General features: G+C 64.0%; 52 protein-coding genes and 2 pseudogenes (1 of these 54 only partly in view). 25 read left to right on the top strand and 29 right to left on the bottom strand.

Going from position 1 to position 57,671, the window contains the following annotated elements:
• Positions 1–812 precede the first annotated feature (812 nt).
• The gene (locus VF34_RS21665; RefSeq protein ID WP_371832572.1) at positions 813–2,111 is read left to right on the top strand and encodes an MgtC/SapB family protein; all 1,299 of its coding nucleotides are present in this window, start codon (positions 813–815) and stop codon (positions 2,109–2,111) included.
• A gap of 63 nt (positions 2,112–2,174) precedes the next feature.
• Here the strand turns inward: VF34_RS21665 and VF34_RS21660 are convergent, their stop codons facing one another.
• Together VF34_RS21660 and VF34_RS25125 are read right to left on the bottom strand one after the other, a co-directional pair.
• On the bottom strand, positions 2,175–2,636 hold the full coding sequence (locus VF34_RS21660) for a hypothetical protein (RefSeq protein ID WP_231578260.1): 462 nt from the start codon (positions 2,634–2,636) through the stop codon (positions 2,175–2,177).
• Between the two features lie 238 nt (positions 2,637–2,874).
• Positions 2,875–3,798, bottom strand: a complete 924-nt coding sequence (locus VF34_RS25125; RefSeq protein ID WP_045842030.1) for a universal stress protein — start codon at positions 3,796–3,798, stop codon at positions 2,875–2,877.
• 252 nt (positions 3,799–4,050) lie between these two features.
• Between VF34_RS25125 and VF34_RS21650 the strand changes: the two genes are divergently transcribed.
• The 8 genes from VF34_RS21650 (at position 4,051) to VF34_RS21615 (ending at position 10,240) form a co-directional block, all read left to right on the top strand.
• Positions 4,051–4,935 (top strand): universal stress protein, encoded by an 885-nt coding sequence (locus VF34_RS21650; RefSeq protein WP_032401235.1) that lies wholly within the window; start codon positions 4,051–4,053, stop codon positions 4,933–4,935.
• Between the two features lie 56 nt (positions 4,936–4,991).
• Positions 4,992–5,258 (top strand): DUF1876 domain-containing protein, encoded by a 267-nt coding sequence (locus tag VF34_RS21645; RefSeq protein ID WP_032401200.1) that lies wholly within the window; start codon positions 4,992–4,994, stop codon positions 5,256–5,258.
• Positions 5,201–5,551 (top strand): PLD nuclease N-terminal domain-containing protein, encoded by a 351-nt coding sequence (locus tag VF34_RS25790; protein ID WP_080736581.1) that lies wholly within the window; start codon positions 5,201–5,203, stop codon positions 5,549–5,551. The genes VF34_RS21645 and VF34_RS25790 overlap by 58 nt, the downstream gene beginning before the upstream one ends.
• A gap of 296 nt (positions 5,552–5,847) precedes the next feature.
• A complete protein-coding gene (locus VF34_RS21635; RefSeq protein ID WP_027496129.1) occupies positions 5,848–6,288 on the top strand; it encodes an RrF2 family transcriptional regulator in 441 nt (146 codons plus the stop codon).
• A 41-nt stretch (positions 6,289–6,329) separates the two neighbouring features.
• Positions 6,330–7,559 carry a globin domain-containing protein gene (locus VF34_RS21630; RefSeq protein WP_045842029.1) on the top strand — a complete coding sequence of 410 codons (1,230 nt, stop codon included), beginning with the start codon at positions 6,330–6,332 and terminating at the stop codon, positions 7,557–7,559.
• 135 nt (positions 7,560–7,694) lie between these two features.
• Entirely contained in the window at positions 7,695–8,480 is a 786-nt protein-coding gene (locus VF34_RS21625; protein WP_155288764.1) for a hypothetical protein, read from the top strand.
• Positions 8,481–8,870: 390 nt separating this feature from the next.
• Entirely contained in the window at positions 8,871–9,188 is a 318-nt protein-coding gene (locus VF34_RS24420; protein WP_155288765.1) for a hypothetical protein, read from the top strand.
• Positions 9,185–10,240 carry a hypothetical protein gene (locus VF34_RS21615; RefSeq protein ID WP_045842028.1) on the top strand — a complete coding sequence of 352 codons (1,056 nt, stop codon included), beginning with the start codon at positions 9,185–9,187 and terminating at the stop codon, positions 10,238–10,240. The genes VF34_RS24420 and VF34_RS21615 overlap by 4 nt, the downstream gene beginning before the upstream one ends.
• 193 nt (positions 10,241–10,433) lie before the next feature.
• Here the strand turns inward: VF34_RS21615 and VF34_RS21610 are convergent, their stop codons facing one another.
• A complete protein-coding gene (locus tag VF34_RS21610) occupies positions 10,434–11,105 on the bottom strand; it encodes a hypothetical protein (RefSeq protein WP_052053753.1) in 672 nt (223 codons plus the stop codon).
• Between VF34_RS21610 and VF34_RS21605 the strand changes: the two genes are divergently transcribed.
• From VF34_RS21605 to VF34_RS21585, 5 genes and pseudogenes are all read left to right on the top strand, one after another.
• Positions 11,104–11,283: a hypothetical protein gene (locus VF34_RS21605; protein ID WP_032383901.1), complete on the top strand. Its 180-nt coding sequence runs from the start codon at positions 11,104–11,106 to the stop codon at positions 11,281–11,283. The genes VF34_RS21610 and VF34_RS21605 overlap by 2 nt on opposite strands.
• Positions 11,284–11,412: 129 nt before the next feature.
• The gene (locus tag VF34_RS21600; RefSeq protein WP_045842027.1) at positions 11,413–12,165 is read left to right on the top strand and encodes a hypothetical protein; all 753 of its coding nucleotides are present in this window, start codon (positions 11,413–11,415) and stop codon (positions 12,163–12,165) included.
• A 78-nt stretch (positions 12,166–12,243) separates the two neighbouring features.
• A complete protein-coding gene (locus tag VF34_RS21595) occupies positions 12,244–12,759 on the top strand; it encodes a hypothetical protein (RefSeq protein WP_032401205.1) in 516 nt (171 codons plus the stop codon).
• A 229-nt stretch (positions 12,760–12,988) separates the two neighbouring features.
• A complete protein-coding gene (locus VF34_RS21590; protein ID WP_032401206.1) occupies positions 12,989–13,852 on the top strand; it encodes a MerR family transcriptional regulator in 864 nt (287 codons plus the stop codon).
• Between the two features lie 348 nt (positions 13,853–14,200).
• A pseudogene (locus VF34_RS21585) lies at positions 14,201–16,632 on the top strand (ABC transporter).
• A gap of 27 nt (positions 16,633–16,659) precedes the next feature.
• Here the strand turns inward: VF34_RS21585 and VF34_RS21580 are convergent.
• From VF34_RS21580 to VF34_RS21550, 7 genes are all read right to left on the bottom strand, one after another.
• On the bottom strand, positions 16,660–17,823 hold the full coding sequence (locus VF34_RS21580) for an epoxide hydrolase family protein (RefSeq protein WP_032383906.1): 1,164 nt from the start codon (positions 17,821–17,823) through the stop codon (positions 16,660–16,662).
• A 376-nt stretch (positions 17,824–18,199) separates the two neighbouring features.
• Entirely contained in the window at positions 18,200–19,753 is a 1,554-nt protein-coding gene (locus VF34_RS21575) for an APC family permease (RefSeq protein WP_045842122.1), read from the bottom strand.
• 23 nt (positions 19,754–19,776) lie between these two features.
• Positions 19,777–20,661 (bottom strand): universal stress protein, encoded by an 885-nt coding sequence (locus VF34_RS21570; protein WP_032383907.1) that lies wholly within the window; start codon positions 20,659–20,661, stop codon positions 19,777–19,779.
• Positions 20,662–20,739: 78 nt separating this feature from the next.
• Positions 20,740–23,853: an NAD-glutamate dehydrogenase domain-containing protein gene (locus VF34_RS21565; RefSeq protein WP_045842026.1), complete on the bottom strand. Its 3,114-nt coding sequence runs from the start codon at positions 23,851–23,853 to the stop codon at positions 20,740–20,742.
• 142 nt (positions 23,854–23,995) lie between these two features.
• Entirely contained in the window at positions 23,996–24,832 is an 837-nt protein-coding gene (locus VF34_RS21560) for an alpha/beta fold hydrolase (RefSeq protein WP_032368836.1), read from the bottom strand.
• 117 nt (positions 24,833–24,949) lie between these two features.
• On the bottom strand, positions 24,950–25,696 hold the full coding sequence (locus tag VF34_RS21555) for a ferredoxin reductase (RefSeq protein ID WP_371827987.1): 747 nt from the start codon (positions 25,694–25,696) through the stop codon (positions 24,950–24,952).
• Between the two features lie 7 nt (positions 25,697–25,703).
• Complete coding sequence (locus tag VF34_RS21550) at positions 25,704–26,303, bottom strand: sulfite oxidase-like oxidoreductase (protein WP_032368838.1); 600 nt, start codon at positions 26,301–26,303, stop codon at positions 25,704–25,706.
• Positions 26,304–26,470: 167 nt separating this feature from the next.
• Here VF34_RS21550 and VF34_RS21545 point away from each other — a divergent pair, with 167 nt between their 5' ends.
• Together VF34_RS21545 and VF34_RS24415 are read left to right on the top strand one after the other, a co-directional pair.
• On the top strand, positions 26,471–26,959 hold the full coding sequence (locus tag VF34_RS21545; RefSeq protein WP_032373001.1) for a nucleoside deaminase: 489 nt from the start codon (positions 26,471–26,473) through the stop codon (positions 26,957–26,959).
• 5 nt (positions 26,960–26,964) lie between these two features.
• Complete coding sequence (locus VF34_RS24415; protein ID WP_155289471.1) at positions 26,965–28,344, top strand: alpha/beta hydrolase; 1,380 nt, start codon at positions 26,965–26,967, stop codon at positions 28,342–28,344.
• 31 nt (positions 28,345–28,375) lie between these two features.
• Here VF34_RS24415 and VF34_RS21535 read toward each other — a convergent pair whose 3' ends face one another.
• On the bottom strand, positions 28,376–29,251 hold the full coding sequence (locus tag VF34_RS21535) for a helix-turn-helix transcriptional regulator (RefSeq protein ID WP_032373000.1): 876 nt from the start codon (positions 29,249–29,251) through the stop codon (positions 28,376–28,378).
• Positions 29,252–29,352: 101 nt separating this feature from the next.
• Between VF34_RS21535 and VF34_RS21530 the strand changes: the two genes are divergently transcribed.
• Both VF34_RS21530 and VF34_RS21525 read left to right on the top strand, forming a co-directional pair.
• Positions 29,353–30,048 carry an SDR family NAD(P)-dependent oxidoreductase gene (locus VF34_RS21530; RefSeq protein WP_045842025.1) on the top strand — a complete coding sequence of 232 codons (696 nt, stop codon included), beginning with the start codon at positions 29,353–29,355 and terminating at the stop codon, positions 30,046–30,048.
• Between the two features lie 166 nt (positions 30,049–30,214).
• Positions 30,215–30,970: an alpha/beta fold hydrolase gene (locus VF34_RS21525; protein ID WP_045842024.1), complete on the top strand. Its 756-nt coding sequence runs from the start codon at positions 30,215–30,217 to the stop codon at positions 30,968–30,970.
• Between the two features lie 9 nt (positions 30,971–30,979).
• On the opposite strand, the gene VF34_RS21520 is transcribed toward VF34_RS21525, so the two are convergent.
• Positions 30,980–32,266 (bottom strand): competence/damage-inducible protein A, encoded by a 1,287-nt coding sequence (locus VF34_RS21520; RefSeq protein ID WP_032372997.1) that lies wholly within the window; start codon positions 32,264–32,266, stop codon positions 30,980–30,982.
• Positions 32,267–32,406: 140 nt separating this feature from the next.
• Here VF34_RS21520 and VF34_RS21515 point away from each other — a divergent pair, with 140 nt between their 5' ends.
• Positions 32,407–32,814, top strand: coding sequence for a DoxX family protein (locus VF34_RS21515; RefSeq protein WP_032364793.1), 408 nt, complete (start codon positions 32,407–32,409; stop codon positions 32,812–32,814).
• Positions 32,815–32,844: 30 nt separating this feature from the next.
• Here the strand turns inward: VF34_RS21515 and VF34_RS21510 are convergent, their stop codons facing one another.
• The 5 genes from VF34_RS21510 to VF34_RS21490 all read right to left on the bottom strand — a co-directional run bounded on the left by VF34_RS21510 (position 32,845) and on the right by VF34_RS21490 (position 37,870).
• Positions 32,845–34,332 (bottom strand): FAD-dependent oxidoreductase, encoded by a 1,488-nt coding sequence (locus VF34_RS21510; protein WP_032372996.1) that lies wholly within the window; start codon positions 34,330–34,332, stop codon positions 32,845–32,847.
• 63 nt (positions 34,333–34,395) lie between these two features.
• Positions 34,396–35,454 (bottom strand): GGDEF domain-containing protein, encoded by a 1,059-nt coding sequence (locus VF34_RS21505; RefSeq protein WP_032372995.1) that lies wholly within the window; start codon positions 35,452–35,454, stop codon positions 34,396–34,398.
• 49 nt (positions 35,455–35,503) lie between these two features.
• Complete coding sequence (locus tag VF34_RS21500; RefSeq protein WP_032372994.1) at positions 35,504–36,037, bottom strand: DUF6924 domain-containing protein; 534 nt, start codon at positions 36,035–36,037, stop codon at positions 35,504–35,506.
• A gap of 42 nt (positions 36,038–36,079) precedes the next feature.
• Complete coding sequence (locus VF34_RS21495; RefSeq protein ID WP_045842023.1) at positions 36,080–37,030, bottom strand: alpha/beta hydrolase; 951 nt, start codon at positions 37,028–37,030, stop codon at positions 36,080–36,082.
• A 45-nt stretch (positions 37,031–37,075) separates the two neighbouring features.
• Positions 37,076–37,870: an SDR family NAD(P)-dependent oxidoreductase gene (locus VF34_RS21490; protein WP_032364794.1), complete on the bottom strand. Its 795-nt coding sequence runs from the start codon at positions 37,868–37,870 to the stop codon at positions 37,076–37,078.
• Between the two features lie 79 nt (positions 37,871–37,949).
• Between VF34_RS21490 and VF34_RS21485 the strand changes: the two genes are divergently transcribed.
• Complete coding sequence (locus tag VF34_RS21485; protein WP_032372992.1) at positions 37,950–38,516, top strand: TetR/AcrR family transcriptional regulator; 567 nt, start codon at positions 37,950–37,952, stop codon at positions 38,514–38,516.
• A 25-nt stretch (positions 38,517–38,541) separates the two neighbouring features.
• On the opposite strand, the gene VF34_RS21480 is transcribed toward VF34_RS21485, so the two are convergent.
• The 3 genes and pseudogenes from VF34_RS21480 to VF34_RS21470 all read right to left on the bottom strand — a co-directional run bounded on the left by VF34_RS21480 (position 38,542) and on the right by VF34_RS21470 (position 41,248).
• Positions 38,542–39,015 carry a hypothetical protein gene (locus VF34_RS21480; RefSeq protein WP_032372991.1) on the bottom strand — a complete coding sequence of 158 codons (474 nt, stop codon included), beginning with the start codon at positions 39,013–39,015 and terminating at the stop codon, positions 38,542–38,544.
• A gap of 478 nt (positions 39,016–39,493) precedes the next feature.
• Positions 39,494–40,891, bottom strand: a pseudogene (locus VF34_RS21475) (LLM class flavin-dependent oxidoreductase); the annotation flags it as partial.
• Between the two features lie 69 nt (positions 40,892–40,960).
• A complete protein-coding gene (locus VF34_RS21470) occupies positions 40,961–41,248 on the bottom strand; it encodes a hypothetical protein (RefSeq protein ID WP_045842021.1) in 288 nt (95 codons plus the stop codon).
• A 172-nt stretch (positions 41,249–41,420) separates the two neighbouring features.
• On the opposite strand from VF34_RS21470, the gene VF34_RS21465 reads away from it, so the two are divergent.
• From VF34_RS21465 to VF34_RS21450, 4 genes are all read left to right on the top strand, one after another.
• Positions 41,421–42,080 (top strand): response regulator transcription factor, encoded by a 660-nt coding sequence (locus tag VF34_RS21465; RefSeq protein ID WP_032383926.1) that lies wholly within the window; start codon positions 41,421–41,423, stop codon positions 42,078–42,080.
• Between the two features lies 1 nt (position 42,081).
• Positions 42,082–43,497 (top strand): sensor histidine kinase, encoded by a 1,416-nt coding sequence (locus VF34_RS21460; protein WP_231578259.1) that lies wholly within the window; start codon positions 42,082–42,084, stop codon positions 43,495–43,497.
• Between the two features lie 123 nt (positions 43,498–43,620).
• Entirely contained in the window at positions 43,621–44,985 is a 1,365-nt protein-coding gene (locus tag VF34_RS21455; protein WP_032372988.1) for an MFS transporter, read from the top strand.
• Positions 44,986–45,010: 25 nt separating this feature from the next.
• Positions 45,011–45,949, top strand: a complete 939-nt coding sequence (locus VF34_RS21450; protein WP_052718704.1) for a TAXI family TRAP transporter solute-binding subunit — start codon at positions 45,011–45,013, stop codon at positions 45,947–45,949.
• 18 nt (positions 45,950–45,967) lie between these two features.
• On the opposite strand, the gene araA is transcribed toward VF34_RS21450, so the two are convergent.
• The 9 genes from araA to VF34_RS21405 form a co-directional block, all read right to left on the bottom strand.
• Positions 45,968–47,452, bottom strand: coding sequence for an L-arabinose isomerase (gene araA, locus VF34_RS21445; protein ID WP_032368850.1), 1,485 nt, complete (start codon positions 47,450–47,452; stop codon positions 45,968–45,970).
• Between the two features lie 36 nt (positions 47,453–47,488).
• A complete protein-coding gene (locus VF34_RS21440) occupies positions 47,489–48,166 on the bottom strand; it encodes an L-ribulose-5-phosphate 4-epimerase (protein WP_032401214.1) in 678 nt (225 codons plus the stop codon).
• Positions 48,163–49,836, bottom strand: a complete 1,674-nt coding sequence (gene araB, locus VF34_RS21435) for a ribulokinase (RefSeq protein WP_045842020.1) — start codon at positions 49,834–49,836, stop codon at positions 48,163–48,165. The genes VF34_RS21440 and araB overlap by 4 nt, the downstream gene beginning before the upstream one ends.
• Positions 49,826–50,887, bottom strand: coding sequence for a LacI family DNA-binding transcriptional regulator (locus tag VF34_RS21430; protein WP_230591075.1), 1,062 nt, complete (start codon positions 50,885–50,887; stop codon positions 49,826–49,828). Before VF34_RS21430 ends, araB begins: the two co-directional genes overlap by 11 nt.
• Positions 50,884–51,909 carry a galactofuranose ABC transporter, permease protein YjfF gene (gene yjfF, locus VF34_RS21425; protein ID WP_080729065.1) on the bottom strand — a complete coding sequence of 342 codons (1,026 nt, stop codon included), beginning with the start codon at positions 51,907–51,909 and terminating at the stop codon, positions 50,884–50,886. The genes VF34_RS21430 and yjfF overlap by 4 nt, the downstream gene beginning before the upstream one ends.
• Before the next feature lie 8 nt (positions 51,910–51,917).
• Entirely contained in the window at positions 51,918–52,982 is a 1,065-nt protein-coding gene (locus tag VF34_RS21420; RefSeq protein ID WP_080729054.1) for an ABC transporter permease, read from the bottom strand.
• Entirely contained in the window at positions 52,979–54,610 is a 1,632-nt protein-coding gene (locus tag VF34_RS21415) for a sugar ABC transporter ATP-binding protein (protein ID WP_045842019.1), read from the bottom strand. The genes VF34_RS21420 and VF34_RS21415 overlap by 4 nt, the downstream gene beginning before the upstream one ends.
• A 10-nt stretch (positions 54,611–54,620) precedes the next feature.
• Positions 54,621–55,622 carry an ABC transporter substrate-binding protein gene (locus VF34_RS21410; protein ID WP_045842118.1) on the bottom strand — a complete coding sequence of 334 codons (1,002 nt, stop codon included), beginning with the start codon at positions 55,620–55,622 and terminating at the stop codon, positions 54,621–54,623.
• A gap of 116 nt (positions 55,623–55,738) precedes the next feature.
• Positions 55,739–56,749, bottom strand: a complete 1,011-nt coding sequence (locus VF34_RS21405; protein ID WP_052718703.1) for an aldose epimerase family protein — start codon at positions 56,747–56,749, stop codon at positions 55,739–55,741.
• Positions 56,750–56,956: 207 nt separating this feature from the next.
• On the opposite strand from VF34_RS21405, the gene fdhA reads away from it, so the two are divergent.
• Positions 56,957–57,671, top strand: the 5' portion of a protein-coding gene (gene fdhA / locus VF34_RS21400) for a formaldehyde dehydrogenase, glutathione-independent (RefSeq protein WP_027496167.1). 503 nt of this gene lie beyond the right edge of the window; only the first 715 of its 1,218 coding nucleotides appear in the window; it begins with the start codon at positions 56,957–56,959; its stop codon lies beyond the right edge, outside the window.

The raw sequence follows: 57,671 nt of genomic DNA, 5'->3' as shown, positions 1-57,671 counted from the left end.
GCCCAAGCGCTCGAGAGCATTGCCCTGGCGAAGCATTCTCGGAAGTCGCCAACGTAGATTGCATGTTGCGCATCGTCTCGTCCGAAACGCCAGCCCAGCACAGCCTCATGTTGCAGCCACGTCGGCGACCTGCTCCGAGTTGCCCGTTACAGACTTCCGGCCAGCCCGAGCATTTGCTGCAACGGTTGCCGCGAGCATCCCCGCGGACGGCCGGTCGGTGGCTGTTGCCCCGGAGCTTCCGCCGGCCGTCGCGAAGCGGATCGCGAGCACCGTGCAATTGCCCGAGACATCACGCTTCCAATCGAGTGGGCGCGATGGCATCGCTTTGGACTCAGCTCCGCGTGATCGAGTGCCCCCACCGGCGACTACGAGATGTAGCCCAGTAGCAGTGAGATGACGCCGACGGCGAACGGGGAGCTCGGAATGGCTATTCCGGTCGGCAGGTTCTCACCGCTGAGCACGGCCGGATCGGTGCGGGCTATCTCGGATTCGGATCCCGTTCGAAGTCCGAGTGGAGCGGACAGAAAACGGTACAGATGGTGCTCTCTACCAATCGTTCGGTGATGTCGGAACATTGCCGGACCGCACCTAGGGCGATGACGTGAGTCATACGCGTGAGGGACCTTCCGCCCTGTCTTCCACCGTGTAGTTGCGGACAATGGGATCGTGGCCTACTGCGGCGCTGAGAGCTGACTTCGTGACCGGCCGTGGATGCGAATTCGATCCGACCGCGGGATCCGTCGACGACTCGAGGGTAGAAGGTGGGCGGTGCGGCAAATCCGTTCCAGTAGTGCACGATCGGTGAAACTGTCGTGAGCTGGATGGACGTTGAGCCCTTCCTGGTGGCGCTCGCCATCGGACTGCTGCTCGGGTTCGAGCGTGAACGCAGCCATATCCGCACGCTCCCGGCGGGGTCGCGTTCGTTCGCGCTGTTGTCTCTTACCGGAGCCGTCGCCGCCGGCTTCGACATCTGGGCAGTCTCAGCCGGCATCGTCGTCGTTGGGCTGCTCATGGCGCTTGCCTATCTCCGCACCAGCGAGCAGGACGCGGGGACCACTACCGAGATAGCCGCGTTGGTGGCCTATCTGCTCGGCGCACTCGCCTATACCGACCCGTCGGTAGCCGTCGCCCTTGCCGTGATCGTGGCCGGACTGCTGATGTCGAAGTCTCGCATTCATCGCTTCGCCCGTCAGATGGTCAGCGAGATCGAACTCGAAGACGCCATCAAATCCCTCGTGGCGGCATTTGTCATCCTGCCGTTGTTACCTGATCGCGAAATCGGACCCTACGGCGTGCTCAACCCGGCCAAGGTATGGCTCCTCGTCGTTCTGCTCACCGGTATCGGGTGGATCGGATACATCGGCGTCCGGACGCTTGGGCCACAGCGCGGTCTGCTCGTCACGGGTCTGGCCGGCGGATTCGTATCCGCAAGTGCGACAACTCCGTCGATGGGCCGGCTGAGCCGGACGGCCGATGAGATGCGGGCACCGCTCGCCGGGGCGCTCGTTGCCAGCCTTGCCACCTTCATACAGTTGCTCGTCGTCATCGGTTTCGTCGAGCCAGACGTTCTTCGACGACTGTGGCCCCCGGTGGTTGCGGGTGCCATGGTGCTCGTTGTAGTCGCTGCCATCGTCTACCGCGGTGCCTCAGTGGCTCCACGAGACGCTGAGGTGATAAGCGTAGGCGTCGAGCCGAATACCGCGGCGCGGCCGTTTTCGTTGCGGCCGGCACTCGTGTTGGCTGCTGTTCTCGTCTTCGCCCTCTTCGTCGGCCGATGGGGTGCTGACGTTCTCGTCTTCGCCCTCTTCGTCGGCCGATGGGGTGCTGACGTTCTGGGTTCGCGGGGAGCGGTGCTCGCCGCAGCTGTGGCGGGTCTCGCCGATGCTCACGCCGGTGCTCTCGGGGCGGCGAGCCTGGCTGCGAAAGGCACCATCACGGTCGACAGCGCGCTGCAGGCAATCGCCGCTGCGCTCGGATCGAATCTGCTGGTCAAGAGCGTGCTGGCCTTCACTTCAGGTGGGCATCGCTTCGGTCTCGGGTTTCTTGCGGCCATGGTTCTGCCGACCGTTGTCTTCGCCGTCGTCATGACGATCGTGGTGACGATGGGGTGAACTGCAGCGGACCTTTCCGCTCGTCGGTTTCGAGCGCAGAGGCGTCGATGCACGTCTTGTAGCTCAGCAAGTAGCTCGACTGAGCCCGCGCGCGGGCGGAGGTGAGGTGCGCTCGTACGAAAGCGACCAGGGATCGATCGTGTTCTCGTGCAGTCGCCAGCCCGCGTCCTCGATCTCTCGGCAGAGTTTGTGAAGGCACCGAGTCATGCCCGGTGCCCACTGCTCCTGTGGCGGAATGGATCCCCAGATTCGGGGCACTGGGAACGTGTCGCTGAAATACACGGGTTTCTCGTCGACGACACCGACAAAACGCATGTAGGCGTTTCCCGATTGACTTGCCAGCGTTGCCAGCAAGGCCATCCACCAGTGTCGTGCTCCCACCTCCTCCACACGAACCACCAAGTTCGACGACCCCTCGTCGAACTGTTCGATCGCGGCGTACGCCGTGCTGTCGGTGGTCTGAGGATGCGGAGAGCAGTCGGGCAGGGTGCGGTCGACGGTTGCCTGGACCTTCGATGTGTTCATGCCTTCTCCGGTTCGGTAAGCGACCCTATCGATCACGCGGTAGCCGGTGCTGTCGTCGAACGTCCCTACTCGGAGGGGCCGAGGCCCTCGATCGCCGTGTTCGGCACCGATCCATGAATTTCCTCGGTCGTAGATGGCGAAAGCCTTTGTGTCGTAGTCGCGTTCTCGGTGAAGGTCAACACGTCCGCGCGTTGCTCCTCGGGCAGAGCCGGTATTTCGGCGTGCTGCCACAGGGCCGTTACTGCAGTTTGCCATTGCAGGCAGGGACGATGACGACCGGTATATCGGCTCGATGGAGTACCGCACGGCTGGTCGATCCGCCGAACAGCGGTGAGATCGCACCACGGCTCCTGGCCCCGAGAACGATGAGTTGCGCGTGGGATGCGTACTCGAGGAGCGCATGTGACGGTCGGTCGTGTACAGCGTGAGCCGTGACTTCGACGTCGGGATACTTCTCGGACCACGAGGCAACGAGGTGATCGATCCACCGCTGTGGAGCAGAATCGCCACGCAGGCGTGGCCCCAGGTCGATGGATCGGGCGAACCCGGTTCGCGGTTGCAAGGACTCGTACGCGTGCACGGCAAGCAAGGGGGTGCCGAGTCGTGATGCCTGATCGAAGGCAACGTCGAGTACTGCATCGTCGTTGGACGAACAGTCGACGCCCACCACCGTGGGGGCGGTGGCGGATTCTGCCGCCGTTCCTGTGAAACGCCGCGGGACAACAGCAATCGGGCATCGTGCGTGAGTGGCGACATCGGTACTGACCGAGCCCAGTACTGCACGCGCTACGGATCCCTTTCGACGAGAACCCAGCACGAGCATCCGAGCTGTGTCCGCGTACCCGTTCAATACCTCGTTGGGTGGGTCGGGATCCAGCACGGTCTCCACATCGGCGTCGTCGCCCAGGATCGACAGCGCGATGACGCGGGCGGCGGCCAGCGCGGACCGCGCGCGAGCACGCGCACCCGACGCGGTGCCACTGTTCGCGTCCGGTGCTCCGGTGCGGGTGATGTCCAGATCGACACCGGCATAGACGAGCAACAGTGTGGTGTCTCGACCGACGACGTCGGTGGCAGCCCAACGGACAGCGTTCCGAGCCGACACGGAGCCGTCGACGCCGACAACCGTGAGATTCTTTCGATGGTCGATCGCAGTGGTCATGCATCGATCCTCTGGGGTCGGGTCGAACCGGACCAGAGGCTTCGGACCTGTCGCACGGTGCCGAAGTCCTCGAATTCGGCACGACGGTCCGCACCGCTCGCCGGGTCGATCGAAGGTCCTGACAATCGGGGACGTAATACCCTGGGTTGCCCGATCCACCTGGGATGCAATGGGACTGCGTACCGATGAGTCCGCACGGAGTGGCCGAAAATCCTGTCGGACATTCGCCCATCGCAGATCGGAGTGGACACCATGGTTCTGGCCAATCGTCAGCGAGTCGTCGTCGGAGTGGACGGTTCGGAGAGCAGTGACGCTGCAGCACGGTGGGCGGCGGAGATGGCGGCCCGATTGCATTCCCCGCTGCACATCGTGAGCGCGGTCCGAGAGCCCACGTTCTACATGGCCGAGGAGGCCATTGCCGTGCCCGTCGAGGTGTGGAATCAGCAGAAGGAGAACGCCCGGAAGATCGTCGACGACCTGTCCGAGTCTTTGGTCGGTATCCATCCCGACCTTGCTGTGAGTACCGAAGTCGTCGTCATGTCTGCCGCCGCGTTGCTGAAAGAGTGCTCACATACGGCGCGACTGGTGGTGGTGGGAAATTCGGGCTCCGGTGCCGTCAGTTCGTTCTTGCTGGGAAGTACGGCGAAAGCAGTCGCTCACAATGCGGACTGCCCGGTCGTCGTATGGCGGGAGGGCCGCTCGACGTTCGACGCGCCTGTCGTCGTCGGAGTCGACGGTAGCGCTGCGAGTGAGTCCGCCGTCGGACACGCATTCGAGGTGGCGTCGGCGTTGGGTGTTGCGCTCGTTGCCGTTCACTCCTGGAGCCCTGCTTCCAAAGCCGGCGGAGTCGCACTTCCGTATTTCGTCGACTGGCCGGCCTATGAACGGGAGGAGGCAGCACTCCTGTCCGAGAGCTTGGCCGGATGGGCCGAGAAATACCCGGATGTGCAGATCAATCGCGAACTGCGCCAGGGGAATGCTTCGCACACACTCGTGGATCTCTCCGCGCAGTCGCAGCTCGTCATCGTGGGCAGCCACGGACGCGGATCGATCGCCTCGCTGGTGCTGGGGTCGACCGGTGCCAATCTTGTTCACCACGCGCACTGTCCCGTCATGATCTGCCGCGACGGACGATGACCGGGCCCGTGACGAAACAGAGCAGCTATGAAGCCCCGTCGAGAAAGGCCCATGTCATGGAAGAACACACTTGGTCGGTCGAAATCACCATCGACGAACACGACGACAAGACACGTGCCCTGGCGCGGTTGCACACTCGCGACGACACGAAGCTGACCGGGGTAGGACTGGCGCGAAAGAGCCCCGAGGACCCGATGGTCCCCGAGATAGGCGACGAGCTTGCCGTCGCACGAGCACTGTCGGATCTCGCTCATCAGCTGCTCGAATGCAGTGCGCAAGACCTGGAACAGGTTGTCCACGAACCTGTCCGAGTGCGGCTGTGAACGCACCACGCGATCCATCGTGGCTGTCTGCAGGTGCGCAGGAGAACGATGCACGATGTGCCGAAGTCGAAGCCGAAGCCGAGGAAGGCATAAGCGAACGACGCCGCCGCGGCATCGTCGTTCTCGGCACTGTTCAGGTGGCAATGGCTTTGGCCGCGTGGCTCGATCTTGCGCTACGTAGTAGCAGGCAGGTTAGTGGCAGCAAGCGACTGTGGGCCGCGGTCATATGCGTCAACGTCTTCGGTCCGATCGCATACTTCTTCTTTGGCCGGCGATCGGATCCGCTCCAATAGGCGCCGCCGCTGTAGCTGAGCCACGTCCGACCGATCGACTTGCTGGTGCCAGTACGGTCACGCCTGCCCCGAAGACGGCGGGCAGTGCGAAGGCCGAGTGCCGAGCCTCACGGCATCAACATGTGGGCCGGTGCCGGGCACCGCAGCGCTTCCGCTGACCCGGCAGCGCGAATTATCGAAGAATTGGCCTCGGAGTTGTGAGGAATGTCCAGGTGTAAAAACCGCACGGATCGTGGTGTTTGAACCCACGCTCCAAAACCCGCATCGGGTGTGCGGGATTGAGTACCGTCGTAGACATGCAACTGACTCGCTTCAGCGATCTGGCCCTACGGGCGATGATGTTGCTGGCAGCCGCCGGCCCGGACGGTCCTCGGATGACCACTGGAGCCATTGCAGTTCGAGTGAACGCGTCCGAACATCATGTTGCGAAAGCGATTACACGCTTGGTCGGATTGGGCTGCGTTCGTGCGCAGCGCGGCCGCACCGGCGGGCTCTTCCTCACCGACACGGGCCGATCGATATCGGTGGGCCACCTGATCCGTCAACTCGAAGGCGATCGCGAAGTTGTCGAGTGCGTAGGGGACCGGCCCTGCCCACTTCTTGCCGCCTGCCGATTGCGGCATGCCCTGGCCGTCGCCAAAGAAGCGTTCTATGGCGAACTCGACCGCTACACGATCGACGATCTAGCCGCGTCCCCGACCATTCCACTCGCAATGGTCGCTTTTCCCTCACCCTGACCTGTCATTTCGATGTCGGCGGTCCATTGGAAGGAATATCTATGTCCACGTTCGGTCCCCTCACTGTCGAGCACGAGCTCCAACCCGATCACGTCGACGTCGTCAGAGCGACGTTGCCGTTGGTGGGTGCCAATATCGACGCCATCACAACAAACTTCTATGCGCGCATGTTCGCCGCACGACCGGAGCTGCTGCGGAATCTGTTCAACCGCGGGAATCAGGCACAGGGAGCGCAGCAACGAGCTCTGGCCGCGTCTATCGCGACGTACGCCACTCATCTGGTGGACCCGACGCTGTCGCACCCGGACGAAATGCTGTCCCGGATCGGACACAAGCACGCATCTCTCGGAATTACCGCCGACCAGTACTCGATCGTGTACGAGCACCTCTTCGCTGCGATCGTCGACGTACTCGGTGCCGAGACAGTGACGACCGAAGTCGCCGAAGCCTGGGACCGGGTGTATTGGATGATGGCCGACACTCTCGTCGATCTCGAGAACCGCCTTTACGAGAGCGCGGGAGTGGTTGCGGGACAGGTCTTTCACCGCGGAACCGTCACTACGCGCACCGAAGATCCGTCCGGGGCAGTGGTGATCGGTGTGACCGGCGACTGGCCCGAGCTTCGCAAGGAGCACCCGGGTGGGTACGTCTCGGTCGGAGTGACTCTGCCCGACGGCGCGCGACAGATCCGCCAGTACAGCGTCATCTCCGGCAGTGACACAGGCGAATTGACGTTCGCCGTCAAGCCTGTCGTCGCCAGCGGTGGCTGCCCGGCAGGTGAAGTGTCGAACTGGATCTCGAGCACGCTACGCCCGGGAGACCTCATCGATATCAGCATCCCGTTCGGTGATCTGCCGACAGAGGACATCTCTGCGGGGCCCGCCGTATTGATCTCGGCCGGCATCGGCATCACGCCGATGAACGGGATTCTCGAACATCTCGCTCTGTCGGGTACACAATCCGAGGTGTTGGTTGTCCACGCAGACCGTAGCCCCGCCGACCATCCGCTTCGGGCCCGTCAGCGACAACTGGTCGACGCCTTGCCGAACGCCGTCCTCGAACTCTGGTACGAGGAGCCCGGCGATGTGGCCGATGCACACCATGGGCGGTTGGATCTCACTCTTGTCGACCTTCCTCAGGGTGCGTCGTTCTTCGTCTGCGGCGGTAACGGTTTCGTGCAGGCCGTCACCTCACAACTCGTCGACTGTGGGGTCGACAAGTCGCGTGTCCATTGCGAACTGTTCGCCCCGGACGAGTGGTTGCTCGGCTGACAGCCACAGCCCCACCATTCGCTGCCGTCGCCTCTTATTGTGTCCGGGAGTCTCGGCGTGTTTACTGGTGCCCGGTGATCTCGTGCCCGTCGGCTTCGTTCGGCGGCCCCCTAGTGCGCGGGCTTTCATATGTGGTTGCAGGAAGTCGAGGGTCGAACCCTCGAACAGTTCGTGTACGACGGTGTGTCGCTGGCCGCTGCAGATTCGATGCGGCGTTTGCCGCCGTTCCACCGAGATCTGTTCGACGACTTCGTCTTCACCGCGTCGGCGGTGGCGGTGGGGGAGAGCGACTGGGCCAGATTCCCGATTGCGTGCATGGGATACCTGTCGGCTGTCCACGGTGATCTGACAGTGGTTCCGCCGCTGATCCAACCCGACACCGCGGCTGTGGTGGCGGGGGTGCTTTCCCGATTCACACGATTCAGATCCGGTGACACACGCGTCGCGGATGGATCACGCATCAACGAGGAGCAGTATCGACTTGCCGAGGACTTGTTCTTCGGTCTCGGTACTGATCGTGGAGACGGCGTATATGCGGCGGGCGCGCGGGCGCACAGCAGGATGATGTCGGCGCGCATCGCCGACGGGTTCGTCCATCCCGCCGTCGGCGCGCACCTGTGGAGTGATGTCCCCGCCGCACCGTCCGCGCACCCGAACAGCGGCTCCGAGATCACCGTGCTCGAATCCGTACAGACACTCGTGGCGACGTGGCGCGACTTTCCGGCCGAACGTCCGGGTACAGAACGCGACATACTCACCGCCGCAAGGTGTGTGGGTTGGGCGGGAGTTGTGGCACCGATGGCTGCCGGGGAGTCCGGTGGGTGGTATGTACGCTCCCCCGAGGGGGCGGGCACCGTCGGGGCCGAGGGTACTCGTTCCGGTGATCATTGCTCGCTCGATGCGGACGATGGTTCGGTATGAGGCCGGCGTCGTACTGGGAGGTCGTGCTGTGACGCCGAACCGTCTGGGCTACGGCACCGGACGGGGAGGCTTCATCGCCCTTGTCGGTCAACTCGTCGATGCGATCGACCGACGAGACCGGTGGGCAATAGCGCGACGCGCGACAGGTCCTTTACTCGACGAGTTGTTGTCCGGTGAATACAACGAACACTTCGGGTTGCCCACCACTTTGGCGGAGCCCCTTGGTCTCGATGGTGCGCCGGTCGTGCTCGTCGACGACGGTCTGGCGATCGTCACCGCGCCGGTGATGCGGCGACACGTCGGCGTAGTGGGCGCTGTGTCGGCGCTGCTGGTGCAGGCCGAGGGCGACAATGGTCCGTGGTTCGCGGCGTCATTGACGCAGGACACGCTGTGGACAGTGCGTTTCGAAGGCGGGTTCAGCACGAGGCGTTCGAGATCGACGCCGACTTCGAGATCATCGCTGCGCACAATCCTCTCGATGCTCATGCATCATCCATCGATTGGGACGACGACTCGGTGATCCTGCGGCACAGCGACACCGGCGTGACGACCGTTGCGGATGTACGCGCCGAGGCCGCGACGTGGCCGCGGGAGAGTTGGCACTGGCTCGCCGACGACGGGCTCACGTTCACCGGCTTGTTACTGCGTGGGTGCCACCCGGAATTGGTGCGCGATTTCCAGCACTGTCACAACGGAGGTCGACCATGACTGATCTCACCGCCTCGCAGGCCGAGGAAGTTCACACGGTGGCGCAATTGGTTCGTTGCAACCATCCCGATGTGATCACGAGACTGCGCAATCACATTGACCTGCTGGTGACTTCGCGGGGCCGTTCCGGTGACCGCCTGGGCCCCGACGAGCGTCTTCAGGGACCGGCATCGCGGGACGAGACGACCCGCGTTGTCGTTGCATGCAGCTTTCACCCGTACTCCGACGATCTCGGCACATTCGTACCTGAGACCGGACCGGTCTTCGTACGGGTGCGTGTTGTCGGTCGACGCCTGTCGCCGACGGAACCTCCGCTGCGGACGATCGGTTCTCCGAATGCAGCGATTCCGGTGACCGAAGCGGAGGGCTGGGTCCGTGCCGCGCTCGGCGATCGGTGGGCCGACTACGCCTACGAATACAGAGACGCTCGCGAACCGACGGCCTCGAGGGCGGCGTCGTTCCGGTTCGGGTTAATCCTCGACCGCACCGCCGCGCCCATGCTCGCGCCCGACAACTTCGACTGGTCTCGGATCGACGGCCCGAACGAGAACACTGTTCGCAAACTCGCACCCAGCGCGGTCAATGTACCTCTGCAACAACATCTCTCGAAATTCGGTCCGTACGCGGCGACCGCCGATTATCTCGACCCCAGGACGACTCCCGACGGTAGATGGCGAGTCCGTGTCGACAGCCGCAACGCCGACCCCGGCACCCTCGACACGTTCACTGTGCTTGCCGACAGACTCTGTATCCGCGGCGTGGTGGACACCCGCTTCGTGCCGCTCTCACTCGACCTCGAAGGCCGGATTGCAACGCTGGTCTACCAACTCACCGGTAGCCCCGCACTCTACGACGCAGACGTACCCATCCCGACCGAGCCTGAACTGCGTGTACCGCCGACTGACCGCACGTGGGTCGAGCAGTACGGACACCACCCGCCAATTTTTCCGCTCACGGCCGAGCAATGGGCGTCCGGCCTGTGCGCATTCTGGACCGAGATGGTTGCCTACGGACGTATCGGCGACGTACGGGCGCCTTGGGCAGGGAGGTGACGAATCAACGAACTACGCAGCGGCGAGCCGGATGTCGACACGACCCCGGCCAGGCCACGGCGGCAATTCGTCAAGCGGCCACCACACACGAACAGCCTTCGTACTCGGGTGGTTGTGCGGTGAGCGGCTATTTCGATGGGGTCGAGCATCGCGATACGTTGGTAGTTCTCGTTGGTCCTGAAGGCTTTGCCGCTCAGTCGTCACTCTTGATCGCGTAGTTGATACGACGCGGCGCATTGGGGTCGCGCGGAGGTGGCTTCTGGCGTTCGAAGGCCGCCTGGAACCACCCGCCTGGTGGAATCTCGATCTCGGGAGTCGTCCTGTCATCGAGGTCGAACTGGGTGCCCGTGTCCGGATCGACCTCGTCCCACAATTTTCTCACTTCGGATGTCGTCGAATGGAATTCGCTCGCATCCACGATATGACGTGTCTCGTCGATCCCGAAGTGGGGCCACGCAAAATACACATGCAAAGGACCGGCTGGCGGAACGGGCGTCAAAATGAGGCCGCTTCGACTGTGCAGGCGGTTCCCACCACCGCCGTTGGGACTCAATCCCGTTCGTCTGCCGGGCAGGTTTGTGGAGACGGTTCCGTCGACGTCCTCGAAACCGAGGAGCATCGGCGGCGTGTGATTCGACTCCGGTCTACCGAACCCGTACATACCCAGCAAACGATCGGATTCTCGGACACTGGCTTCGACCGAGAAGGTCATGCAAGTGCTGTAGATCCGTGCACCGCTCAGCCACGCACCGATCCTGTCCGTTTCGGCCAGAATCAATCTCAGAGGTACTACGGCCGGGATTTCGTTGATGGGCACGCCGCGAAAACGCGGTGGGGGTGGGCCGGATGCGGGTGTGTCGTTCATGATCGTCACTCTCCCGCGGACCGATGCGGTGCGCAAGGTCGGATGGCGTTCCGGCATGCCGTCCGGTCTGTTCGCATGCGTGCTCACGCTTCGCTGCCAGACCGCGCGGTACGAGAGCACCGGTGGGCGATCGTTGTTGCCCGGTCGCTCGGGCGCGCAGACCTCTCGAGATCGGTAGGTATGAAGTCGACGGATCTTTCGTTTCGGGGCACATGAATCTGCCGTCGTCTCACCACGGCGATGCGGGAATCGACTTGGGCCACTCCGTTCTGACCGGACAGGCGGCTTCGTGTGATCTAGTGGGCCCATGGCGTGGAATCCGAAGTCGACCGATTCCCAGGACTGGGACGAACGAGGGCTACGCGAGGCCGCCGACGTCGACGCTGGGGCGTGGCTCCTCGAAGGAATCGGAAAGTTCGGCAGCGGTGTGGCCGCGCTGATTCTGCGTATCTTCCCGTCGTACGCGCGAATCTTCCATCCGGCGAGGAGCATCGACGACGAACCGGTCACCTGGTCGGCGGTTGCCCGAGCCAACGGCCGGATTGCGCACCCGGCGATGGAGTGGGGTTCCATCGTGGGCAGCTGGCAAGCCAGCGAGCAGGAGGGCGTTTGGCACGATTCCCCGATGCAAGGTTCGTTGCCGGTAGGCACCACCCGGGCGTTGGCAGACACACTTCGACGCTTCACACAGGCGCCGGCGCAGTGCTGGTTCGGGCACTGGGAAGGATCTGGGTATATCGACGTGCCGTCGAATGAACTTCGACTGCCGATGCCGTCTCGAAATATGGTGCTCTTCGCGGGCGGTATCGATCTCGCCGACACCCAGTTCGGTGCCAGTGCTCGGTTTCCCTCTGTAATGAGCGCCCACCTGTGGTGGCCGGATGATCAGGCATGGTGCGTGGCAACGGACATCGACTTGATGACGACCTACGTCGGGGCGTCGACCTCGTGCATCGACGCACTGCTCACGAACGCCGAGCTCGAGGCGCTGCCCGTGCCTGTCACGCAAAGACTCACCTGGGATACCGACACCGTCAACCCGCTACCCGCTTGCCCGTAGGTGAGGGGTTGCCGGTCGAGGAAACAGCACGAGACCGATACCCGGCCCCACGAACGGCTTTACCGTAATGTCCTTTTCGTGACTCGAACTTGGACCGTGCGAACCACCGTTGTCGGTGCTGCCCTCGCGGCTGCGCTTCTGGGCATTCCCGGGGTGGCGTCAGCTCACCATCAGGAGTTCACGCCATTTCCGTACAACATTTCGCTCGGACGAGAGATGTCTTTACCGTGCGCAGGCGAGGTGGGCGGCGACGTGTACACGCCGCACGATCGGCCGGGCATCGCGGTGGTCACGTTGACCTGGCGGACATTCTTCACCAACGATTGTCCACTCACCGTGTTCGTGAACATGAACAACTTCGATGCACCCTGGGCCGACCCGTACAGCGGTGCCAAGCCAACCGGGGGCTCGTGGATGGTGCACCTGAACTCCGCCGCAATCGGTTTTGTGCCCCCGGAAGGCGGCGAATGGAGCAAGCAGATAGCGATCGATATCGGTTCCGGTAGAGCAGGTTTGACGGTGACGACTGATGCCCCACTCAACACGACTTTGCTCGATCCGGCCGGCAACACTGTGCGCTTCACGGTGGCCTGACGACGCCACAGTCGTCGGACGCACGGAAATCTCCGGGTCCCGAGTCGACTCGAATACGAAGCGTCACTTCGGCGTTCAGCTTCGTCACCCCCCCCTGGAGGGCCCGGATAATCGAATGCTTCTGAAAACCGTCGCCTTATGCGACGTCACATCAGGCGCGGGCTTGCACCTTCCGTAGCGTCATGTGGTGCAGTGGACGTATCCCGCCCACCGAGGAAGGCAGCAACACATGTTCTCGTCTTTCGCCCCGCCGCGCCAGGTCACGATTGGGGGTGCCGCGGCGTTCGTCGGCACCACGCCGCGAGCGATCCGTCACTACCACCAGATCGGCCTGATCCCGGAGCCCGAGCGGGGGAGCGACGACCGCCGCCGCTATGGCTACGACGAGATGATCCGGCTGTTGTGGATCCGCCGGATGGCCGAGGCCGGCATTGCTCTCGACGATATCCGCGACGCCTTGTCGGATGCGCCCGGTACCGCCGACAGCGACGTCGCGCGCATCCTTGATCGGCTCGAAGGGTCCCTCGTTGCCAGGCAGGCCGAACTCGAGCAGCAACGGAAAGCTGTGCAGCGCATGCGAGCTCGGGGGAGCAGGCTGGGCCTGCTCTCCGATGTCGTGGGCGACCGCCTCGCAGGCCTGCGCGAGGGGGCCCTGCGCCAGGACGACCTGGACACCCTGCTCGTGACCGAGCGGATCTTCGGCGAGCTCGGCGCGTCCGTCCAGGCGTCGCGGTTCATCGCCCTGGCCGCCCGCCCGGACCTGCGGGAGGCTTCTGACCGAGTCGACGCCGCCGAAGAGGCGCTCGACGACACGGTAGCCGTCGACGACCCTCGCGTGGCAGAGGTGGCTGCGGAACGGCACGCCTTCGAGACCGCACTTCGCACGGTCATCGACAGCTCCGGCCTGGCGCAAGCAGACGACGGCCGATTCGACGCGTGGGACGAGTTGCACCCCCCGCCCGCCGACGCCGGTTCGGCGTGCGGGTCGACAAGCCTTGCCGAGACCGTCCGGATGATGCCCTACGACTTTTCCCCTGCACGACTGCGATGCATGGAACTGGCCCTGGAACTCGACGGATCCGGCACGACATGAGTCTCCGGAGTGTCGGGTCGAGTTCGATCCGGGGCACAGTCCCTGCTCAGGTCGGAGCTTGGCCAGAATGTGCTGGACTTCGGCTGCTGCCGTAGGCATTACGTGGTGCCTCGCGCACCGTCGAGTAGGCGAGGGCTTCGACGCAGCGCGTCCCGCCGATGGCTCGCGGGTCGACAACGCGTGTGCCGCGAACTGTCGGTGTGCCGAGCAGTTCTATACAGGCACTGTGTGCGGTCACAAGTGAAATGAAAAGACAGTCCCTTGCCATTGATTTGCAAAACAATTGCACTGCGGAACTAACGTCCAGAATATCGTTCTGATCCGATAGGGACCAGTTAGGCTCGGTCGGTGACGGACTCAACGTGGGACGGGTATGTCCGAGTGCGCGGTGCTACCGAGCACAACCTGGCAGCGGTCGATGTCGACATACCCCGCAATGCCTTCGTCGCGTTCACAGGGGTCTCGGGGTCCGGGAAGTCGTCACTGGCTTTCAGCACGTTGTACGCCGAAGCGCAGCGACGCTACTTCGAGTCTGTTGCCCCCTACGCGCGGCGACTGCTTCAGCAGGTGGGCGCACCCCATGTCGCCTCCATCACCGGCCTTCCACCGGCCGTTGCGTTGCAGCAACGCCGGGGTTCGCCCAGTTCACGCTCGAGCGTCGGCACCATCACCACGATGTCCAACCTGCTGCGCATGCTGTATTCGCGGGCCGGTACCTATCCTGACGGTGCTCCGCTGCTCGCGGCCGAAGCGTTCTCACCGAATACCGTCGCCGGTGCCTGCCCACGATGCGGTGGGTTGGGCGACTTCCACGATGTGACAACGGAACTGCTCGTTCCCGACCCCTCTTTGAGCATTCGGGAGGGAGCGATCGCGGCGTGGCCGGGCGCCTGGCAGGGCGCGAATCTGCGCAGCATCGTCAGCGGCATGGGTATCGACATCGACGCGCCGTGGCGCACGCTGAAGAAGAAGGACCGAGACTGGCTTCTGTTCACCGAGGAGCACCCCAAGGTGTTCATCGAGCCCGAAGAAGGCCGCGTCGACCACAGTTACGAGGGCAAGTTCTGGAGCGCCCGGAGTCACGTGATGCACGTTCTGGCGGACTCGAACAGCGAGCGCATGCGGGACCGCGCGCTGCAGTTCACCGAAACCGTCCGCTGCCCGAAGTGCTCCGGCAGTGGACTGCGCGAAGATGCGCTGGACGTCACCATCGCCGGCCACTCGATCGCCGAGATCAATGCGCTATCGCTGACAGAACTTGCCGCAGTACTGCGCCCGGTATCCGAACAGTCGGGGGAGGCCGCTGAAGTGGCGGTGCGCATCACCGCCGACCTGCTGGCCAGAATCGACGTGTTGCTCGAGTTGGGTTTGGGCTATCTGGCGCTCGGGCGAAACTCGACGACTCTGTCGCCTGGCGAGACGCAGCGGTTGCGGATCGCCACTCAGCTCCGTTCCGGTCTCTTCGGGGTGGTGTACGTGTTGGACGAACCCTCCGCGGGGCTGCATCCCGCGGATGCCGAGCCACTGCTCGACGTTCTGGACCAGCTGAAGGCGTCGGGCAACTCTCTTTTCGTCGTCGAACATGACATGGATGTGGTCCGCCGTGCCGACTGGGTGGTCGATATCGGGCCCGCGGCGGGCGAGGGCGGCGGCCGGGTTCTGTACAGCGGCCCCGTCGACGGCTTGGAAGAGATCGAGGAGTCGGTAACCAGCAAGCATCTCTTCGGGCGAGGGGAATCTCTGCAGCGTGAGCCGCGGCCCACCGACGGATGGCTGACTCTGACCGGAGTAACCCGGCACAATCTGCGCGAGTTGACGGCGAAGTTCCCACACGGGGTGCTGACGGCGGTGACGGGTGTGTCGGGTTCTGGGAAGTCGACGCTCGTCAGCCAGGTCTTGTTCGAGGTGGCGCGCCACCGCCTCGAGACCGCGGCAGACGAGGACGATGACGCGCAGATCGAAGTCGACGTGGCCGAGGTCTCCGGAATCGAGACGTTCACCCGACTGGTCCGGGTGGATCAGCGTCCCATCGGCCGCACTCCACGATCGACACTGGCCACCTACGTCGGAATGTTCGACATCGTCCGCAAACTGTTTGCCGCCACCGATGAGGCCAAGGCTCGAGGATGGGCACCCGGACGGTTCTCCTTCAACGTCGCCGACGGACGATGCCCCACGTGCCAGGGCGACGGTTTCGTCGAGGTGGAGCTGTTGTTCCTTCCCGGCACCTATGGCCCGTGCCCCACCTGCCACGGTGCCCGGTTCACCCCGGAAACTCTCGAATCACCTGGCGCGACAATACAATTGCCCAGGTATTGGGCATGTCGGTTGACGAGGCTGCGATGTTCTTCGCCGATGTCACGGGAGCATCCCGCAGTCTGGAGACTTTGCGCGATATCGGGCTGGGCTACCTTCGGCTCGGTCAACCCGCGACCGAGTTGAGCGGCGGAGAAGCGCAGCGCATCAAAATTGCCACCGAATTGCAGCGCACTCGCCGCGGCACTGCCCTCTACCTACTGGACGAACCGACAGCAGGGCTGCACCCCTCCGATGTCGCCCTGCTCATGCGTCAATTGCACCTGCTCGTCGACGCGGGCAACACCGTGGTGATGGTCGAACACGACCTGGATGCCGTAGCCTCCGCAGACTGGGTCATCGACCTCGGTCCCGGCGGCGGCGACAACGGGGGCACCGTGGTCGCCACCGGCACTCCCGCCGAAGTGGCGGTGTCCCCGAACAGCAGAACGGGATCATATCTGGCCCGCCGACTCCAATCCTGAACTGGCGCTTCATCTTGCAGGGGCGCTCTACGCAAGGGCTGCACGATACGGTCGGAAGAAGTCGCGCAATTCTTGCGCGTACAGCTCGGGCTCCACGAACGGCGCGAAGTGCCCACCGCGCGGAAGTTCTTTTACACGAACGACATTCGCGACGCGGTCGAGCCACGCGCGGGGCGGATTCGTGAAGAGGTCACCCGAAAAGAACGAGAACCCTGACGGCACCTCGACGCGGCGGGCGTGCTGCTCCGAGGGAATGGACGCGTTGGCGTTGTACATACGCATCGACGAGCCGATGGTCTCGGTGAGCCAGTAGAGGGTGACGTTCGTGAGGATCTCGTCCTTGGTGAAATTACGCTCGATGTCACCGTCGCCGTCGGTCCACCCTCGCAGCTTCTCGACGATCCATGCGGCCAACCCGGCCGGGGAGTCGGTCAACCCGACGGCAGCGGTCTGCGGTTTCGTGCGGTGCATCGCAGCGTATGCACCCTCTGTACTGCCCCACGCGGCGGACCTGTCGAGAAAGTCCTGCTCCTGCGGTGACAGTTCGGCGCGGTCGCCGGTGAACACGGGCAGTCCCGCATCCATACGATGGACGGCCACGACAGAGTCGGGGTGATCGAGTGCGAGGTACCGGCTCACGGCGCTGCCGATGTCGCCTCCGGCAGCCCCATAACGGGTGTACCCCAGAATGTGCATCAGCTCGGCCCAAAGACCAGCGACCGCAATCGAATTCAAAGGGGTGCCTGCCGGTGTATCCGAATAGCCGTAGCCCGGCATGTCGGGCACGATGACGTCGAATGCATCGGCGGGGTCGGCACCGTGTGCGCCCGGATCGGTCAGCAGCGACACCACTTTCGAGTAGCGCCAGAACGAGTCCGGCCATCCATGGCTGAGAACCACGGGAAGAACCGGGCCCACAGGTGCCACTGCCCGCGCGTGCACGAAGTGGATGCCCAGATCGCCGACTTCGACCCGGAATCGAGGATGCTTCGACAGGGCAGACTCCTGCGCTCCCCAGTCGAATTCGTTGGACCAGTATTCGACGAGTTCACGAAGGTAACCGACGTCGACACCGAGTGACCACCCAGCATCGGCAGGACTGTCCGGCCACCGTGTTGCGCGAAGTCGTGTTCTCAGGTCATCCAGCGCCGCAGCAATAGTCGTCGAAACGAATGGTTCGGGACGCGTCATGAAGGGGAGTCTACGTCCTGATGTGGCCGCGGTCAGGTGAGTCGGTGGGGGCAAGTGGTCATGTCCGCCGCTGTGCCGGAGCCAATTTCGTCGCTACAGAGCTTCGGCCACTACCGAACGATTCGATACCGAAGGGGTCGAAGTCCTCGGCCATCCAGCTCGGCGATAGGGGCCAATCGGATGGTCGGTCAGATAAGTTGTCCCGTCGGGAACTTCGTGCCGCATTCGTCGTCGAGCAGCGCCACCGCTGTGCCGGCGGGACGCGGAACCGCAGCTGCCGAGCAATCCCGCCGTCCTCGGCGTCGACGTCGTCGTGCGAACACTCACGACAGGCTGCGGTACGTCACGAAGCAGTCACGAGCTTCTCGGGCCTCGGTTATCTGCCCGCCAGATCGCTTTCGTCTCGCAACGCGGAGGTGTTGCGGTCGAGGGTTTTGCCCTCGAAGAATGCGGGATGGCGAAACCTCATGACGATCATCAGCACAGCACCGAGGACGAGGATGCCGAAGCCGAGGAAGAACACGAGTCCGATGCCGCCGATCGAGGCTCCGCTGGCGTTGTCGGGATTCATGCTCTCGCCGAGTGATATGACGAAAACGGCGAGCAGCATGAGGCCACCGAGAAGTGGAAACAGGAAGCGGAAGACGGTGTTACGGACGCTGTCGAACAGCCTGCCGCGGAAATACCAGATGCAGGCAAAAGCCGTGATGCCGTAATACCAGCAGATCATGATGCCCAGGGCCGCGATGGTGTCGATCAGAGTGCGCTCGGACAGGAATGTGACCACTGTGTAGAACCCTGCGGTGATGGCCCCTGCGACGACGGTTGCGTAGGAAGGCACCAGGAAGCGAGGTGACACTTCGGCGAACTTCTTGGGGAAGGCACCGTAGGAACCCATCGCCAGCATCGTTCGCGCAGCCGGAAGGAACGTGGTCTGCAAACTCGCCAGTGAGGACACCAGCACGGCCAGGAACAGCAGCAGCCCGCCCCATTTGCCGAGCACCGGGTCGGCCAGAGAGCCGAAGACGTTCTCGGCGTTGTCCGGGTTACCCAGGCCCAGGCCGTCCTCGCCTACCCCTGCGTACATCATGGCGGCCACCGCGACGAGTAGGTAGGTGAGCAGAATGGTTGCCACGCAGAGCAACCCGGCGCGGCCGGGCGTCGTCTTGGGTTTCTTGGATTCCTCGCCGAGCGTCAGGCACGTATCCCAACCCCAGAAAGCGAAGATGGATCCCGTGAGTCCGATGACGAACGCACCGACGGCCACGCCGGTGAACGGGTTGAACCAGTCCAAGTCGAAAGTGACCTCGCCCGGGACGTCTCCTGCTCCGACATGAATCAGCGCAACGACGGCGAAGACGACGAGAAGCACCATCTGAAAGCCGACCGTGACGATCTGCAGCTTTTCGCTCGTGGTGATGCCTCTGCTGGCGATCCAGGTGGCCGCTGCGATGAACACCAGCGTCGTACCGACATTGACGAACTTGTTGCCCGGTAGATCGGCGATCGACGGTGTGTCGAACAACTTCGCTATGAACAGATAGAAGAACTGCACCGCGATGGCCGCAAGGTTGGACAACACGATGATCGTCGCAATCACCATGCCCCAACCGCACATCCATCCGACGTAAGGTCCGAATGCTTTGGTCGACCACGTGAACGACGCGCCGCAATCGGGAGACTCGGAGTTCAGCTCGCGGTAGGCATAAGCGGTGAGAAACATCGGAACGAAGCCCGCGATCAGGATTGCCGGCATTTTCAGACCTACGGCCGCGACGATCAGACCGATGCTTGCCGTCAGAGTGTAACCCGGTGCGACAGAGGAGATTCCGAGTATCGCACCCGAGAAGGTGCCGACTGTGCCTGTCGCCAGCCCCTTGGCGCTGACTTCACCGGCAGTGGGCGAGGGCCCGCTTGCGTTCTTGCCCATATTCGAGCCTTCCGTCGACGAATTCATGATTCGAACTCCTGCTTGGGGACGACCACCATGGGAACGGGCAGGACGCGAAGCATCTTCGCGGCCGTCGAACCGAGAAAGAGTCGGCGCGGTTGGGCAAGGCGGCTGGAGCCGACCATGACGAGGTCGCCGTCCTGCCAGTCGAGCGTCCGCACCGCAGACTCGACGGACGATCCGTCCGCGATGGTCACCGATATCGGAAAGTCGTCCGGCAACGTGGATTTCGCTTCGTCCACGAGGGCACGTGCGTGCGCGACGGCACGGTCACGCGCGCTGTCGTAGCTGTCCCGGGCATCGCGAAGATCGTTGCGGGGGTCGAGCGCAACCAGGGACACGAGCCGCAGTGGAGTGTGCATTCTCTCGCAGGTGCGTACCGCCGTCCGCAGCAATACATCCGCTCCCGTCCTGGTTCCGAGTGCGCAGGTCACCTGACGAATCTCCCGAGCGGACGAGTGCCGGGTGCCGCGCGGCGCGAGTGCAAGCGGCACGTGTGCCGAATGCAGCAGTTCGGTCGAGACCGAGCCGACGGAATGCCGTCCGAGCAGGCCGTCTCCGGACGCACCCACGACGATGGCCGAGGCCCCCAGCCGAGCCACCTCGTCCAGCAGTCCCTGGGCGAACGAGTCGTTGAAACTCGCGTGCACGGCGACCTCGATGTCGGACGGCACCAACGATTTCGCCTCGTCGAGCCAGCCTTGCGCTCGTGTGACCAGGACGTCCTCGTAACCGGTTTCGGCGGGGACTCTGGACGCAACGGTGCGGTCCGGCGGTAGAACCATGCAGATGTCGAGTTGAGCACCCAGGCTGCGGGCGAGCTGCACCCCGAGGGTAAGACCGTCCTTACCGCTGGGGGTGGCGAGATAACCGACTATCAAGCGCATGGGGACGGCTCCTTCGTTTCGATCGAACAGGTAGAGGTAGTGCTGAAATGGTCACTCCGCAGGCTTCGCTCCTGCGAATCATCGGCACCGAGACAGGGCGAGCGACAGCTCTGCGCTCACCACGCACACTTGCGAATTGCTCAGCCCTTCCACGCTGTGGAGTTCACCGACCATCTGGGCCAATCGTTCGACGGAATTGGTGTGCACAGACTGCCACGCTGCAACGGCGTCGGTAGCAGATTCGGTGTGTACCGCCTCGGACAGGACCTGTTCGGTCATGTTGTGCCAGTGCTCACGAATCGCATCGACCAGAATCGCGCTTGCCATGGCGTCCCAGTAGTCGGCTCCGCCGGAGGCGACAGAGGCGCGTTCCACCAACCGGTCGAGACCCACGACGCGGCCGAATTCGAGATACGTCTGCGCCACGTGCGCTATCGATCGGTTGAGCGACCGGGTTGTCGTCTCCAATGCGAATGCCTCGGAGAGGAGTAGAAGTGTGTTCTGATCGACGACGAGATCGCCGGTCAACTCCGGCAACGATGCTCGGAGTTCACGTACCGGCCGCGTGAAGTGTTCGATCGTCTCCAGAGGCGTCGCTTGTTCGTCGCGGTTCCGCAACAACCACGACGTGGTCCGCTCGATCAGATCCTGAACACCGAACTGCAAAACCAGCCTGGTGCTCTGCGGGATTCCAGGTAGATCGGCAACGACGTCCCACAGGTGGTCGATGTCGAAAACCTGGCGCACGACGGCGTACGCGACCGCGATATCGGCAGTGCTCACGCCCAGCCTTTCCTCCAGCCGGTGAATCATGCCGGGCCCGACGCGGTCGATCATGTGTCCGGTCACGACGACCGCCACGATCTCCCGGGCCAGTGGATGCCTGCGAATGTGGTGGGGAACCAGGACACGGATCGATTCTGGAAAATAGCCGGCGAGTACCCCGTCGAACACCGGGTCGTCCAGTAGGGGAGAGGCGAGCAATTCGGTAGCCACCAGGTTCTTCGACTGCGCCAACAGCACCGCGATCTCGGGCCGAACCAGTCCCTGCCCCAAGCGATGTCGAGCCCGCAACTCGGCAGGCGAGGGAAGAACCGCAGCGACTCGACTGATTCCCGCGTCGCGTTCGAGGTTGTCGATCAACCGTTCGTGCCGGCCCAGCAGGAACGGCGCGTGGGCCTCGGCGAGGCTGATCGCCAGGGTCTGCGATGCAGCCTCTGCAAGCACCGACTCGGCAACCTCGTCCTGAACCTGGGACAGCGCTCTGTTGCGCTCGGTGACGGACAGCTCGCCGTCCGCGACGGCCGCATCCACCGCGATTTTCAGATTCACCTCTCGATCGGAGGTTGCGACGCCCGTGGCGTTGTCGATGAAGTCGGCGTTGACGCAACCCCCGGCAAGGGCGAATTCGATTCGAGCACGCTGCGTGAGGCCGAGATTGCCACCCTCGCCCACCACCCGGGCCTGCAGTTCGGACGCGTCGACGCGAACGGAATCGTTGGCCGGATCGGCGGAGTCGGAGTGCCCCTCGGTCGAGGCCTTGACGTAGGTGCCGATCCCTCCGTTCCACAGTAGATCCACCGGGGCAGTGAGCAGCGCCTCGACGAGTGCGTTGGGGGAGAGGGAGCCGACATCGATTCCGAGTCGTGCCTGCATCTGCGGTGACAGTTCGATGGACTTGACCGAACGGGGCCACACCGCACCGCCCGGCGACAGTGCCCTGGTGTCGTAATCTGCCCAGCTGCTTCCAGCGATCGCTGCCAGCCGTTCCCGTTCGCGGTACGAGACCTCGGGGTCCGGGTTCGGATCGAGCAAGATGTGCCGGTGATCGAACGCGCCGACGAGTCGGATGGCGTGGCTCAGGAGCATGCCATTGCCGAACACATCACCCGACATGTCTCCGATACCGACCACCGTGAACGCATCGGTATCGACGTCGATACCCTTCTCGGCGAAGTGGCGTCGTACCGACAGCCACCCGCCGCGTGCGGTGATTCCCATGGTCTTGTGGTCGTAGCCCGCCGAGCCTCCCGAGGCTAACGCATCCCCGAGCCAGAAGCCTCGGCGGACTGCAATGCTGTTGGCGAGATCGGAGAATCGCGCAGTCCCCTTGTCGGCGGCGACGACGAGATACGGGTCGTCGCCGTCGCGGATCACCGTGCGCGTCGGATGCACCACCACCCCGCCGTCGACGACGTTGTCGGTGACATCGAGCAGTGCCTCGATGAAATCGGTGTAGGCGTTGCGGACACCTTCGGGAGTCGTCTCCGTTCGAACCACGAAAGCGCCTTTGGCACCCATCGGCACGATCGGTGAATTCTTGACGTGTTGCGTCTTCATCAGATCGAGTACTTCGGTGCGGAAATCGTCGTGCCGGTCCGAATGACGCAGGCCCCCGCGAGATATCGCACCGCTCCGAACGTGACTCCCCTCGACGATCGGCGAGTGCACGAAGATTTCGCGGTACGGGGTGACGGCCGCAGAGAGGGACAATCGTGCCGGGTCGATCTTGAACGCTGCGGGTGGGGCGCCTACCGTGCGGTCGTGCTGAAACCAATTGGTGCGCAACACTGCCGAGAGGAAAGAACGCAGTCCTCGTAACAAGCGATCCTCGTCGAGTGCCGAGGTGCGCTCGACAGCGGTGTCGAGAATGCCCTCGGCGGCAGCCGACAGCCTGTCGCGGTCGGTCACGTCGGGATCGAATCGTGCATGGAAGAGTGCGCAGAATCCTCGGACGAAGTCGCTGTGCCGCAGCAGTATCGAGACCACAGTGGGTTCGGACAGCTCCAGCCCTACCTGGCTGAGATAGCGGGCTGCGGCGCGAACGAGAACGGCGTCGGTGAACGGGATGGACGCCGATGCGATGAGGCGAGTGAAGCCATCGACCTCGAGATCGCCCGATGCGGCGGCCTCGAATGCAGCCCGCAGCAGGTTCGGAGTTGCTGCGGACCAATCGATTTCATCGGTACTGAAACCGAATCTGTGAACGAAGGCGTCGCTGTCGTCGCCCGAGGGCAACAACTCGTGGTTCGCCACACGCAGCCCGAGATCGGCGAACAATGCGACCAGATCGGCGAGAAGTGGAGCGCGACGCTGCCACTCCAGGATGGCAACGGGCATCTGTTGGTCCGCAGTGTCGATGAACCGCAGCCGCACACCGCTGTCCTCCCGGACTGCACCGGCACTGCTCATTTGTTTCTCCTGACCATGCTCGACGAGGGTGAGGCGACGCTCACTGTCGGCTAAGTCTGGCTGAACGAGACGCACGACACAGCTGACGAAATGAACAGCCGAAGTCCCCCGACCGCTCCATTCCGGTCCTTGTGCTGCTTCATCACCCGTTTCGCAGCGCCTCGTCGATTCGTGCTCCCACGGCGGCGGCACCGGCCGAGGTCATGATCGTGCCGGCATGGTCCAGTTCCATCATCGGGGTGATCGAGGTCAGGTCGAGCGCATCGATGTCTTCGGGCGAGTACATCGGTGCCGAGTTCTCCCCAACGCTCCACTGCGCGTGCAGGAATCGAATCGGCATCGTCAGTTCTCGGAACCGTGAGTCGCCGAAGAACACATCCTCGGCGTCGGAGACGACTGCCTCGGTCGACAGCCGCACCGACCCGTCGACCAGATCGTGTTCGGCGTACGTCCGCAGGAGTGGATCCGCCGGGTCGAGAAGCGGCAGCGACGTCGACACCAAGAAGTCGACGTATTCGTCGACGGCGTCGAAATGCTTCTGAGTTCGAGCAATTCTGTCCGCGAACACAGCTCCGACGGTCTCGCGGGTGAGACCGTCGGGCGGTGCCACCGGAACGCCTCCGTCGACGAGAACGAGACTCTTCACTCGAGATGGATACCGGGCCGCGAACTCGACTGCCACGAATCCACCCATGGACATTCCGCACACGTGCGCAGCGTCGAGTCCAAGGGCATCCATGACGGCGTCCAGGTCGTCTGCGTGCCGAGCGAGCGACGACGGCCCCGTGACCTCGACGCTGTCACCCCTGCCGCGCAGATCCGGTGCGACCAGTGTCAGGTGCGGCGACTCCGCCCGCAACCAGCCCCACAGCATGCGTTGGCTGGACACGCCGTGCACCACGAGGACGGGCTCACTGGTGCCGGTGTGTATTTCGACGACGAGATCTCCGCCGGGTACAGGTACTCGATCGATGGTCATGGTGCCGACAGTATGGGAAGCCGGCTCCAGTGGGGATGGATAAGAACCCCATTGAGAACGTCGAAATGTGGATGGTTCATCTTTACCGCGGGAGCGGCGCTGAGTCGAGGGCCAATCTCAGCTCGGTCCGAAACGCTCCGTACGGATGTTCGCCGGCGAATGTCCCCGCGCCACCAACATGTCCGCGACCGTGTCGACGAAATTCGTGGGCCCGCAGATGTAACATCTCGGCTCGAATTCCGCCGGCCACCCGTGAGCGTCGATGTCTTCCAGCGTGATTCGACCGAGTGGCCGTGTGCTGCCGGCAGGAGCACGCCGCGTGTGGATCATCGTGACGTCCACTCCCGCCGGAGGGTGAGCCCACTCGTCCGCGAAATAGACCTCCGCGGGTTCGCGCACGGAGTACAGCACCCGGAAGGGCACCCGTCCGCCCGTCGCGGACGCCTGTGCGCGAACCATGGCGCGGAGCGGGACGATGCCGGAACCGCCACCCACCAACAGAACCGGGGGAGACGGGGTCTCCGACGGTTGGGACGGCCGCCAGACGAACCATCGGCCCACCGGCCCTCGAATTTCGATGCGATCGCCGACCTCGACCGACTCGACCAAGTAGGGCGACACCTCGCCGTCCGCGACGTTCTGGACCGATATCTCGACGCGCGACGTGCCGTCGGGTGCCGAGGCCAAGGAGTAGCTGCGCTGTGCGCTGTAGCCGTCCTCGGCAGTGAGCTTGACGTCCACGTGCTGCCCGGCGAGATGGCCGGGCCAACCGTCGACGTCGAGAACAAGGGTGGACGCAGTGGGTGTCTCACGCCGCACGGCCGCCACCGTGGCGACGAGCCAGGGTTTCGCTCCGGCCGTCACAGCCACGTCAGTCGCCCTGGTAGCGCTGCTCGCGCCACGGGTCGCCGTAGTCGTGGTACCCACCGCGCTCCCAGAAACCTTGTTCGTTCTCCAGGGTGAGCTCGATGCGCGAGATCCACTTCGCCGATTTCCAGAAATACAGATGCGGAACGAGAAGCCTTGCGGGACCGCCGTGTTCGCGAGTCAGGGGAGCGCCGTCGAACTCGGTGACCAGCCAGGCCTTCCCGTCCCGGAGGTCTTCGAGGGGGAGATTGGTGGTGTAACCGTCGAAGCCGTGCACCACGACGTACCCGGCATCGGTGTCGAGACCGTCCAGCAGAACGTCCAGGCTCACGCCCTTCCATGTGGTGTCGAGCTTCGACCACTTGGTGACGCAGTGAATGTCGACGGTCGGAGTCTCGTGTGGAAGTGCCGCGAATTCGTCCCAGGTCCAACTGCGGGTGTCGCCCCGTTCGGTGGTGACCGAGAACGACCAGGCGTCGGTCGCGACCACGGGCGCAGGCCCGATCGCGAGGACGGGAAAGTCCTTGGTCAGATACTGACCGGGGGGAGTGCGCCCGTCGTCGCCGCGCCGTCGGCCCACGAAGCCCTTCGAGATCAGTGCCATGGTGAAGAATTGTGCGCTCGTTGTCGGGAGTCTGACAAGTCGGGTGACGGTGTCGGCTACCTGCGTTTCGGCGGGAGCGCGCGGGATCGATGTGGAGTTCGCTGTGCTTCGTACCGGTACGGTCGAGGTGTGGACACTTCTATCGTCGACGCACCATGTGGTGCGGCATGAGTATTTCCGCCGACGACCGTGCATTTCTGGCGCGTGCTGTGGATCTGGCGGCGGCCGCAGTGCGTACGGGCAACGATCCGTTCGGTTCGGTGCTGGTGTCGGGTAGCGGTGAAGCGCTTGCGGAGGACCGCAATCGCGTCGGCGATCGACACGATCCCACCCAGCACCCCGAGATCGCTCTGTCACGGTGGGCTGCGACCAATCTGAACCCCAGTGAGCGACGATCGTCGACGGTATACACCTCCGGTGAGCACTGTGCGATGTGCGCGGCGAGCCACGGAATCGTTGGGCTCGGACGTATCGTCTACGCCACCTCGACAGCCCAATTGCTCACGTGGCTGGAAGAATTCGGTGCTGCGCCGCTCGCGATCACGCCGCTCACCATCACACAGGTCGTGCCGGGAGCAGTGGTCGACGGGCCGGTCGCCGAGTTCAGCGACGCTGTCCGTGAGTTGCACAGGCAACGTCACACGTCCACGGCGTAGCGAAGGTGAGCGAAATCGGCGAAGGCCGCCGAACGAGAACGTCGACAACGGCACTCGTGATGACCGGTGGTATCGGTGTTGCACTCGCGTGGCTCCAGTGTCTTCTGATCCGTCAGCAGTTCGCGGTGGGATTCTGGGTCGTCGTCGTGGCCGTCGTGGCCACCTGTCTCGTCGCGTCCGATGCCAGAAAGCATGTAGCCGTAGGAACTTCGCTCGGTGCAGTGACCGTGGTCGCTCAGGTCGCCTGGTTGGTGACGCCCTTTCACGCGCTGTGGGTCGTGAGCGCAACTGCGGGGACTGCGCTCGGGTTCTTTCTGCTCGGATCGGCGTGGGCGGGCTCCTCGGGTAGCACTCGCCGGGTGATTCTCGCCGTACCGGCCGGCCTCGCGGCCTCGATTGCGTTGGTGGTTTCCGCAGTGACGATCATTACGGCCGCCAGTCCGGCACCGCTGGTTCGAGCGCTGCAGGCCCTGGGGGACAGCAATTCTTTCGCTCCTGCCGGGCCGACAGCGACGTCGGTAGCGAACGGGGCAGGTCGCACCAGTGACATCGAATACGGCTCGACGCTTCCCAATTCGTTTCTCGACATCTACATCGCCGACAACGATCCGTCGGTCAGCCGTCCCACGTACGTCATGGTGCACGGCGGGGGATGGATAGCGGGGGACAAGGCAGACGGTGATTCCGAACTCGGGACGGACAACCCGTACTTCGCGTCGGGGGCGGGCCCCGTACTCGTTGCCGGTTTCAACCTGGTGTCGGTGAATTATGCCTTCGCACCGGAATACCGTTTTCCCACACAGACGATCCAGCTGGGTGAGGCTCTACAGTTCTTGGAAACGAACGCCGACCGATACGGCTTGGACATGAGCCGCGTCGTGCTCGCCGGAAGCAGCGCGGGTGGTCAGATCGTGGGTAGCTACGCCAATGTTCGGACCAACCCCGACTACGCACGTGCGCTGGGCATCGAACCCACGATGGATCGAAGCGCTCTGAAGGCCTTGGTGTTCGACAGTGCAGTCCTCGATGTGGGGCGGGCCGGCTCGCCGCAATCTCCGAGTCCGTCGAACGGCTTTCTGTATGACATAGGTGCGCGCAGCTACCTCGACACCACCGATGCCGATTGGCTGGCGCGCGCAAACGTCACGAAGAACGCCACCTCCGACTTCCCGCCGAGCTTCATCGCCGACGGAAACACCGGCACGTTCCCCGATCAGGCGGCCGAACTGAGCGCGAAGCTGGACAGAATGGGCGTTGCCAATCGCTTGAATCTGTACAGCAAGAACGAGGCGGCCCTCCCGCATGCGTTCATGACCACGGGCTCGCAGTGGACCGAGGAGTACAACCGGCTCAGGATCGAGTTCCTCCGCGGCATCGTCGGATAGCAGAGCAGTCGCTGACGCACTCGACTGGCCGCTACTGCACTGGCAACCGCAGCTGGTCGACGGACCCGGAAACGGCGGCCAACCGGAGTTTCGTTTCGTCTTCCGATCCGGGGGCGGCTGTCATGATGACGATTTTCAGCTCCGCGTCTCCGTCGGTGAGTACGTCGCAGTCGACGGTGATCGGTCCGACGGTCGGATGGTGGACCACTTTGTGATCCTCGCGATGTGAACCGACAGCACCGACCGACCACAGAGACTCGAATTCTGTACTGCCGGTGCGTAATTCTTCGATCAGACCTCTCAGTCTCGAGTCTCGGGGAAACCGCCCGGTGGCCCGCCGAAGGTCTGAAACGACTGCCGCGCGGACCGACCCGTCGCCGCCGGACGGCGTCACCGGCCATGCGGACATTCCGGGTGCATCCGTGCCGACGGGGAAACAGTCACGAGCGAAGTTTCTCTTGGAGTACGAGACGGTCGACGGATCACCGACCAGCGCAGCCCAACTCCGGTTCCACCAGAGCAGTTGCCAATCGGCGGCGAAGACGGCAACCGCACCCTCGTAGAGTCGGCCGACAACCCGCCTGACCCCAGGCGGGATGTGGTCGGAGATAGTCCCGTCGACCGGCGGAATGTGGCCGGCCAAGCGGTAGAGATGGTCTCGCTCGGGAAGAGTCAGCTGAAGAGCCCGCGCCAAGGACGACACCACCTGCACCGACGGTGTCGTCGCTCGTCCCTGTTCGAGCCGCACGACGTAGTCCACGGAAATGCCCGCGAGATCGGCGAGGTCTTCGCGTCGGAGCCCCGTGGCCCGTCGAGATCGTCCGGTCGTCAGTCCGACAGCATCGGGTGAGAGTCGATCACGCCACGATCTGATCGTCGCGCCGAGTCCGTCCGTTGTCGAGGTCACGACTCCATTGTCACTCTTCGAGCGGGTGTGAGGGTGGTACCGATTGTCCTACCGTCCAGGCGTGCCTGGAACACGCGCCGGTCGACCTGAACACTGGGGGCATGACCATCACATTCATCACCGGAGCAAACAAGGGCCTCGGTTACGAAACCGCGCGCCGACTGATCGATCAGGGCCACACCGTGATCCTCGGAGCACGTGACGCCGAGCGGGGTAGGAATGCCGCAGCAGCGTTGGGTGCTCGGTTCGTTCGGATCGACGTCACCGATGCCGAATCCGTCGCATCGGCAGCGGCGGACGTGGAACGGCAGGAGGGGGTTGTCGACGTACTGATCAACAACGCGGGCATTCCCGGACCGCACAGCGCCGTCGAAGAACTGACCGCCGAGGATGTGCAGTCGGTACTCGATGTCAACGTCCTCGGAATCGTCCGCACCACAACAGCATTCCTTCCACTACTGCGCCGCTCCACCGATCCCGTCATCGTCAACGTCAGCAGTGGAATGGGTTCGTTCGCGGCGACACACGATTCGTCTCGCGTCGAATCCAGCGTGATTGCTCCGGCCTACACCGCTTCGAAGTCGGCTGTCACGATGTTGACGACGCAGTATGCCAAGGGCCTGAGCGACATTCGCATCAATGCCGCCGATCCGGGCTACACCGCAACCGAATTCAACGGAAACAGCGGGCCGCAGACCGTCACCGAGGGGACCGACGCCATCGTGCAGCTCGCCACCGAAGGGCCCGGCCACGGATCCGGGCGGTTCATCGACCGCCACGGAACCGTCAGCTGGTGAGCCGGTTATCGGTGATTGCACCGTCTGGGCGGTTCTCCCGTGCCGCGATCGCTTCGAGTGCACGGAATCCGGTACCCGGGTGACGTAGCCTGTCGGGCTCAGGCAGTTCACCGGTGTTCGGACGACTGCGCCGACAGACGTGCCACCTCAGGAAATGAGAAGAACGATGAGCACCAAACCTCCACTTCTGTTGCTGCACGGAGTGACGATGTCGGCTCGAGCGTGGGACACCGTCGCACCACTGCTCGCGAGGAACTACGACCTCCTCGTCCCGACCGCAGCGGGTCATCGCGGTGGACGTCGTCTCGATCACGCGAGCATCGGTGCTCTGACCGATGTGACACAGCAGCTGCTCGATGATCGTGGTCTCGACACCGTGCACATCGCGGGCAATTCGATGGGAGGGTGGATGGGTATCGAGCTCGCTCGCAGAGGCCGGGCCCGTTCGGTGTGCGCGCTCTCGCCCGCCGGTTTCTGGGAGCCCGACGCCGATCCGGGTAAAAGTCGGGCGACGTTGATCCGAACCAAGAAGCTGGCCGACGCCACCAGCTCACTGATGCCGCCGCTGATGAGGTTCGGGTTCGTTCGCCAGCTCGCCATGCGTGATATTGCGTTGCGCGGCAAGCAGATGACGCACCAGCAGGCTGCCGCATCATTCGAAGACCTCGTCGGATGCGATGCGGCTCACGACCTGTTGAACACCCGCGAGAGCGTGGCACCGTTCACCGAAATGCCATGCCCCGTCACCGTGGCGTGGTCGAGTGGAGACCGCATCTTCCCGCCCGAACATTTCGTCCCTGCGGCCCGTCAGAGGCTACCCGGGGCGCATTTCGTCCCGCTGGCAAACGTCGGCCATGTGCCGATGATCGACGATGCGGCACTGGTGGCGAAGACGATCGAGGAGTCCATCGTCGGTCGTTGACCACAAGAATCAGGCCGTCGGCTCCAGGGCGTCGGCGAGCATGTGCATCGCTGCGGTGGTGGAAAGCGAACGCACACTTGCCCTGTCACCGGGCAGTCGAAGTGTCCGGGTGACGGTCGGCTGATCGCGGACGGCAATCGCGAAGCATACGGTGCCGACGGGCTTGAGTTCGGTGCCGCCGCCGGGGCCCGCGATGCCACTGGTCGAGACAGCGATGTCGACGCTCACCCGGTTCAACGCGCCCTCCGCCATCAGTGCAGCCACCGGTTCGCTCACGGCTCCGTGCTGCTCGATGACCTCGGCTGGAACACCGAGAAGCTCGGTCTTCGCTTCGTTTGCGTACGACACCACCGCGCCGATCACATATGCCGACGACCCGGCACGGTCGGTGAGACGCGCGGCGATCATGCCGCCCGTGCACGATTCTGCCGTTGCGATGCGACGGCCCGTCAAGCGACGCGCCACGATGTCGTCGATAGTGGATCCGTCGGTCGAAAAGACCTGTGAGCGATAGTGTTTCTCGATAAGTGCTGCGACGTCGGAGTATGCGGCCGCCGCTGATTCTGGATAGCGCGTCACCATTTCGAGTTCACCGAGACGCAGGCAGGTGGTGATCTCGAGGTCGCCGAATCCCGCTACCTCGCGCTCCGCTGTTCGTAAGGTCGCCGCGAGGTCGGCCTCCGACAGACCGTACGCGCGGATGGTGTCCTGGCGAACCGCGGTACTCCTGGCCAACACTCGCGAGACCGGCGCTGTCTGGACAGCTTCGGGCCACATGGCCTGTAGTTCGCGCGGTGGGCCCGGCAGAATCAGAACCGCAGGCAGCATCCCGGAGTCACTCGCTGGTATCGCGACGCCGGGAGCAGTGCCGGTCGGCGAAATGGACTGCGCGCCTTCCGGAACCATGGCTTGTTTGCGGATGCCCGCGAGAAGGGGCTCCGAATCGGGCGAGGAACTCAGGCGACTCCGCCAACGCTGAACGATTGTGTTGATGCGCTCCTCGAGTTCGACGTCGAGCCGAAGTTCTCGACCGTACAGCGCGGCAACGGTCGCGACCGTGAGATCGTCGGCGGTCGGCCCCAACCCGCCAGTGGTGACGATGAGGTCCATACGCTGATCGGCGAGGAAGCGAAGTTGTGCGGTGAGATCATCGGGCCTGTCCCCGCACACGGTGATGTGGGCGACGTCGACGCCCAGTTCCAAGAGACGTTGGGCGACCCATGGGCCGTTCCTGTCGGACACCCGACCCGAAAGAACCTCGGTTCCCGTGACCACAACACCTGCTCGCACTGACATTCTTCGACTTTACTGTCACCGGGTTCGAGTGGACTCGTGACGGTGGTTCGATCGACACCGAATCCGGGGCCGCGGTGAGTTTCCGTACCGACGGCAGTCGATACCGGCGACATCGTGCATCTCGAACATCGGAGAACATCATGACCACGACGACCACTCCTGCAACCACGTCACGTACCGCTGCGCGCGTCGGCTGGGTCCTCACCGGCCTGCTGGCGCTGTTTCTGATCTTCGATATCGTCGGCAAATTGCTGAATGTGCAGCAGGTGAAAGACGCGACGGTGGAATTGGGGCTGCGCGACGAGATGACGCCCGTCATCGGCGTCGTGCTACTGGTGTGCTTGGTGCTGTACGTGGTGCCGCGCACCGCATTTCTGGGTGCCGTTCTCCTGACCGGCTATCTCGGTGGTGCCGTTCTCACCAACTGGCGGGTCGACAAGCCGCTCTTCAGCACGGTCCTGTTCGCGGTCTACGTCGGGATTCTTGCATGGGGTGCGCTGTACCTACGGGATCCGAAGGTGCGTCAGGTCATGCCGATAGTGCGGTAGCGAGACGCCGCCTGTCGACATATGAAAGGGTCAGGACAACGGATTCAGACCCGACGTGACGGGACCCTCCAACACGGAGCCGTCGGCAGCGAAACGCGAACCGTGCAGCGGGCAGTCCCAAGACTTTTCGGCATCGTTCCACGCCACGATGCCGCCGAGGTGCGGGCACACCGCAGACACGCGGTGGGTGACGCCGTCGACGGTGCAGACAGCCTTCGGTGCGATGCCGGGCTCGACGTGGCCCTGACCCTCGACCAGTGGGGTTTTCGAGCCCCCGGTGATCGGCTTCGCCCATCCTTTCGTCATGTTCAGTCCCACGTTGGCATTGATACGGATCGCGTCGACGATGCCGGTGAGTTGGCGCAGATTCCAGCTGTCGTACGCGCCGGCCCAGTCGGTTCGACCGCCGAACGCCCGCTGTGCAAGAACGAGCGCGGACGCCGCGGCGTTCGTCATTCCCCATTTGTCGTACCCGGTGGCGACCCAGATGCGATCGTCGCCGGGCAGCAGTGGTCCGGCGTACGGCAGCGCGTCGATCGACCCGTAGTCCTGCGCGGACCATCTGTATCGTCGTCGGGCTCCGGGGAAGTTCTCTGCGGTCCATTCGTCGAGGTCGTTCACCTGTGCCTGCGGAGAAGACTCGCGCCCGACGACGTGATCGTTTCCACCGATGAGGAGTAGATCGCCGGCCGGGGTGGGCGCGTACCGGATCGATCGGCTGGGGGAGTCGGCCGAGAGGTACATTCCGCGTGGAACGTCGCCGTCGATCTCGTACGCGGCGGCATACGACCGCATCGGTTCCATTCGAGCGAAGAATGCACCGCGATCGAGAATGGGTGTGCCAGTGGCCAAGACGACCCGCGACCCGCGGAGTGGACCCTGATCAGTCTTGACGTCGACGTGACGAAGCCTTCGTCTCACACCGAGTGCTCGGGTGCCTTCGGTGATGTCCGCACCCGCGCTCGAGGCGTCCTCGGCCAGGGCAATGAGGGCGTCCATCGGATCGAATTGAGCTTGGTCCGGAACAGACACGGCACCGGCGACATCGAAGGGAAGTTCGGTGTCGGTGCCGTAGGAGGCGTTCAGTCCGGCACCGAGAGCGACGCGCAATTCATCGCGAACGGCGGTGAGACCGGAGCTGGTCGTGGCGTACGTGTACGCCGTCTCGCGTTGGACCGCTATACCCCGCTCCGCGCAGTATTCGAGCAGCCATTGCTGCCCAGCAGTGTTGCCCTGCACGTAACGCCGCACCTGCTGGTGCGAATGTTTCGACGCTATCGACGACAGCTTCGTGCCCTGCAGAACACTGATCTTGGCTGTCGTGTTTCCCGTCGCGACGGCACCGATCGTGCGGGCTTCGAGCACCGCGACGCGTTCTCCGGCTCGTGCGAACAGCAGGGCGGTGACCAAACCTGTGAGTCCGGCCCCGATGACCACGGTGTCGTACTTCTGTCTGAAATCGATCGCGCGGTAGGGCGTGCGGTCGGGTCGGTCGAGCCAGAGTGAGTTGGGCGGCATACAACCGAGTTCCCGCCTTCGTCGTCGCGAAACCCGGCAAAACCAAGAGGCAGTGCGCCGTCGTCAGTGAACGATGTCGCCGGGCGGACGCGCAAGAGCGACGCAATTGCGGCCGTTGCGTTTCGCGCGATACAAAGCCTCGTCGGCGGCGGCGAGTGTTCGGTCGAACACGGTGCGGGTGGAGCGTGGATCCACCTGTGGCAGTGCGGCACCGACGCTGACGGTGATCGGGATGTCGTCTGCGACGTTATGGACGGCCTGTCGAAGGCGCTCGGCGAATTCGCCGAGCGTCGGCGTCGGATCCGGGACGAGGACGACGAATTCGTCGCCGCCCAGTCGTGAGACCGTCGCGTGTCGGCCGGCGCTCATGGTCAATCGCATTGCCGTCAGCCTCAACGCGACATCGCCCGCGGAGTGGCCGTGGTGGTCGTTGACGGCTTTGAAGTGGTCGATATCGATCAGCAACAAGGCCGGACGAACGGGGTCGTTGCCGGCACCGACTGCTCTGGCTTCCAGGCCTCGCCGGTTCAGCACTCCGGTCAGTGGGTCGGTCATCGCGTCGGACAGATGAACCCGAGAGGAGTGGAGTACTGCTCGTGAGAACGCCGACAGCAGCGTGACAGCGCCGTTGATCACCGTGATGGCCACGACGACTCGGAGGACGACCGATACGGCGTCGGTAGGGGTCTTCGCCAGCGCTGAAGATCCGAGTACGAGCATGTACACCGTGCTCCACCCGACGTGGAACCAGATCACTTTCGGTCGAGCGAAGTGCGCGGCGTACGCACCGACCAGTGCGAGAAGCATCGCACCCTGAAGCGCTGCTAGAGGATCAGCGTAGGTTGCCGTCACCACGGTGACACCGAGTTCGCAATACACGACGAACCAGTTGTTGACGGGTGCGCGGCGAGACCACCAGTCCATCCCGAATTCGGCTTTGCTCATGATCCGGGCGACGGGAATCGTGCTGATGCACACGGCGTAGGTCAGTACGGTGCCGAGTCCTTCGGTGGGGCCGTCCTGCGTGAACGTGGTGCCGATGCCGAGCAGCCCGAACAGCAGAGTCTGAACGACAACCCCCGTCCGCAGCAGCGGGTCGGGTGTCTCGTCGTTCGCCCGCATGCCGGCCGGTCGCTCGGTGGGCGCACGTCTTGCCGGTGAGTCCCGATGTCTACCCACCGAAACCGTCTCGTGTCATGTCCGATCGCCAGCGCAGACTGGCTCGGACTGCCTCCCCGACACGGTCGGCGAGGTCGGCGGCGAGTGGCTCGGAGTGGTGAAACGTAGTCGCCTGTTTCGGTTTCGACAACCGGGCCGCTTCGAGCTTCGGTACATGCCCGTCGATGCCCAACCGGAAGGCACTGTCCGGAGTCATTCGAGTCGAGGGTATGCGTTCGGCGTTGCGCGGAACCGCCGAACAGTCGATGGTGAGCAGCGATCGATCCGGGCGCGCGAACGTTTGCTTGTCGGCAAGCGCAACATACAGTCCGTCGTTCGCCTCGGCGCGCGTCGCCAGTCGTGCGACGACCCGTCGAATACGCTGCTGGCACTGTGTTCGGTCCGACGACACGACCAGCTCGGCACCCGGGACGGCAGATCGTGTGCTGCGCGCCGACTCCGTCAAGGACGTCCAGATTGCGTCGTCGTCCTCACCGAAATATGTTCGCAACAGCCAGAGTTCGGAGCTGCTCGCGCCGTCGGGCATGGTGATCCAATCCGAGAACTGTGGGGTGCACCGAACGTGCGGTCAGGCGGAGGGGACAGCCCGGAGCTGCACGGGCACAGTATCGACGAGGAAGGCCAGCTGATCTCCGATCACCGAGGAGAACAGCGGCTCCACGTACGGGTCGAAATGACCGCCTACGTAGGTTCGAACCGTCGCACCGCGAACTTTCGCCGCGGCGCGTTGTGCGACGGACGCCGGGGTCACTGTGTCTTCGGACGCAATCTGCACCAAAGTGGGGCAGTCGATACGTGACATCGTTCTCCCGGGGGAGTAGCGCCAGATTTTCAGAAGGATTCGTGCAGCGACGGTTTCGGGGTAGTCGCCGTCGGACAGTCCGGACTCGAGGACGAGACGGTCACGCCCCTTCATCGCGTCGGGCGAGACCATCACGGCTCGTTGGCCGGGTAGTCCGACGCTGTCGACGTAGCGCGGCGATCGGCCGAGGGCAGCGCGCACAGCGTCGGACATGGCGGCCGGTGCCAGCCGCACAGCCTGTCGCAATCCGGTTGCGCGAACGGCAGCAATGCCGTCGATGTGAGGTACCTGGGCGATGACGGCTGCGAATCGAACCCCGTTGCCCGCCAACGTCAGTACGTGGCCACCGGCGAACGACGTCCCCCAGCCGACGACCCGATTGTCGTCGACTCCGTCTAATGCGCGAGCGAAGTCGACTGCGTTTCGCCAGTCGGTGAGCTGTTCGTTCACGTCCAACAACTGGCGCGGTTCGCCCTCGCTGTCCCCGAAGAACCGGTAGTCGAAGACGCACACCACGTAACCGGCCGCGACGAAACGCTCCGCGTAGGCGTACAGGCGCATGGCTCGGGGACTACCGAACCCGTGGGCCATGACAATCACCGGCAGACGGTCGGAGGCCGGGCTGCGTGGCCGGAAAACCGTAGTGGCGCAACGAACTCCGTTCGAGTGGAATGACGTCTCGGTACGGGTGAAACCGGTGTGGTCGTCGGTGATCATGCCATTGTTCCTCTGTTCAGCAAAGACTGTATGGATCGAGACTCGCTACTTGAAGGGGTTGAGTGTCCGGCCGAGGTAGTACCCGATACGTGTCGGAATCGGTTTGGCTGCAACAGCAGTCGCTTTGTTGACCAACCCGGGCACGCACACCGGAGTGCCGTTCTCGACCGCGCGCCATCCCTCGCGAACGACGTCCTCGGGGTTCTGCCACAGGATCGAGGGGAGCTTGGATGTGGCCGCCTCCCTGGTTCCCATGACGTCGTGGAACTCGCTGTGCGTGAAGCCCGGGCAGAGCGCGGTGACGTGAATGCCGTGGGGACGCAGCTCCATGTCGAGTGACTGCGACACGTCGAGTACGTAGGACTTGATGCCGGTGTACAGCAGACTGGCTGCGGGCGGAAGGAGGGCCGCCAGCGACGAGAGGTTGACGATGCGTCCGTATCCTCGCTCTTTCATGCCAGGAACAGTGAGGTGAGCAAGTTCGGTCACCGCCGTGATCATCACCTGGATCTCCGCGGCCAGCGACTCGAATGGAGCGTCGGCGAACTTCGAATTCCCCGACATTCCAGCATTGTTGACGAGTATGTCGATGTCGACACCCAGGGCTCGCGTGCGCTCCATGATCGCGCGGGGAGCGTCGCGATCGGCCAGGTCGGCGGCCACCACGTCGCACCGCACGCTGTGGCGCGTGGTGAGCTCGTCTGCCAGTGCAGTCAACCGATCCTCGCGACGGGCTACCAGAACGAGGTTGTGTCCCTCGGCGGCGAGGTGACGGGCGAAGGCCGCGCCGATGCCTGCGGATGCGCCGGTGATCAGGGCTGTGCGTCCGGTGTTCGACATCTGCCACGTCTCCATCTCTTGAACGGTCATCAAGAACGGTAGCAGAGTCTTGAATGGCATTCAAGATAAACTCCGGGACATGCCCAAGAATCGCGGACTACACGACAGAGAGAGCAAGCGCGACGACATCGTCGCCGCTGCCCGCGAGATGTTCGTATCCGACGGTTTCGAGCGCGCATCGATCAGCCGTCTGGCGAAAGCTGTCGGGATCACCCCGAACACCGTGTACTGGTACTTCGACGACAAGGACGACATCCTGGTCGCAGTGCTGACCGCTATCGCGGCCGAGGACGCGGCAGATTATGCGACCGTCGCGGATCGATCCCTGGCCGACCGTTTGGTCTGGCTCGTGGAGCAACTGCAGAGGGTGGGCCCTCTGGTATCGACGGTGCACGACCGAGTTGCCAAGTCGGCAGCAATCGAACACTGGCACAACGGTTTCCACCACTTCGCGGAATCGTTGTTCGCTTCCGATATCGAGAAGGCTGGACTGTCCGGGTCCGAAGCCGATGCGATGCTGCGCATCGGGACGTTCGTCGTGGAGGGATTGCTGACGCACGCCCCGGCTCCGGAGGTCGTCCGTTCGGTGATCGATCGATTGGTCGCGACCATACCGCCTGTTTCGCGTACCAGCTCTACCGAATGACTCTGGTGCGCTGTGGATCTCGTGGTCAGTCGGTCAGCAGGCCGATCTCGGCAACTGTCAGGTCGGTCCGCGGGTCCCGCCACACGGCCGTTCCGTCGCGCACCACCGGCAGGAGCAGTCGCTTCTCCTGGATCGGCCACTGGATGAACGGGTAATAGCCTGCGAGTTCGCCCTGCACCGAGTCGGCAACGACGACCGTGGCCTCGGCGAGCGTTTGATCGATATGCAACGCGCCGAACGAAAAGCCTCGGAACTGCTCGAGGGCGGGCCTCCGGTGATGCGGGACGGGTTCGAGCCCGACATGGCAGTGCCCGGTCTCCATCAGTGCGATCGTCCATTCCGACCGCTCGATGTGCTGTTCGCTGCCGTGCTTGCGGCAGTACAGATCACGCCCCACGGCACCGCACGCGTCGACGATCCGAGTGGGTGCGCCGTGACCGGAGTCCGGGACGAACGGAAGACGCCACTCCTCGACGCATTCGAAAGCCTGCCATTCCATCGCTTCAGGCTGGCATACGAGCGCGCTGGGGCGATACCGAATTATGTTCGGCCGCCCCGCAGACCCGCGGCCCTGAAACCCGGTGCTCCCCCTCGAAGAACAGTAGGTGAGATGAGCCGCTGACGTTCGTCGATCAGACCGTCAACAAGGATTTCACTGCGAGCAGGTCCACCTGACGGATGGTCGGCGGCTCGGCCAGAAGCTCCTGCTGACGTTCGCGAAGCGACTTCACGATGCTGCCGTGCAGGTGGTCTTGGCGTCCGTCCTCGTCGGGGAACGTGTCGTAGATCGCGAACGTGTTCTCGCTCAACTTGATTGCATACCAGGTTGTGGTGCCCGGCTCGTCGAGTGCGTGGGCGTGCATCTCGGTGAGCCAGTTTTCCAGGGCGTCTGCCGTGTCGGGTTTGGCGGTGAGGGTGACCAGGAGTCCGACATTGCGGGGTGCGACACGAATGGTCGTCGGCGGGGCCGGACGGGGACCCGTCGTCGCGGCGGGCCGAAAGGCCGCGCCGGGATGGTCGTCGCGCAGACGCGGCTGCCCCAGCACGAGTTCGCGCAGGGAGGTGGGTTCGGTGCGGTTGGAGTCGGGAATCAATCCGCGGCGACGGAGTTCGGGGGTGATCAATTCACCGAAGTCGCGGAAGGTTTCGAAGTTGGTGACGCGAGCGATGTTGAAGCCGTCGACATCGGCGATCTCGATCCACTCCTCGAAGTGATCGACGATCGTCTTCGGTGAGCCCACGATGCTCGCGCTCATGCCGCCCACGCACAGCCACTCCGCGAGTTTGCGTGGTGTCCAGACCAATTCGCTGTCGACCCGAGTGAGCATGTCGCTGAACGCACGGATGCCGTCGCCTCGGAACTGGTCCAACGGCTTGTCGGGGTCGGCTCCCGAGAGATCGACTCCGGTCCATCCGCCCCACAGTGCCAGAGCGGCGTCGACCTGGGCGTGCTTCTGAACCTGCAGCAGTTTTTCGTGCGCGGCCTCGTCGGTCTCGGCGACGATGGGGGTGAGCATCATGATGATCTTCAGGCTTCGCGGATCGCGTCCCTGCTCGGCGGCCAACATGCGGTACTGGTCGACGATGGGGCGAACGTCGTGCGGGTTGACTCCGACGAGGAAGACCGCTTCGGCGTGCTTGGCAGCGAACTTGCGCCCCCGGGCCGACGCCCCGGCCTGGAACAGGAACGGCGTGCGTTGCGGGGACGGTTCGCCCAGATGCGCACCGGGAACGGTGAAGTACCTACCGGCATGGTCGATGTCGTGCACCTTGGACGGCTCGGTGTAGACGCCACGAGCGCGGTCGCGCACCACCGCGTCCTCTTCCCACGAGCCCTCCCACAGCTTGTAGCAGACCTCCATGAACTCGTCGGCGATCTCGTACCGCTCGTCGTGCGAGATCTGCTGCGTCAGGCCGAGATTGACTGCCGCGCTCTGCTGGTAGGACGTCACGACGTTCCACGCCACCCGGCCTTTGGTGAGGTGGTCGAGTGTCGTCATGGTCTTGGCGAACTTGTACGGCAGCTCGTAGGTGGACGAGACCGTCGCACCGTAACTCAGCGTCTTCGTCGCCGCGGCCATGGCCGAGATCGTCAACAGCGGATCGGCTACGGGTGCCTGCGCAGCGGTACGCAGTGCGGCGTCTCGGTTGCCGCCGTACACGTCGTAGAACCCCAGGACGTCGGCCAGGAAGAGGATGTCGAAACCCGCCGCCTCCAGCGTCTGGGCCAATTCCACCCAGTACTCGATGTCGGTGTAGCGGTGAGTCTGGTCATCGGCGTCGGTCCACATGCCGGGGTTCTGGTGCACCACGCACGCCATGTCGAAAGCGCTCAGTACCAGCTGCTTGCGTGCGGGGTTGGGCCCTGCGTTCATGTTCGGCTCTTTCGATCATCGGGTCGGAGTACTGGGGTGAACCTGCTGCTCATCGCAGGTCGGTCGACATCAGACCTTGGAGGCGAGCACGTCGAACGACTGCACCGACGGCGCGTGCGCGAGTAGGTCGTCGGACAGTCGGGTGAGCACCGGATGCCCGTCCTGGCCGAGGGGTGCCTGACTCTCGGACGAACCGAGAATTCCGAACTCGGTGTTGGTGATTCGATACGCGTACCACGTCGCGGTCTGCGGATCCCGCGCCACCGATCCGAGTGCTTCGCCCAGGATCGCGGCGACCTCGTCCTGCTTTCCCTCTCGTGCGACCAGGTGGATCAGAGTTCCGTTGTTGAGCGCCATGCGGTGCGACTGTCCTCACTGTTGGGCAGACCGACGTCCACCACGAATCGAGCATCGTTACCGAAGCTAACCCGTCCGAGTCCGTGCAGCGACGGTTCGAATCACCCTGATTCGAAGCCTGGCCAACGGTCGCCGAGCGTGCGAGAGCGGATGGTGGCCTAATCTCGAGGCGATGCGAATAGCGGTGGTGGAGGACGACGACGGCGTCGGCGACGCGTTGGTGGATGCGCTGACCGAGGTGGGGCACGACCCTGTCCGGATGCGCCGCGGTGCCGACCTACTGCTCGGGTACCACGGCATGGGTGTCGTTCTCCTCGATCTCGGCCTGCCCGACATGGACGGCCTCGAGGCGCTTCGTAAGCTGCGGACCTTGAGTTCGGTGCCCGTGGTGGTACTGACCGCGCGGGACGACGAGCGGTCGGTGGTCCGAGCTCTGCGCGCGGGCGCGGACGACTACGTCGTCAAGCCCGCTCGATTGGGGGAGTTGCACGCGAGGCTGGAGGTGGCGGCGCGGCGTCGGAGCGCAACGAGTGATGCGGCGGTGGATCGGCTCGAGTTGGGCGACGTGGTCGTCGATCTCGTCGGGCGCAGTGTCGATGTCGACGGGCGTGACATCGGGCTGACCACCAAAGAGTTCGACCTGCTCGCGCACCTGGCGACTCGGCGTGGTGAAGCGGTGAGCCGCGAACAGCTGATGGATGCGATCTGGGGCGATGCGTACGTGGCGATCTCGCGATCGCTCGACGTGCACATGACGACGTTGCGTGCCAAGCTCGGCCGACCCGGGACCATCGCCACGATCCGCGGCTTCGGCTACCGCTGGGACAGCTGACGTGCGGCGCCGGGTTCTCGTGGTGCTGATGGTCTACTCCGCCGTCGTCGTTCTGGCGCTGTCGGTTCCGCTGGGATTGTTGCTGGGTCGCGAACGCGCCCAACGATTCGGTGAGAATCGAGCTGCCGCTGCAACGTACTTCGCGGAACTGAGCTCCCGGGAGGACGAGTCGGGTGATTCTCGAATCCGAGAGTCGGTGCAGCGCTACAACGATCTGTACGGCGAGGGGATCGTGGTCGTCGACCGCACCGGAGCGGTGCGTGCTGCGTCGGGTCTGGATACGACGCGCACGGACGTGCAACAGGCGGTGGCCGGCGCCCTACGCAATCAACGCGGTGGCCTTCCGTCGAGTGTGACGCCGTGGTCGCCGTCGTCGGTACTGGTGGCTGCACCGATCGGTGGGGGAACGCAGGTCGACGGTGCCGTCGTGATCGCAGCCTCCACCGACGCGGCCCGCCGGGATGTCACGATCGGGTGGGCGGTGATCGCTGTCGGTGCGCTGCTGATCTTGGCCACGGTGGCGCTGATCGCTGCTGCGTTGTCGCGCTGGGTCGTTCGTCCACTGACGTCGTTGTCGATGCGGGTCCAATCGTTCGGCGACGCCTTTCACGATCGTCGGCCTCTCGACGACGCACCACGTCTCGAGTCGGATGTACACGTCGGTCCGCCCGAGGTTCGAGCGCTCTCGCGTGCGTTCGACGCGATGGCCGAGGATGTGGAGAACGCGACCGCTGCGCAGCGTCGTCTGGTGGCCGACACCGCTCACGCGTTGCGTAACCCGCTGGCGGCATTACGGATTCGACTGGACGTGTTGGGAATGCGGGTGCCCGAATCGGTCGCCGAAGCGCACCAGCGAACGACACTGGAGGTCGATCGGCTCGACTCCGTCGTCGAGGATCTTCTCGTTCTCGCTGCTGCCGAGACGCCGGTCCTGCATCGCGAGACCGCGTGCGACGTACTGTTCGTGCTCACCGACAGAGTCCGATTCTGGTCGAGCGCACTGACAGTGGCCGGGTTGACCGTCCATGTCGCGGATCCCGACCCGGTAGCCGATCACACTGCTGCGGTACCGGAGGAAGACCTGGTGCGTATGCTCGACGCGATCCTGAGCAACGCGACCAAGTACGCCGGTTCGGGAGCGGATGTCGACATCGACTGCCGAGCCGGCGACGATCACGTCGTGGTGTCGATCACCGACACCGGCCCGGGTGTATCCGCTGCCGAATTGCCGATGATCGCGGACCGGTTCTTTCGGGCATCAAGTGCTCACGGGGCCGGAACGGGGCTCGGCCTGGCAATAGTCGCGGCCCTGATCGAACGAGTGGGAGGACGCCTCGAGGTCGACGCTCATCGACCGTCCGGTTTGATCGTCCGAATTCTGCTCCCGCGTCACGGCTCGAGCGGGTCCTTGTCCTAAGGGAGTGTTAGGAAACGCGAAACAGCTTGGTTCTGGCTGTGCTGGGGGTCACAGTAGAAGGACTTCGGTTGCCGTCACGCGTTCGGCGACCCACCCGCAAGCTATCTGTGGAAGGACCTGCCCATGGCCAACGAGGCCACTTCGACCGCTGGTTCGTCTCGTGCGAACCCGCCGGTCTCGTCTCCCGCAGCCACCCGTCGCGCCGTCTACAACACACTGCGTGGGTCGTCGGGCAACCTCGTCGAGTGGTACGACGTGTACGTCTACACCGTCTTCGCGACGTATTTCGAGAATCAGTTCTTCGATTCGGCGGACAAGAATTCGACCATCTACGTCTACGGGATCTTCGCGGTCACGTTCCTGATGCGTCCGGTCGGTTCGTGGTTCTTCGGACGCTACGCAGACCGGAACGGCCGCCGAGCCGCACTGACATTCAGCGTCTCGCTGATGGCGGCCTGCTCGATGGTCATTGCGTTCACCCCCGGCCGGGAGAGCATCGGTGTATGGGCCGCAGTCATTCTGATCTTGTGCCGTCTGGTGCAGGGCTTCGCCACCGGTGGTGAGTACGGAGCGTCGGCGACGTACATGTCCGAGGCCGCCACTCGTGAGCGTCGCGGATTCTTCTCCTCGTTCCAGTACGTCACGCTGATCGGCGGCCACGTTCTGGCGCAGGTCACGCTGCTGCTCATGCAGGTCTTCTTCGAGCGGGAGCAGATCGAGGACTTCGGTTGGCGCATAGCGTTCTTCATCGGTGGCGTCGCCGCAGTGGTCGTCTTCTGGCTGCGCCGCAGCATGGACGAGTCCCTGACGAAGGATCAGCTCGAGGCAGTTCGTAGCGGTGCCGATCAGGCGTCCGGATCTCTCAAGGAATTGGTCGGAAAGCACTGGCGCGCTCTGCTGATCTGTTTCATGGTGACCGCCGGTGGCACCATCGCGTTCTACACCTACAGCGTCAATGCACCCTCGATGATCAAGGCAGCGTACGAGGACCGCGGAATGACCGGGACCTGGATCAACCTGTTCGGGCTGATCTTCCTGATGTTGCTGCAGCCCATCGGCGGCTTGATCAGCGACAAGGTGGGACGCAAGCCTCTGCTGGTCTTCTTCGGCGTCGGCGGCGTGCTCTACACCTACGTGCTCATCACGTATCTGCCGTCGGCGACGTCGGTGGTGCAGTCACTGGCGCTGGTCTGCGTCGGCTACGTCATCCTCACCGGCTACACCTCGATCAACGCGATCGTCAAAGCCGAATTGTTCCCCTCGCACATTCGCGCCTTGGGAGTCGGCCTCGGGTACGCGCTGGCGAACTCCGCGTTCGGCGGTACCGCTCCGTTGATCTACCAGGCAGCGAAGAACGGTGGGCACGTCGGGTGGTTCATTCTGTACGTGACCGTCGTCATCGGCATCTCGCTCCTGGTGTACATCTTCGTGCTGCGGAACAAGACCGAGACCGTCCTCGACAGGGAGCAGGGCAAGGCCTTCGCGTGACCTGTGACGACTTACAGTGAGTGACATGCTCCGGCCCGCTGCGTTGTTCTCTCGAAGAACAGCTCTGCGGGCCGGTGTCGTTTCGCTGACCGCGGTGGCCATGGGAGCCTGCGCCACGGACCCACCGATGCAACTGCGCCTGGCGGCGGGCGAGGTGGGCGGCTTCTTCTGGGAGTTCTCCGGCCTGCTGTCCGACGCGGCTGCCGGACTGTCGGAGGTCGAGGTCGTGCCGCTCACGACATCCGGTTCCCTGGACAACCTCGACGCGTTGATCTCCGGTCGTGCCGAACTGGCGATGACGCTGATCGACGCCGCATACAGCCACCCGAGTACCGACCTGGCCGCGGTCGGATGCGTCTACGAGAACTACTTCCAGGTCGCTGTGCGGGCCGATTCGACCATCGTGGCCGCGAGTGATCTGCGGGGCCGGCGAGTGAGTACCGGCGCGCCCGGATCGGGGGCGACGGTTCTCTCGCATCGGATCCTGGACGCGGCCGGAGTCTCGGGACCGGATGCAGTTCGTGAAGTTCAATTGTCGATGAGTTCCGCCGCGACCGCGTTGTCCGACAACGAGATCGACGCGGTGATGTGGGCGGGTGGATTGCCGACCCCGGCTTTCGCCGACCCGCGTAGCGAGATCCGGTTGCTCGAACTGGGCAGTCTCGTTCCGAACCTGCGTCGGGCGTTCGGCACCGCGTACGAGGCGGTCCCGGTTCCGGCGAACGTGTACGGCTCGCACCCGGAGGTGACGACCGTCGGAATTCCGAATCTGCTGTTGGCCCACCCCGATGTGCCGAACCGAGTTGTCGCCGCACTGGTGAGCGTTCTGCTCGACCGATCGTCGGCCCTGGTTCCCGGGCAAGCGATCGGCAGCCAATTTCTCGACGCACGCTCACTGGTCATGACGGGCGGTATTCCTCTGCACCCCGGGGCCGAAGAGGAATACCGCGCTCGACACGGTTAGACGGCGGGCACTACCAGCTCACAACCTCGCTGCGAGTCGGTGGTACGCCGCATTCCATCGGAGAGTCTGCTGGAACCCACGCGTCGTGGTGCCGGAATCGATGGCGAGCAGCTCGACACCGATCATGTCCGAGAATGCTTCCAGCACAGGCAGACCGATAGCGGTGCTCAACACCGTGTGGTGGGGTGCGCCTGCGGTCAACCACGATTCGGCCGACACCGACAGCGAGGGCTGCGGTTCCCACACTGCGCATGCCACGGGTAGTTTCGGCAGCGCCTCGTCGGGTTCGACCACGTCGATCACGTTGGCCGTCAATCGGAATCGTTCACCGACGTCGGACAGTCCGACGACGACACCGTGCCCCGGATCGGCGGTGAATCGCAGCCGCACCGGATCCTCGCGGCCGCCGATCGAGAGTGGATGAATTTCCAATGTGGGGCGAGACGTCGTGATGGACGGGCACACCTCCAGCATGTGTGCACCGAGGATCTTCTCCTCACCGGGGACGAGGTGGTAGGTGTAGTCCTCCATGAAGGACGTACCGCCCTCCAGTCCCTCGGCCATGACCTTCATGCCGCGCAACAACATCGACGTCTTCCAGTCGCCCTCGCCGCCGAAGCCGTAACCGTCGGCCATCAGTCGCTGCACCGCCAATCCCGGCAACTGACGCAGGCCGCCGAGGTCCTCGAAATTGGTGGTGAACGCCTTGAACCCGCCGTCGGTGAGGAACTGCCGCATTCCCGCTTCGACGCGTGCGCCGTAGCGGAGGGAGTCGTGCCGATCCCCGTCCTTGTCGAGGCTCGGTGCGATGTCGTAGAGCGACCGATACTCGTCGACGAGTTCCGAGACGGCAGACTCGCTGACGCTGTCGACCACGTCCACGAGATCGTTGACGCCGTAGGTGTTCACGGAGACGCCGAACCGCAGCTGCGCCTCCACCTTGTCGCCCTCGGTGACCGCGACGTCGCGCATGTTGTCGCCGAAGCGGGCCAGTTTCAGCGAACGCAGTTCTGCCCGGCCGAGTGCCGCGCGCGCCCACTGCTCCGCCCGCGTCCGTACCGACGGATTGTCGACGTGGCCCGCGATGGTGGTGCGCAGTACGCCGACCCTGGACTCGATGTGCCCGAACTCGCGATCACCGTGCGCAGCCTGGTTCAGATTCATGAACTCCATGTCGATCGTGGACCAGGGCAACGACATTCCGGCCTGCGTGTGCAGATGCAGCAGTGGCACATCGAGCGCGTCCAGGCCTGCGATCCACATCTTGGCCGGCGAGAAAGTGTGCATCCAGGTGACGACGCCGATGCAGTCCTCGGCGGCGTTGGCCTCGCGCATGCACCGCAGGATCGCGGACGCGTCGAGCAGCACCGGCTTCCAGACGACGGATACCGGCAGTGCGCCGTCGAGTTTGTCTGCGATCTCCCGTGATTGGACTGCCACCTGCTCGAGCGTCTCGGGACCGTAGAGGCCTTGACTGCCGGTGAGAAACCATACTTCGGACATGGAGAATGTACCTTCCGTGGAAAAATGTGGCGCTGATCAGCGCTGGCCGTAGACGTTCTGGTAGCGGTCGTAGAGTGCGTCGACCGACGCGCGGGGGATGGGAAGTGGTTGTCCCAGTTGATATGACAGGTGCACCGATCGGGCCACGTCCTCGCACATGACCGCCGCTTTCACCGCAGATCGGGCCGACGGGCCAACGGCGAAGACGCCGTGGTTCTGCATGAGTATTGCCGGAGAGCGGCTGTCTGCGAGGGTGTCGACGATGCCGCGCCCGATCGAGTCGTCGCCGATCACGGCGAACGGACCCACCGGAATGTCGCCGCCGAATTCGTCGGCGCACATCGTGGTCACGACCGGAATGGGTTCTCCTCGTGCGGCCCACGCCACCGCGTAGGGCGAATGAGTGTGCACCACACCGTTGATATGGTCGAGGTGCCGATAGACGTAGGCCTGCGCCTCGGTGTCCGAGGACGGCGCGTGGTCTCCTTCGACCACTCGACCGTGCAGATCGCACACCACCATGTTGCCGGGTGTCAGGTCGTCGTAGGAGACGCCGCTCGGCTTGATGACCATGAGGTCTCGACCGGGAACGCGCGCGGACACGTTGCCCGCCGTCCACACGACCAGTCCGTAGCGCACCAGTTCCGCATGCAGTGCGCACACGTCCTTGCGAATCTCCTCGACGACCTCGCGAACATCGTCGACAACTGTCATTTCGCTCCCAGCTTCCTCGTCAGGGCTGCGCGACGCAGTGATCGCAGCCGGCGCATGGTCGGTACGTCCCGACCGAAGCGATCGTGCAGTTCCAGGTAGACCTCGTACAGCGAGTCGTATGCCTTCGACCGGGACTCGTCCGGAACGAATGCACCGCGGCGGACCTTGCCCATCGATTTCGACGCCACCGGCACGTCCGGGTAGCAGCCTGCGGCCACTGCCGCGTGGATGGCGGAGCCCAAGGCGGGGCCCTGTGCGGACGCGATGACGGACAACGGCATTCGTAGCACGTCGGCGTAGATCTGCATCAGCAGTGGGTTGCGGGCCAGCCCTCCCGCCACGACGAATTCGTCGACGGGAACGCCGCTGTCGCGAAACGTCTCGACGATGACGCGGGTACCGAACGCCGTTGCCTCGAGCAGTGCGCGGTAGGTGTCCTCGGGCCGCGTCGCGAGCGTCGATCCGATGACCAGGCCGGACAGTTCGTGATCGACCAGGATCGACCGATTGCCGCTGTGCCAGTCGAGCGCGACCAGACCGTGCTCGCCCACCTCTTGGGCCGACGCGAGCCGCGTCAGGTATTCGTGCACGGACTCGCCTGCGGCAGTTGCCGCTTCGCTGTAGGACGCGGGAACTCCGGTGCGGGTGAACCACCCGAAGATGTCGCCGACCCCGCTCTGGCCGGCCTCGTACCCGTACGACCCCGCGACGATGCCGCCGTCGACGACGCCGCACATACCCGGAACGTCGTTCAACACGGTGGAACTCATGACGTGGCAGGTGGAAGTTCCCATGATGGCGACCATTCGGCCCGACTCGACTGCACCCGCAGCCGGCGCCGTGACGTGAGCGTCCACGTTGCCGACCGCGACGGCGATCCCCTCGGGCAGCCCCGTCCATGCCGCGGCCTCCGCGGTCAACGTGCCTGCACGCGAGCCCAATTCGCCCAGCGGCTGATCGAGTTTGTCGGCCACGAATCCACCGAAACCGGGCGCGAGCTCGGTCAAGAAATCGACGGAAGGGTACTTGCCGTCCTGATATATGCCCTTGTATCCCGCGGTGCAGGCGTTACGCACGTAGTTTCCGCACAATTGCCAGACGATCCAGTCGGCCGCCTCGACCCACCGGTCCATGGCCTCGTAGATCTCGGCGTCCTCCTCGTGAATCTGCAGCGCCTTGGCGAATTCCCATTCCGAGGAGATCAAGCCGCCGTAGCGGGGGAGCCAGCTCTCGCCGCGACGGGCGGCCAGTTCGTTGATGCGGTCGGCCTGCCCCTGCGCCGCATGGTGTTTCCACAGTTTGACGTAGGCGTGTGGGCGATCGACGAACCGCGGGTCTTCGCTGAGCGGCGTACCGTCCGCGTAGGTCGGCACCATGGTGCATGCGGTGAAGTCGGTCCCGATGCCCACCACCTGCTCCGGCTCGATGCCCGCGGCGGCCATCGCAGCGGGGACCGCGCGGCGTAGGACGTCGCGATAGTCGTCCGGCACCTGCAGAGCCCACGCGTCGGGTAGTCGTACGGTACTGCCGGGCAGAGTCTCCTCGAGTACGGCGTGGCGGTATTCGTGTACGGCAGATGCAATTTCGGCACCATCGGACACACGGACGACTACGGCACGGCCGGAGAGAGTGCCGTAGTCCACTCCTACCGTGTAGCGGTCATTGGACATGCGATTCTCCTTGTTGCGGTGCAACGGTTGTGGTCGGTTTCGGTGCAGTGGTGCTGGACGATCGAACGACGAGTTCAGGATCGATGGACGCCTCGGGCGCGGCAGTGTTGTCCAGTGCCGCGCGCAGCACGTCGATCGCCCGTCTGCCGACTTCGGTGAAGTCCTGGCGGACCGTCGTCAGTGGTGGAATCAGGAAAGCAGCCTCGGGGATGTCGTCGAATCCGACGACGGCGAAGTCCTCGGGCACACGGCGGCCGCTCTCGTGGAAGGCGCGCAGCAAGCCGAGGGCCATCTGGTCGTTGGCACAGAACGCGGCCGTGACGGTGTGGTCCTCGGCGAGGCGGAGCCCGTTCTCGTAGCCGCTGCGTGCGGACCAGTCGCCGCGCAGGACCGGTGTCCACGCCAGCCCGGCCTCGTCGAGCGCATCCTGCCACCCTTGTTCACGGCCGCGGGATTCGGTCCATCCCTGCGGTCCTGACAGGTGCACGATGCGTTCGTGACCTGCCTCGATCAGGTGTCGGGTGGCCAACCGAGCACCGCCGACCTGATCGATGCCCACGGTCCAGGTCGAGGTGGTGGGGTCACCTTCGACGACCACGACGGGAACGACGGACTCCTCGGATCGAGCCGCTGCCACAGCGTCGTCGGTGGCGGCGATCAACACGATGCCCTCGACACCCTGGTCGTGCAGGTGATGCAGTGCGCCGACGAGTTCGTCGTGTGTCAGCGTTGCGAGACTGACTGCGCTGACCGAGAATCCGGCATCACGTGCCGCGCTCTGCACGGTGCGATGCGTGGTGCTCGGCCCCCAGAACCCGCCTTTGGAGCCGATGATTCCGATCGACGCGGAGCGCTTGGTGACCAGTGCCCTGGCGGCACGATTGGGACGATAGCCCAGTTGGTCGATGGCATTCTGTACCCGGTCGCGGGTTTCGGGGCGTAAGTTGTTCTGACCGTTGATGACCCGCGAGACCGTCTGATGGGACACCCCGGCCAATCGGGCGACGTCGGTCATGACCGGTGCCTTACCGTCGATCCCTGTGTTGGTCACCTCTTTCTCGCCGTCAGGAGACGTTGGGCGAGAACGAACACCAGGAGCAGCACTCCGATCGTGATTCGCGTCCACCACGAGCTCAGGGTTCCGTCGAAGGCGATGAAAGTCTGTATGGCGCCAAGTATCAGGACTCCCACCAGCGAGCCGAGGACGTACCCGCGCCCGCCGGTGAGCAGCGTTCCGCCGATCACCACCGCGGCGATAGCGTCGAGCTCCATGCCGACGGCGTTGAGGCTGTAGCCCGACAGTGCGTAGAAGGAGAACAGTAGGCCGGCGAGCGCTGCGCAGAATCCGCTGATCGTGTAGACGCCGACTTTCACGGCCGCCACCTTGAGCCCCATCAGCAGCGCGGACGCTTCGTTGCCACCGATGCCGTAGACCGAACGTCCGAAACGAGTGCAGGCCAACACGTATGCAGCAATCGCCACCGTGACCAGCGCGATCACCACGCTCCAGGTGATGGTGTAGCCGCCGGGTAGTTCGATGACGGCGAATGCGATCGAGGAGAACGTGTCGTCGGTGATCGGGATCGACTCGACACCGATCATGTAGCACAGGCCCCGGGCGAGGAACATCCCCGCGAGTGTGGCGACGAACGGCTGAATCTGCAGGTAGTGGATGAGGGCACCCATGACGGTGCCGAGCACGGCACCGCACAGCAACACCACGGCCATGACCAGCAGCGGTGGCCAGCCCAATTGCAGTGTGCGCGCGGCGATCATCGTCGACAGTGCGACGACGGACCCGACGGAGAGATCGATTCCGCCGGTGAGGATGACGAAGGTCATCCCTACCGCGAGGACGATGAGGAACGAGTTGTCGATCAGCAGTGACAGGAACACCTGTGGATCGGCGAAGCCGCTGTAGCGGAATTCGCCGAGTCCGAACAGACCGACGAACAGCGCGAACGTGGCGATGACCGGCAGAAACCGAGACGGTGGGGAGTACCGCTTCACGCGGTCCCAGGTCGAGGGCGCGGTGCTCGGTGCTGCCGCGGTGGTCGTGGGGGGAGCAGTCATGAGGTCGCTCACGGTCGTACCGCCTTGGTGGAGTCGGTGCGGAACCACGTCCGCAGTGATGCGCGGGCTCGTGGTGACTGCAACAGGCAGACCACGATGATGACGACCGCTTTGAACAGGTAGTTGGCCTCGGAGGGGATACCGACATTGGTGATGGTGCGCGTGAGTGTGCCGATGAGCAGGGCACCGACGACGGTGCCCGCGATGGAGAATCGACCACCGGTCAGAGCAGTACCGCCGATGACGACAGCGAGGATCGCGTCGAGCTCGATCCACTGGCCCAGACTGTTCGCGTTCACCGAGTTGGTGTTCGCAGCGATGATCAGACCGGCCATTCCCGAGCACACCGCGGCGAACACGTAGACCGTCCAAACAATCGTCCGCGACTGGACACCGGCCAATCTGCTTGCCTCCGGGTTGATTCCGACGGCTTCGACGAGCATCCCCAGTGCGGTCCGCCGGGTCAACAGTGCGGTTGCCGCCACGACCACGAGAGCGATGATCAGTGCCAGTGGAAGTCCGAGAAGCGTGCCCGACGCGAGCGTGCTGAAGGCCGGGTTGTTGACTGTCGTGATGTTTCCGTCGGTGATCAACATGGCCAGGCCACGTCCGGCGACCATCAGAATGAGCGTCGCGATGATGGGTTGAATCCCGAAGACCGACACCAGAAGGCCGTTCCACAGACCCAGCAGCAGACATGCTCCCAGTGCCCAGACAACAGCCATGATCATCGTCGTGGTGGCACCCTCGTCCGGTGCCGCGACGATGCGAGTACACGCAACGGCGGCAGCGATGACTGCCACTGCGCCCACGGAGAGGTCGATGCCGCGGGTTGCCACCACCAGCGTCATGCCGACGGCCACCAGAATGAGCGGCGCGGAGTTGCGTGCGATATCGACGATGTTTCCGAACAGGCCACCGTTCTCGATTCGAATGTCGAGGAAGTCCGGTGTCACAACGACATTGACGACGATCAGAGCTATCAGAGCCAGCAGCGGCCAGACGACCGGCTGGGCGAGGGCGGCACGTGCGCGAGCGGGCGCGCCGGCCGATGGTTCGAGGGTTTCGGTCATGATGCGACATTCCTGTCGGTGGTCGAAGTGGCGGCCGCGACGGGTTCGTCGGTGCGCACCCCGGCTGCGATGGTGGCGAGCACGTCGCCGACCGACACACCGTCGTTGATACGTTCGTCGATCTTGCGGTGATCTCGCATGACCACGATGCGGTCACTGAGGCGCAGGATCTCTTCGAGCTCGGCGGAGATGAACACCACCGACATTCCGCGCGCGGCCAGGTCGGCCACCTGGGTTTGGATCTGCGCTTTGGCACCGATGTCGATTCCGCGTGTCGGTTCGTCCAGAATCAGAAGTTCGGGTTCGGTGATGAGCCAGCGGGCGAGGAGCACTTTCTGTTGGTTGCCGCCGGACAGGTTGCGCATCAACGCGTTCGGATCGGCGGGCCTGATGTCGAGTGCAGAGATGTACTCCTTGACGAGCTTGGTGCGGGTGGCACGAGGGATGGGACGAAGCCATCCACGCTTGGCCTGCAGCGCGAGCAGCATGTTGTCGGCCACCGTCAGATCGGCCACCACACCGTCGGCCTTGCGATCCTCGCTGGTGAGGGCGATGCGCTGATCGGCGGCCTGGCGTGGACTGCGAATGCGGTGCTTGGTCGCATGCACTTCGATCGATCCCGAGTCCGATCGATCGGCTCCACCGAGCAGGCGAGCAAGCTCGGTACGGCCGGACCCGAGCAGACCTGCGATGCCGACGACCTGTCCCGCATGCAGACGCAGATCGGTTGCTTCCAGTGCGCCCTTGCGTCCAATGCCCAACACCTCCACGACGGGCGTCTGTTCGTCGGAAACCATCACCGGCTCGCGGCTGTCGAGTTCGCGCAAGGTGTCCAGTTCTCGCCCGATCATCAACTCGACCAACTCGAACTGCGGAGTGTCGGCGACCAGGCGCTCGGAGACGAGCTTTCCGTTGCGCAGGATCGTCATTCGGTCGGAGATCCGGTAGATCTGGTCGAGGAAGTGTGACACGAAGACGATCGAGGTTCCGTCTTCCCGCAGCCGCTCGATGACGGAGTACAGGGTTTCGACCTCGTCCTTGTCCAGACTCGAGGTCGGCTCGTCCAGGATGAGGACGCGGGCGTCGACATCGACTGCACGGGCGATGGCGACGAGCTGTTGCACGGCGATCGGATGGTCCCCGAGGACCGACGACGGCTCGATGTCGAGCCCCAGCCGGTCGAGAGTCGTTCTGGCACGGCGGTTCATCGCTCGCGTGTCGATACCGCCGATGGCCCCCAACAGTTTTCCGGGTAGGCGTCGGGGCTCGCGGCCCAGGAGCATGTTCTCTGCGACAGTCAGATTCGGAAGTAGGTTCACTTCCTGGTAGACGGTGCTGATACCTGCAGCCTGGGCCGCGCTCGGCGTCGCGAACTCGTGTTCGGTTCCGTCGATCGTGACCGTTCCGCTGTCGATCGAGTAGACCCCGGTCAGTGCCTTGATCAACGTCGATTTACCGGCACCGTTCTCACCTATCAGCGAATGCACCTCGCCGGGGAAGAGCCGCAACGACACCCCGTCGAGGGCTCGGACGGCACCGAAGGTGATCGAGATGTCTTTCATCTCCACGAGCGGAGTCGGCTCTGTGCTGGTGATCGGCTCCGCGGTGGGAACGGTGTCGGTATGCATGCGTCGACTTTCAGTACTGGCGGTCGGCGAGTACTGCTGCCGCCTGGTCGGGCGTGAAGGTGGTCTCCTCGGTGACGACCCTCTTGGGAACGTCCTCGCCCTTGACGACCTTGTCCGTGAGCTCCATCAGTTGCGGTCCGAGAAGTGGGTTGCACTCGACGATGAAGTCGATCTTCTTGTCCGCCAGTGCTTGCATTCCGTCCTTGACGGCGTCGACGGTGATGATCTTGATGTCTTTTCCGGGTACCAGCCCGGCTGCTTCGATGGCTTGGATTGCGCCCAGGCCCATGTCGTCGTTCTGGGCGAAGACGACGTCGATCTGGCCTCGATTGGAGTTGAGGAACGACTCCATCACCTGCTTGCCGCCGTCACGGGTGAAATCGCCGGTCTGTGACGCGGTGATCGCGATGTTCGACTGGCCGCCGATAGCGTCGCGGAATCCCTCGGCCCGGTCGATGGCGGGAGCGGCTCCGGTGGTTCCCTGCAGCTCGACCACGTTGATCTTGCCGTCGCCGGTGGTGTCCGCAGAGGCGCTGTTCTGCACCAGCCAATCGCCTGCCTTCTTGCCCTCCTCGACGAAATCGGAGCCGAGGAACGTGGCATACAGCGAATCGTCGGTGGTGTCGACGGAGCGGTCGGTGAGGATCACCGGGATGTTCGCGCGCTTGGCTTCCTGGAGGACCGGCTCCCATCCCGTCTCGACGACGGGGCTGAAAGCGATGACGTCGACCTTCTGCTGGATGTAGGTGCGAATCGCCTTGATCTGGTTTTCCTGCTTCTGCTGCGCGTCGGAGAACTTCAACTCCATGCCGGCAGCGCTGGCCGCGTCCTGGATGGAGATGGTGTTGGCCGTGCGCCATCCGCTCTCGGCACCGACCTGGGAAAAGCCCAGCACCGTTGCGCCGTCACCGCCGCCGGACGCGTCGCCGCCGCCTCCGCTACTGCACGCACTCAGGACGATCGCACCACTCAGAATGAGCGCGCTCGCCGCAAAAATTGTCTTCGACGCCATGGTGATCTCCTCAATGTCGCCACTCCACTGTGACGTGTGCAACACAGTGTGAGCGTTAACATCGGGCCGCGTCAAGACTTGAAACGTTTGAATTCCAAAAATTTGTGAGCGTTCACTCAAGCGTGAAGTGCAGAAAATCTCCACTCGATCACGGACCGGTACGTCTGGCCCGGTCGCAGCACCGCAGAGGGAAAGTTCGGGTGATTCGGTGAATCGGGGAACAGCTGGGGTTCGAGTGCGATGCCGTCGCCTTGGCGCAGCATCGAGCCGCGTCGGGACACATCGCTGCCGTTCAGGAAGTTGCCTGTGTACACCTGCACGCCGGGCTGATCGGTCCACAATTCCAGTGCCGTTCGACTGCGCTCGGAGCTCAGGATCGCCGCACGCCGATGCCCCGTACCGTCGACGACGAAGTTGTGGTCCACACCCCGGGCGGTCAGCAACTGCGGATGAGTGGCTCGGGCCAGGTCTCCGACTCGTCCGGGCGTGCGCAGATCCAGCGCGGTGCCGTCGACGGATTCGATGGCACCGGTCGGGATTCCCTCGGTGTCGACCGGGGTGTACGTCGAGGCGAACACCTGCAGGGTGTGATCGTCGATGCCATGGCCATCGAGATCGAAATACGCGTGCGACGTCAGGTTCACCACCGTCGGCGCGGTGGTCGTTGCCGTCGACTCCAGCCGCACGCGATCGGTCGTGACGGAGAACTGGGCCCGCGCACGGACTTCGCCCGGGTAGCCCTGATCGCCGTCGGGGCTGATCAACTCGAACTCGACCGAATCCGGCGATCGGCCGACCACGGTCCAGTGTCGTGAGTCGAAGCCGTCGGTTCCGCCGTGCAGGTGGTTGGTGCCGTCGTTGATCGTCAGTTGCACCGCCTGCCCATCGATCTCGAACCGGCCGTCCTTGATCCGGTTCGCGTACCGGCCGACGGTAGAGCCGAAATAGGCAGTGGACGAACGAAGCTCACGCTCGCCCGCCACGCCGACGAGAACGTCGCGGCGCTCGCCGTCTCCTCCGGTCACCGACATTCGTTGCAGGGTCGCGCCGTAGGGGAGTACCTCGACCTCCACCCCGGGCGAACGTCCGATGGTGATGGTCTCGTTGTGATCGTCGTCGGTGGGCACCGGTCGACGATAGCTCCGGGGAGTGAGATCGGTCCCCGGATTGCTTCGTGCGGCGGGCGACGCACCGTGTATTCGTAGGTGCGCATACTATGGTGTGATGCAGGCCACATCACTGCGCGTTGATCGTCTCGATGAGATGAAAAGAGCTATCGCGCAGGCGATCTCGGTCTGTCGAACGCAGCCGGACACCGTCGAACAGGAGAAATCGTGGCAGACAACAGAGCAGTGACGTACGCCGGACCAGGAAAGGTAGAGGTTCAGGACATCGCTTTTCCGGGCCTGGAATTGACCGATGGCCCCGGCGTGAATCCGGCCAATGTCGGCCGCAAATGCGAACACGGCGTGATCCTGAAGGTCGTCTCGACCAACATCTGCGGCAGCGACCAGCACATGGTCCGTGGACGCACGACGGCACCCGAGGGTCTGGTGTTGGGCCACGAGATCACCGGCGAGATCGTGGAGGTCGGGCGAGACGTCGAATTCTTGAAGGTCGGCGACATCTGCTCGGTACCGTTCAACATTGCTTGCGGACGGTGCCGAAACTGCAAGGAGCGCAAGACCGGCATCTGCCTCAACGTCAACCCGGATCGACCCGGTTCTGCGTTCGGTTACGTGGACATGGGCGGATGGGTGGGCGGCCAGGCCGAGTACGTCATGGCACCGTACGCGGACTTCAATCTGCTGAAGTTCCCCGACCGCGATCAGGCGATGGAGAAGATCCTGGACTTGACCATGCTCTCCGACATCTTCCCGACCGGATATCACGGCGCGGTCACCGCGGGAGTGAAACCCGGTGCGACGGTGTACATCGCGGGTGCGGGCCCGGTCGGTCTGGCGGCCGCGGTCGGCGCACAATTGCTGGGCGCGTCGGTGGTGATCGTCGGCGACATGAACGCCGACAGGCTGGCGCAGGCACGAACGT

Source organism: Rhodococcus sp. PML026 (assembly GCF_000963615.1).
GTDB classification, from domain to species: domain Bacteria; phylum Actinomycetota; class Actinomycetes; order Mycobacteriales; family Mycobacteriaceae; genus Rhodococcoides; species Rhodococcoides fascians.
This window is presented reverse-complemented; position numbering and strand designations above follow the sequence as displayed.

Coding starts and splice junctions, on each gene's coding strand:
- VF34_RS21470 (WP_045842021.1), bottom strand. CDS start 41,248: ATGGCGCTCAACAACGGAACTCTGATCCACCTGGTCGCACGAGAGGGA.
- VF34_RS21505 (WP_032372995.1), bottom strand. CDS start 35,454: ATGCGGGCGAACGACGAGACACCCGACCCGCTGCTGCGGACGGGGGTT.
- VF34_RS21410 (WP_045842118.1), bottom strand. CDS start 55,622: ATGGCGTCGAAGACAATTTTTGCGGCGAGCGCGCTCATTCTGAGTGGT.
- VF34_RS21500 (WP_032372994.1), bottom strand. CDS start 36,037: ATGCCCGACGGCGCGAGCAGCTCCGAACTCTGGCTGTTGCGAACATAT.
- VF34_RS21525 (WP_045842024.1), top strand. CDS start 30,215: ATGAGCACCAAACCTCCACTTCTGTTGCTGCACGGAGTGACGATGTCG.
- VF34_RS21455 (WP_032372988.1), top strand. CDS start 43,621: ATGGCCAACGAGGCCACTTCGACCGCTGGTTCGTCTCGTGCGAACCCG.
- VF34_RS21590 (WP_032401206.1), top strand. CDS start 12,989: ATGTTCTCGTCTTTCGCCCCGCCGCGCCAGGTCACGATTGGGGGTGCC.
- VF34_RS21420 (WP_080729054.1), bottom strand. CDS start 52,982: ATGACCGAAACCCTCGAACCATCGGCCGGCGCGCCCGCTCGCGCACGT.
- VF34_RS21570 (WP_032383907.1), bottom strand. CDS start 20,661: ATGCGCTTGATAGTCGGTTATCTCGCCACCCCCAGCGGTAAGGACGGT.
- VF34_RS21580 (WP_032383906.1), bottom strand. CDS start 17,823: ATGACGCGTCCCGAACCATTCGTTTCGACGACTATTGCTGCGGCGCTG.
- VF34_RS21650 (WP_032401235.1), top strand. CDS start 4,051: ATGGTTCTGGCCAATCGTCAGCGAGTCGTCGTCGGAGTGGACGGTTCG.
- VF34_RS21605 (WP_032383901.1), top strand. CDS start 11,104: ATGATCGTCACTCTCCCGCGGACCGATGCGGTGCGCAAGGTCGGATGG.
- VF34_RS21510 (WP_032372996.1), bottom strand. CDS start 34,332: ATGCCGCCCAACTCACTCTGGCTCGACCGACCCGACCGCACGCCCTAC.
- VF34_RS21465 (WP_032383926.1), top strand. CDS start 41,421: ATGCGAATAGCGGTGGTGGAGGACGACGACGGCGTCGGCGACGCGTTG.
- VF34_RS21615 (WP_045842028.1), top strand. CDS start 9,185: ATGACTGATCTCACCGCCTCGCAGGCCGAGGAAGTTCACACGGTGGCG.
- VF34_RS21495 (WP_045842023.1), bottom strand. CDS start 37,030: ATGATCACCGACGACCACACCGGTTTCACCCGTACCGAGACGTCATTC.
- VF34_RS21610 (WP_052053753.1), bottom strand. CDS start 11,105: ATGAACGACACACCCGCATCCGGCCCACCCCCACCGCGTTTTCGCGGC.
- VF34_RS21440 (WP_032401214.1), bottom strand. CDS start 48,166: ATGACAGTTGTCGACGATGTTCGCGAGGTCGTCGAGGAGATTCGCAAG.
- VF34_RS25790 (WP_080736581.1), top strand. CDS start 5,201: ATGCAGTGCGCAAGACCTGGAACAGGTTGTCCACGAACCTGTCCGAGT.
- VF34_RS21550 (WP_032368838.1), bottom strand. CDS start 26,303: ATGGCACTGATCTCGAAGGGCTTCGTGGGCCGACGGCGCGGCGACGAC.
- VF34_RS21520 (WP_032372997.1), bottom strand. CDS start 32,266: ATGTCAGTGCGAGCAGGTGTTGTGGTCACGGGAACCGAGGTTCTTTCG.
- VF34_RS21660 (WP_231578260.1), bottom strand. CDS start 2,636: ATGAACACATCGAAGGTCCAGGCAACCGTCGACCGCACCCTGCCCGAC.
- VF34_RS25125 (WP_045842030.1), bottom strand. CDS start 3,798: ATGACCACTGCGATCGACCATCGAAAGAATCTCACGGTTGTCGGCGTC.
- VF34_RS21560 (WP_032368836.1), bottom strand. CDS start 24,832: ATGACCATCGATCGAGTACCTGTACCCGGCGGAGATCTCGTCGTCGAA.
- VF34_RS21515 (WP_032364793.1), top strand. CDS start 32,407: ATGACCACGACGACCACTCCTGCAACCACGTCACGTACCGCTGCGCGC.
- VF34_RS21645 (WP_032401200.1), top strand. CDS start 4,992: ATGGAAGAACACACTTGGTCGGTCGAAATCACCATCGACGAACACGAC.
- VF34_RS21575 (WP_045842122.1), bottom strand. CDS start 19,753: ATGGGCAAGAACGCAAGCGGGCCCTCGCCCACTGCCGGTGAAGTCAGC.
- VF34_RS21530 (WP_045842025.1), top strand. CDS start 29,353: ATGACCATCACATTCATCACCGGAGCAAACAAGGGCCTCGGTTACGAA.
- araB (WP_045842020.1), bottom strand. CDS start 49,836: ATGTCCAATGACCGCTACACGGTAGGAGTGGACTACGGCACTCTCTCC.
- araA (WP_032368850.1), bottom strand. CDS start 47,452: ATGTCCGAAGTATGGTTTCTCACCGGCAGTCAAGGCCTCTACGGTCCC.
- VF34_RS21630 (WP_045842029.1), top strand. CDS start 6,330: ATGTCCACGTTCGGTCCCCTCACTGTCGAGCACGAGCTCCAACCCGAT.
- VF34_RS21600 (WP_045842027.1), top strand. CDS start 11,413: ATGGCGTGGAATCCGAAGTCGACCGATTCCCAGGACTGGGACGAACGA.
- VF34_RS21450 (WP_052718704.1), top strand. CDS start 45,011: ATGCTCCGGCCCGCTGCGTTGTTCTCTCGAAGAACAGCTCTGCGGGCC.
- yjfF (WP_080729065.1), bottom strand. CDS start 51,909: ATGACTGCTCCCCCCACGACCACCGCGGCAGCACCGAGCACCGCGCCC.
- VF34_RS21485 (WP_032372992.1), top strand. CDS start 37,950: ATGCCCAAGAATCGCGGACTACACGACAGAGAGAGCAAGCGCGACGAC.
- VF34_RS21565 (WP_045842026.1), bottom strand. CDS start 23,853: ATGAGCAGTGCCGGTGCAGTCCGGGAGGACAGCGGTGTGCGGCTGCGG.
- VF34_RS21490 (WP_032364794.1), bottom strand. CDS start 37,870: ATGTCGAACACCGGACGCACAGCCCTGATCACCGGCGCATCCGCAGGC.
- VF34_RS21415 (WP_045842019.1), bottom strand. CDS start 54,610: ATGCATACCGACACCGTTCCCACCGCGGAGCCGATCACCAGCACAGAG.
- VF34_RS21635 (WP_027496129.1), top strand. CDS start 5,848: ATGCAACTGACTCGCTTCAGCGATCTGGCCCTACGGGCGATGATGTTG.
- VF34_RS21545 (WP_032373001.1), top strand. CDS start 26,471: ATGAGTATTTCCGCCGACGACCGTGCATTTCTGGCGCGTGCTGTGGAT.
- VF34_RS21480 (WP_032372991.1), bottom strand. CDS start 39,015: ATGGAATGGCAGGCTTTCGAATGCGTCGAGGAGTGGCGTCTTCCGTTC.